A 54,287-nucleotide genomic window follows, 5' to 3' on the forward strand; every position below is an offset into this window, starting at 1 on the left:
GCCCGGCCGGCGCCGCGACGCCGGACTTGGCCAGGGCGACCGGAGCGAGGGCGAACAGGCCGCCGAACAGGCAAAAAAGAGGCAAAACCGGAACGCGGGCCATGTCGGCGCCCTCCTGCGCTGGGAATCATGCCGCTGGGGGCACGCTAGCCCGCCGGCGCCCGGAAGGCGAATCGCGCGGTGGCCGTAACGCCGCAGGCAACCCGCTCCGTTAATGAGTCGTTAGTCTTACACCGTTTGATGCAAGACCAAGTGCCTGCTTGAAGGTTTTGGGCGCTGGCTTCATTCGTTTCCCATCAAACTTGTCATTTTCTAGGCCTTTCGTGAGTCGGCAATGCCCGGCTCCAACGGAAAGACCGCTGCAAGGCGGCGTTGAGGCGCGGCGGGTGGTCTGCTGCGCCGGGGGAACGAACGAGGGAGTGGGTCATGAGCATGGCACAGGCATCCGGGGCCGCCGGGCGGCGCCCGATGACCAGGGAAGAGAAGCGGGTCATCCTCGCCTCCTCCCTGGGCACGGTTTTCGAATGGTACGACTTCTATCTCTACGGCTCGCTCGCCGTGATGATCGGCGCGCATTTCTTCTCGGCCTTCGATCCCAACACGCGCGCCATCTTCGCGCTGCTCGCCTTCGCGGCCGGCTTCCTGGTCCGCCCCTTCGGCGCGCTGTTCTTCGGCCGGCTGGGTGATCTCATCGGCCGCAAATACACCTTCCTCGTCACCATCGTGATCATGGGCGCCTCGACCTTCCTGGTCGGCCTGCTGCCGGGCTACAACTCGATCGGCTGGGCGGCGCCGGTGATCCTGATCGCGCTGCGCATGCTGCAGGGCCTGGCGCTGGGCGGCGAATATGGCGGCGCGGCCGTCTATGTCGCCGAGCACGCGCCTCCGGGCCGGCGCGGCTTCTACACCTCCTGGATCCAGACCACGGCGACGCTCGGCCTGCTGCTTTCGCTGATCGTCATCCTCGGCATCCGCACCAATATGGGCGAGGAGGACTTCCGCGCCTGGGGCTGGCGCATTCCGTTCCTGGCCTCGATCTTCCTGCTCGCCATCTCGGTCTGGATTCGTCTCCAGATGCAGGAATCGCCGGCCTTCAAGAAGATGAAGGAAGAGGGCACCGGCTCGAAGGCGCCGCTTTCCGAGGCCTTCGGCCAGTGGAAGAACGCCAAGATCGCGCTGCTTGCCCTGTTCGGCCTCACCGCCGGCCAGGCCGTGGTCTGGTATACCGGGCAGTTCTACGCCCTGTTCTTCATCCAGAGCATCCTCAAGGTCGATCTCTACACCTCCAACGTGCTGATCGCCTGGTCGCTCATCCTCGGCACCGGCGGCTTCATCCTCTTCGGCGCGCTCTCCGACAAGGTCGGCCGCAAGCCGATCATCCTGGCCGGCTGCCTGATCGCGGCGCTGACCTATTTCCCGCTCTTCGGAGCCCTGACCAAGGCGGCCAATCCGGGCCTCGCCGCGGCGCATGAGAACGTCAAGGTCCAGGTCATCGCCGACCCCGCCACCTGCGGCTCGGTCTTCGATCCGGTCGGCGTGCGCACCTTCACCGCGCCCTGCGACATCGCCCGGCGCACGCTCGCGCAGCAGGCGATCGTCTACACCCAGGCCGCGGCTCCGGCCGGAACGCCGGCCAAGGTCACGGTCAATGGCAAGGAGCTCGCGATCGACGCCGGCTTCGCCGCCAACCTCGCCCGGGAAGCGGTCGCGGCCGGCTATCCGGCGGCGGGCGACGCCCGCATCGTCAAGACCGGCTTCGTCGGCGCGCTGTTCAACGGCCAGTCGCTGGCGATCATCGGGATTCTGACCATCCTCGTCATCTATGTGACGATGGTCTATGGCCCGATTGCCGCGGCCCTGGTCGAGCTCTTCCCGACCCGCATCCGCTACACCGGCATGTCGCTGCCCTACCATATCGGCAATGGCTGGTTCGGCGGCCTGCTGCCGGCGACCTCGTTCGCCATGGTGGCCGGCACCGGCGACATCTATTACGGCCTCTGGTACCCGATCGTGATCGCGATGATGACCTTCGTCATCGGCATGCTCTTCGTGCCCGAGACCAAGGATCGCGACATCCTCACCTACGACAACTGATCGTCCCCCGATCCGCCGGCCTCTTGCCGGCTGCCGAGCCCCGCCCTCGCGGCGGGGCTCTTTTTTTGCGTGCGGCGCAGCCGAGCTTGCCCTCGCCCCGCCGGGCTGGTACCGCAGCCCCGGAGCCGGCGTAGCACAGCGGTAGTGCAGCGGTTTTGTAAACCGAAGGTCGGGAGTTCGATCCTCTCCGCCGGCACCAGTCTGGCCCGCCCATGCTCGCTGGCGGCCGCGAAACCCCGATGATCTCAGCGCGATGGCGCGCCGTTCCATACGCGCCTTTGCCGGCTCCCGTTGACGGTCGGTGGAGCGCCGGCCACCACCGGCCGCAGCCGGAAAAACGAAGATGCCGGCTGCAATCTCGACCAGCCGAAGCGCAAGGCTTGCAGCATCGAGCCTCGGTGCTCCTGATGTCGGATTCGCCCGCAGCCATCTTTTCGCCTTACGCCAAACTTAGACGCCCCGCTGAAATGATTCGGCCAGACCAGATGCTGGTGGCCTGAATCTCCTCTCCCCATATCGAGTAGTTCATGCGTCGCGTTATTCTGGCTGCACTGGTTGCGGTGTCCTTCCCCATTTGTGCCCGAGCCGAGACCTCCATCGAAAAGCTCTCCTTCCAGCCGCAGGTCAAAGGATTAGCCTGCCTCAGGCCCGAAGCTCTGGCGATGATCAGGGACCTGGTCGCCAAGATCGGCCCGATCCAGATCACCTCGACCTGCGGTGGCCGTCACGCCCGGCGCTCCCAGCATTATCGCGGCAAGGCGATCGACTTCCGCCCGCTGGCAACCTCCACCCGCGCCGCCGTTGCCGCGGCCAAGGCACTGGAGAGCACGGGCGGCATCGGCTCCTATCCGAACGGGATCGTCCACGCCGATGTCGGCGAACGCGAATTTGCCTGGTTCGGCCACAAGCGCCGGAGCCGCCAGGTCGCCTACGCGCCCCGCCGCAGCCGATAGGGACCGCCTGGCTGCGTTGCCGGACGTGACGGGGAACATGCGCCGGCCAGGCGCTCTGTCGTATAGCTCCTCCGGTCGAATCGCGCCGGAGACCGGTCCATGCCGAAGCTTTGCAAGTTCACCTCGCCCACGGACGGCAAGCCCGTCTACGTCAATCCTGCCCAGGTCAGCGTCGTCTATACCCACAAGGGCGAGCCGCCCGACACGATCATCGGCTTCCGCAAGGACTTCATGCTCGGCGTGAAGGAGGGCCTTGAGGAAACCGTTGCCATGCTCGACAGGGCGATGGGCAGCGAGGCCCCGGGCCATTAGAGCCGGATCCGATCAGGTTGAACCAACCTGATCGGTGAATCCGTCTCTCACTTTGAGATGGCGCTCCGGCCCGCCTCGCGGCCGCCGCCGGATCACGCAAACGACCGGTGGACGAAGCTCCGGCTTGGCGCGCCGTCCCGACGGCCATAGGTTCCAGCAGAATCGGCCCGGACCTTGCGGCGCGGGAAGAACGGAGCGAACCGAAGCAATGACCTCTGCCGAGCAGCGCGCGAAGCTTCTGGCTCTCGCCGAGCAATGCGAGACCACCGGTCGCCCCGACCGCAACCTCGACGCCGAGATCTACGAGGCGCTGGGTTACACGGTGCGCCGCAAGCCGGTTTATCTGAAGGGGCCGCGCACGCCGCCCGGCGGCATCTACCAGCAGGGCGCGCTGTGGAAGGCGATCGGCAAGATCAGCGCCGAGATCGACGTCGCCGTCAACGTGCTGCGGCAGAAGGCTCCCGACTGGAACTGGAGCCTGCAATCCGTCGTGGCCGAGGAGCAGACCTTCGAAGCGCTGGTGGCCGGCTGCAGCGGCCAGGGCGCGCTCGCCTCGCTCGCCCTCTGCGCCGCCCTGCTCAAGGCCTTCGCCGCCCGCGGCCAGGCCGGCAAAATCACGGAAAGTTGACCTTACGCAAGCTGGCGGCAGTTGAAGCCGTCGCCTTGCCCGCTAGTTTGCTGGTCAGGCTGAGCCCAGCCCAGGACACGATGCCGGCTGGCGGGCAGCGCCACCGGGGGAGGTCGTGCCCTCACTCACCGGGTGGAGCCCGATCATGACCCGTTTGGACCCTTCGCGCCGCACCCTGATGGCGGGTGCCGGCGCGCTCGCAGTCGCAGCCACCCTCGACCTGCCCGCCGGCATCGCGCCGGCCCGGGCGCAAGGAGCTCCCGTGAACCAGAATCCCGGCTTCTACCGCTACAAGGTCGGCGACATCACCGTCACCGCCATCAATGACGGCTTCGCCCGGCGCCCGCTCGACGGCTTCGTCCGCAATGCCGAGCTCACCGACGTCAAGAAGGCGATGGAGCAGGCCTATCTGCCCTCCGACGCGCTCTCGATCAGCTTCACCACGCTCGCCATCCAGTCCGGCGGCAAGCTCGCGCTGATCGACACCGGCAATGGCGATTCCGGCGCCCCGACTTCCGGCGCCTGGATGAGGAACTTCCGCGCCGCCGGCCTCGACCCCAAGGACGTGTCGTCGGTCGTCTTCAGCCATTTCCACGGCGACCACATCAACGGCTTCCGGCTCAAGGACGGCACGGCCGTGTTCCCCAATGCCGAGGTCATGGTCCCGGCGGCCGAATGGGCCTTCTGGATGGACGACGCCAGGATGAGCGCGGCGCCGGACGCGATGAAGGGCGCCTTCGCCGGCGTGCGCCGCGTCTTCGGCCCCGTCGCCAAGGAGGTGAAGCAGTTCGAGGCCGGCAAGGAGGTGCTGCCGGGCATCACCGCGGTCGCCGCGCCCGGCCATACGCCCGGCCACACCGTCTTCGCCGTCACCTCCGGCGCCGGCAAGCTGATGATCATGTCCGACACCACCAACCACCCGGCCCTGTTCGTCCGCAATCCCGACTGGTCGGCCGTGTTCGACATGGACGGGCCGCAGGCGGCCGCCACCCGCCGCAAGCTGCTCGACATGGCCTCGGCCGACAGGATGCAGGTCGCCTTCTACCACGCCCCCTTCCCCGCCACCGGCCATATCGCCAAGGACGGCAACGGCTTCGAGCTGGTGCCGCTGCAGTGGAGCAGCGCCATCTGAATCACGCGCCCCGGCGTGGCAGGCGAGGCCGGGGTTTCACCCCGGCCTTTCTTTTTGGCGCCGCGCCGGCTCGCGATCCGGCTCGCGCCCGTGCTAAGCCGGGGTGACTGCCTGTTTGCCTGACTGCCTGCCCCACGGACCCCCTGCGATGACCGAGCGCTTCGAGGCCATCTCCTTCGTCGCCAGCGAGACGCCCGAGGCACAGGCCGCCCGGGAGCGGCTGGTCGAACGCTATGGCGACACCGATCCGGCAGAGGCCGGGATCATCGTCGCCCTCGGCGGCGACGGGCTGATGCTGCAGACGCTGCACCGCTTCATGGGCACGGCCAAGCCGATCTACGGCATGAATCGCGGCTCGGTCGGCTTCCTGATGAACGAATTCCGCGAGCGCGGCCTGCGCAAGCGGCTCGAAGCGGCGCAGCGCAGCGTCGTGCACCCGCTCGCCATGACCGCGCTCGACCGCGACGGCCACAAGGTCGAGGCACGCGCCATCAACGAGGTCTCGCTGCTGCGCCGCTCCTACCAGGCGGCGAAGCTGCGCCTCTCGGTCGACGGCCAGGTGCGACTCGAGGAGCTCGTCGCCGACGGCGTGCTGCTGGCGACGCCAGCCGGCTCGACCGCCTACAATCTCTCCGCCAATGGCCCGATCCTGCCGCTCGACGCGCCGCTGCTGGCGCTGACACCGCTCTCGCCCTTCCGGCCGCGGCGCTGGCGCGGCGCGCTGCTGCCCGACCATGCGCAGGTGACGATCGAGGTGCTGGAGGCGGAGAAGCGCCCGGTCAGCGCCGTCGCCGATCATATCCAGATCGAGAACGTCGTCTCGGTGGCGATCGCGATCGACCGCTCGCGCGACCTCGTCATGCTGCACGACCCCGGCCACAGCCTGGACGAGCGCATCCTGAGGGAACAGTTCGGGTATTGAGAGGCGGAGAACGTCATTCTCGGGCGGAGCGAAGCGCAGACCCGGGAATCTCCGGAGAGAGATGCTCGGGTCAGGCCCGAGCATGACGCGGAGAAGCAACTAGGCCGCGTCGCGCAGTTCGCCGAGTTCCAGCTCGATCAGGAATTGCGGGTCGGCCTCGACCAGCAGCGCCAGCGCCGCATCGTCGGCGAGCGAATCGGCGAGCCCCCTCGCCTCCTCGCGGGCAGCTTCGGCATCGAGCCGGCGCAGCAGGGCCATCAGGGCATGCGACTCGGCGCCCTCCAGGCCATCGCAGGCGATCAGCACCTCGGAGAGCAGCGCCCGGTCGATGCCGCTCGCGCCCGCTCCGGCCCTGTAGCCGCCGCGCTTCAGCGCCGCCACGGCCGCGGCAAAGGCCGGCAGCAGCGCGCCCGGCATCGCCGCCTTGCGGTAGAGCGCCTTCAGCCCCGAGCCGCCACGGTCCCAGAGCAGCGCCCGCACCCGCCTCGATGGCAGCTCGGAAAGGGTGGCGAAGGCGGCCTCCGCCAAAGCCGGCTCGCCGCTGAGCAGCGAGCGCAGGATCACGCCGGGCGTCAGCCGCCCGTTCTCGCGCAGGCACTCGACGATCGCCGGCGCGTCGCTGTCGTCGCCGCCGGCGGCGAGCGCCACGGCGACGCGCTCGGTCGATTCGCGGGCCAGCCTGGCGCTGCGCTCCTCGGTGAGCCAGCCGCAGCCGGTGACGAAGGCGGCAAGCGCATCCGAGACCTTGCCGGCGATCGACTGCCGCAACCCGGCCGGGAGGTCGAGGCGCGCCAGCAGCGCCTCGCGGACGGCGCCCGATTCGCCTTCGCGCTCGAAGATGCGCGCCAGCGAGAACTCCGGAATATCCGCCGTCGGGTTGCCGAGCAGCGCGAGCAGCGCCTCCTCGACGCCGACCTCGGCCAGGGCCGCCGCAACGCTCGCCGGCAGATGCGGCCGCTGCGCGATCGCCCGCTGCGCGAGGCCGTCGCCGATCGCCGCCGCATCGACCAGATCGGCCTCGCCGAGCACCGGCGACTGCGCCAGCAGCAGGGCCGCGGCATCGCTCGGCTCGGCGATCAGCCCGAGCACCAGGGTGCGCGGCGCTCCGCTCGCCCCGGCGAACTCTTCGGCAAGCGCCCGCCGCACCAGCGGCGAAGGATCGTCGACCAGAAAGATCAGCGCCGTCTCGGCCTCGCGCCGATCCTCCGGCGACATCTCCGAGCGCAGATAGGCGCCGGCCAGCGCCGCAGCGCCGGCGGCGCGCGCCTCGGCCGGGGCAGTGCGGGCCCAGAGCAGGAAGCGGCGTACGATCATCCGCGCCTGCCATGCGTCATGAAGGCGCTCAGATCGAGCGGGCCGCGGCGCTGCGAGGAGCGCACGGCCTTGCCCGCAGCGGCCGCGACCTCCTGCTGGCTTTCGGCCGCAAGCTCGCGTGGCCGCACGGGCGGCAATGGCGCGCGCATCGCGACCGGCGCCGGAGCAGCGGCCTGGGCTTCGCTGCCGGCGGCCGGCTTGGAGGCGCTCTCGCCCTCCGCCGCGGCGCCCCGGCGCGGAAAATAGCGGGTGGCGGGGTCGGCATCGGCCGCGCGCGTGGCGCCGCCGCTGCGCGGCGTCGTCCAGAGATTGGCCACCGCCTTCGAGACCGGGGTGCGCGGACCTTCGGTCGAGAACAACCCGATCAGCCCCTTGGCGCGTCCTGGTGCGAGCGCCGCGGCGATCGGCACTACCGCCGGCTCGGCCGCATAGGCCGTTGCGGTCGTAGCGTTGGGGCGGGCCTGCGCCAGCATCGCCCCGGTCGAGGCCGCGACCTGGGTGTTGGCATGGCTCGCGGCGAGCAGGCCGTAGACCTCCTGGACGCTGCGCGCCCGGCCGCTCTTGTCGAAGAAGATCGCCTTGTTGGCCGCAGCCGCTTCCGGAAAATCGCGGGCGGCGGCGCGGCCGGGGTCGCTGCCGGCGGTGCGGATCAGGTCGCTGGCGCCGCGCGCGCCGAGCACATGGGCGATGTAGAGCTCGCCGGCATGCGGCTGGCGGCCGAGCGCCGCGCCGAGCTGCTCGCCGTTCTTCTGGGTCAGGGCTCCGGCCATCACGGCGGCGACCTGCGGATCGTTGCGCAGCTGCAGGATCTTTTCGCGCATGGCCGGATCGGCGACGGTCAGGCGGCCATTCTCGCCTTCGCTGATCGCGCCGGCATAACTGGCCATGCCCTGCTTCGGGCCTTCCTGACGCATGATCGAGAGCCAGGTCTGCTCGATGAACTGGAACAGCCCGGTCGCGCTCGAGGTCCGCGCCTTGGCATCGGGTTCGAGCGAGGATTCGCGCTGCGCCGTCTTCAGCAGATAATCGAAGCCGACGCCGGTCCGGTCGGCGCCCTCCTTGATGGCGCTGACGACCGGATTGGCGGGCGTTGTCTCGCGGGCGCTCGGCGTGCTGAAAAGGAACATGGAAAGTCACTCGGGCTGCTGCCGTTCCGGTCGGACGGAAGCACCTGTGGAGACTGGACCGGTTATGGTAAGCGAACCGTTAAGGCGCCTGCCATGAGCCGGCTCGGATACGCAGAAAACGCCGTGGGAGCAGGATGATGACGGAACCGAAACGACACCGGCGCGGCGGCCTCTATTTCGAGGACTTCACGGTCGGCGCCTCGATCGAGCATGGCCTGACCCGGACGGTCACGCAGATGGACAACATGCTGTTCTCCAACATGACCTTGAACCCGCAACCGCTTCATATCGATGCGCATTTCTGCGCGACCGAGACCGAATGGGGCAAGCCGCTGATGAACTCGCTGTTCACGCTCGGCCTGATGATCGGCATCTCGGTCAACGACACCACCGTCGGCACCACGATCGGCAATCTCGGCATGACCGACGTCGCCTTCCCCGCCCCGCTCTTCGAGGGCGACACCATCAACTGCACCACCGAGATCGTCGCCAAGCGCGAGTCGAAATCGCGCCCCGACGCCGGCATCGTCGACTTCCACCACCGCGCCTACAAGCAGGACGGCACGCTGGTGGCCCAGTGCCGCCGCCAGGCCTTCATGAAGAAGCGCCCTCTCGAAGCGGGGCAAGCCTGATGCGTTCCCTCCTGTTCCTGCCGGGCGACAGCCAGAAGAAGCTGCAGAAGGGGCTCGAGAGCGGGGCCGACGCCCTGATCCTCGACCTCGAGGATTCGGTCGCGCTCGATGCCAAGCCGCAGGCGCGCGAACTCGCCCGCGATTTCCTGAAGGAGATCGGCGCGCGGCAGCGCCGTCCGCGCCTGATCGTGCGCGTCAACGCGCTCTCGACCGGGCTGACCGAGGCCGATCTCGACGCGGTCATCCCCGGCGCGCCCGATGCGATCATGCTGCCCAAGGCCGAGGGCGGCCCCGATCTGACCCATCTCGCCGCCCAGATCGCGGTGCGCGAGGCCGAAGGCGACCTCGCCGACGGCGCGACCCGGATCATCGCCATCGCCACGGAGACCGGCAAGGGCATCTTCGCCCTCGGCAGCTATGCCGGCGCCAGCCACCGGCTCGAAGCCCTGACCTGGGGCGCCGAGGACCTTTCCGCCGATCTCGGCGCCGAGACCAACCGGCTCGAGGACGGCAGCTATGCCGACCCCTACCGGATGGCGCGCGCCCTTGTCCTCTTCGCCGCCGCCTCCGCCCAGGTCGACGCGGTCGACACCGTCTTCACCGCCTTCCGCGACGATGCCGGCCTGCGCGCCGAATGCCTGGCCGGGCGGCGCGACGGCTTCACCGGCAAGATGGCGATCCACCCGGCCCAGGTCGCGATCATCAACGAGGTCTTCTCGCCCTCGCCCGAGGCGCTGGCCCGGGCCGAGGCAATCATCGCGCTGTTCGACGCCAATCCGGGCCTCGGCGTCATCGGCCTCGATGGCGAAATGCTCGATCGCCCCCATCTGATGCGGGCGCGTCGGCTCAAGGCGCGCGCCGACAAGCTGGCCTGACGCAGGCGGTCTCAGGCGTCCGGTTTCGCGGAGCCGGCGCAGGCTGCAACCGTGCCGGACTCCGCCCGCAGCGTGGCACCGCCGAAGATCAGGAAGCTGATCGCGGCCAGAACCCCGGCGCTGATGCCGCCATACAGCATCACCCAGCCGAAACCATGCACCAGCGCCATATGCACCCCGGCGCCGGACGGATCGTGCAGCGCCAGGGCCGGATAGGCCTCGCGCAGCGAGCCGAGATTGCCGGCGGCGATCGAGGAGGCCAGCGCCTGCAATTGCGACCGGTCGAGGACGACCGAAAGGGCATCCGGCAGCGAGCGTCGGATGCCCTCCACCAGGATCAGCCCCATCGCCGCAATGTTGATCGCGAGCGCGATCAGGCGGGCGCTGATGTCGATGCCGGACGCCATGCCGGCGCGATTGCTCGGGACCGCCCCGGTCGTCGTATTGGTCACCGCAGTGCTGGTCAGGCCCAGTCCGACCCCGGCCAGCAGCACGCCGGGCAGCAGGGTCACCCAGCTCGCCTGAGCAAGGCCGCTGCCGAGCCACATCGCGATGAAGCCGGCGCCCATCACGGCCATTCCCAGGGGAATGACGGCTTGCGGGCCGTAGCGCCGCAGCAAGTGGTCGGCGACAGGCGGCATCACCATGAAAGGGATCGTGTAGGCCAGAAGCAGGAGCCCGGCGGCCTCGCTGCCGAGACCAAGTCCGCTCTGGAAATAGATCGGCAGGTAGATGATGAACGGCCAGTAGCTGAAATTCATGCCGATGCAGCCGATGATCGCGCCGCTGAACCGGCGAATCCGGAACACCGAGAAATCGAACATCGGCTGCGGCGCGCGCTTCTCCACCATCAGGAAGGCGAGGAAGCTGGCGAATGCCAGGCCGGCAAGGCCGATCGTCGCCGCAGCGCCGAGCTCGGCAGCCTGCGTGATGACATAGGCAAAGCCGAAGACCGCCAGGGTCAACGTGACGATGCCGGGCACGTCGAGCTTTTTCGCGTGCGGATCGCGCGATTCGCGGATGCCGATCGCGGCCGGCACGAGTGCCAGGACGGCCAGCGGCGCGTGGATCAGAAAGACCCATTGCCAGCTCGCCAGGGCCGCGATCATGCCGCCGATCACCGGGCCGAAGCCCAGCCCGATGCCGCTGACCACGCCCCAGATGGTGAAGGCCCTGCCGCGCTCGCGCCCGTCCGGAAACTGGTGCGAGATGATGGCGACGGCGCAGGTGAACATGGCGCCGCCGGCCATGCCCTGCAGGAACCGGCCGGCGATCAGGATCGAGGCGCTCTGCGCCAGTCCGCAGATCAGCGACGTCGCACCGAAGGCGGCGGTGGTCACGATGAAGACGCGCTTGCGGCCATAGCGATCGGCGAGCGTGCCGGTCGCCATCAGCACCGTGGTGCAGGCGATGGTGTAGGCGTTCATGATCCACTGCAGCGCCCTGAAATCGGCCGGCAGCGCCGATTCCAGAGTCGGCAGGATGACCGGTACGCTGGAAATCTCGAGGCCGAACATGAGGGACGCCAGACAGACGCCCGCCAACGCCGCCGTATTGCGCGCGGAAGAAGAGATGGTCATGACAAGCGCCTTTCGAGATCGACCCGCATCGGCCGGGATCGATGGAGGCACCCGTCTAGGGGCTGCTCTTGCATGACGTAAATGATTTAATTTCCTGATTTTCAGTTCTGGTGATAATATATCGGCATCATGGATTTTGCCCCGGAACTGTTGCGCGCCCTCGTTGCGGTCAAGGAGGCCGGCGGGTTCACCCGTGCGGCGGAACGGCTGCACCTGACGCAATCGGCGGTCAGCCACCAGATCCGGCGGCTGGAGGAGCAGGTCGGCAGTCCTCTCCTCGTCCGGACCACGCGCAAACTGGCGCTGACCACGGATGGCGAAGACTTTCTTCGCCACGCGAAGCAGATCTTGCAGGCCCATGCGGCTTTGAGCCGGCGCTTTCAGTCGTCGTCCCTCGCGGGCTCGATCCGCTTCGGGGTGCCGGAAAACTTCCTGGGCGACCAGCTGCCGCAGCTGCTCAGCCGCTTCGCCCGCGCCTTCCCCGCCGTGCGTCTGGAAGCATCGGTCAGTGTTTGCCAGGATTTCAGCGCCAGGATCGAGAGCGGCGAACTCGATCTCGCGGTGGCGATGCGCCGGGCTGGCGAAACCGGGGGAACGGTGCTGCGGCGATCACGGTTCGTCTGGGCCGCAGCCGAGGATTTCGCCTTCCCGCCGGGCTCGTCGCTGCCGCTCGCACTGTCGCACCCGCCCTGCCTGTGCCGTACGGTCGCGGTCGAGGCCTTGGCTGACTCGGGCGTCGAATGGCACACCGGTTTCACCTCCGCCAATCTGCACGGGCTGCGGGCGGCCATGCTGGCGGGGCTCGGCGCCTCGATCATCGCCCATGACGAGATCGAGCCGGGAATGAAGGTGCTCGAGCCCGGCTATGGCCTGCCGCCACTGCCTGAGCTGGAGTTCGCGCTGATCTGGTCTCCTGGCGGCAAGACGCCCTGTGCGCGCGAGCTTGGGCGGCTGATCACCGACACCGCGAGAAACCCCGACGGCGAGATACGGCATCCGACCCGGGCGCCGCGGCCAAAAGCACGGGCCGACAAGCCGGTTTAACGGATTGCCGGAGCCGATTCGGATGATTCAGGTTTTCGAGATCACGGCACTGTGTTGCCGAGGCTGCGCCGGGAAAGCCGTCACGGCACGCTGATCCGCGGCAGAGCCGACTGCATCTGCTGGAGTCTGTTTTTTTCACTCGGAACCACCGCCGTCATCCTGGACAAGCCGCGAAGCGGCGCAGCTCCGGGATCCATTTTAGAGCTCCGGAGCCTTACGATAGATCCCGGGCCGAGCTTCGCTCGCCCCGGATGACGGCGGTGGTTCCGAGTAAAAGTAGCCGACTCTAGCCCCCGGGCGGGCGCGTGATCGAGAACAGCTCGGCGACCTCGGCATAGTCGCTGTAGCCGCAGCGCGCGATCGGGTTGGCGGCGGCGGTGTCGAAGCGGCCGTCGCGGATATAGGCCTCGTCGATGAAGACGCCGACGACCTGCCCGAGCACCATCCAGCGTGGCACCGGCTGGCCCTCGAGATCGCTGAGCTGCTGCACCGAGAGCAGCTTGCATTCGAGCGCCGCCGGGCTGGCTGCGACCCGCGGCGGCTTGACGAAGCGCGAGGGCGCCATCGCCAGCCCGGCATGGGCATACTCACTCTCGCCGCGCGGTAGCGGCGCCGAGGTCTGGTTCATCTGCTGGTCGAGCGCCCGGGTGACCAGGCTGCAGGTGAACTCGCCCGTCTCCTCGATGAAGGCGACCGCGTCCTTGCGGTTCTCCGAGGAGAACATCACGATGTTGGGGCGCGACGAGACGGCGTTGAAGAAGCTGTAGGGCGAGAGATTGACCTCGCCCTTGGCGTTGAGCGCGGTGATCCAGCCGATCGGCCGGGGCGCGACGATCGCCTTGAACGGGTCGTGCTTCAGCTCGTGAGGCTGGCCGGTGCTCGAATAGATCATGGCCGCTTCACTTCCCGTAATGGCTGACGATGGTCGCAAGGTCCGGCCGCTCGCGGTCGGCCGGCCTGCCATCGGCAGTGCCGAGATGGACGAAGCCGGCGATGCGCTCGCCTTCCTCGATGCCGAAGGCCGCCAGGATGTCGCTGTCGAAGGCGAACCAGTTCGTCAGCCAGGAGCCGGAAAAGCCCATCGCCTCGGCGGCGATCAGCAGGTTGAAGCAGACCGCGCCGGCCGAGAGCTCCTGCTCCCATTGCGGGATCTTCTCGTGCTGGCGGGCGCGCGACACAACCGCGACGACGAGCGGCGCATGGGCGAGGCGCTTGCTCTCGAACGCGACCTTGTCTTCGGGCGCCTGCGGGTTGCGCTTGCGGAAGACCTCGCCGACCAGCGCGGCGGCCCGCGCTTTGGCCTGCCCCGAGAAGACGATGAAGCGCCAGGGCACGAGCTTGCCATGGTCGGGCACGCGCGCCGCAATGGTCAGGAGCTCGGAAAGCTGGCGCTCGTCCGGGCCGGGCTCGGCCAGAAATTGCGGTGGAACCGAGCGGCGGAGCTTGAGCAGGGCGAGCGTGTCGGTCATGAACGATCCAGTCAGGAGACGAAGGCAGGGCGAGCGCCGCTGGCGGCCGCCCCTGAGTTAAGGTTTTGCCATGATGAGGACAAGCGAGCCTGCTCCTTCTCCGGCGCAAGGACAATGACGGCGCAGCGCATGTTTCAAATCGAAGAATTACAGGCAGGCAGCAGGCTGGCCGGGCGCCGTTGCGTGGCCGCCCTTCTGGCCGCCCTCCTTGCCTTGCCCGTGTTCGCCCTCCCCGCCCTCGCCCAGGTGCCGGACGCCGCCCCTTCGCCCGCCAAGCCGAGTTCGGTCACCACGCCGGCGCCTGCCGCCAGCAGCGCCATCGGCTCGCGGGCCGGCCAGGCGATGCTGACCCTGGGCGCGCAGTTCTCCTCCGACCGCAAGCCGATCCGCTCCGGCCTGGTCTGGCGCGTCCTGATCGAGACCGCCGACGGCTCGCCGCCGCGCATCGTCGCGCGCTCGAGCGATGCCGAGCCGGTCTTCGCGCTCGAGCCCGGCGTCTATCTTCTCCACGCCGCCTATGGCTTCGCCAGCGGCACCAAGCGCGTCGCGCTCGGCCCGCAGGGGCTGAGCGACAAGATCAGCATCAGCGCCGGCGGACTGTCGCTGGCAGGCTCGATCGGCGAGACGCCGATTCCGGCGGCGCAGCTCACCTTCTCGGTGTTCGTGCCGCTCCAGGGCAATTCGGAAGGCCGGCTCGTCGTCGCCAACGCCAAGGCCGGAGACCTGATCCGGCTGCCGGAAGGCACCTATCACATCGTCTCGACCTATGGTGATTCCAACGCCATCCAGCGCGCCGATGTCCGGGTCGAATCCGGCCAGGTGACACAGGCGACGCTGCATCACCGCGCTGCGCTGGTGACGCTGAAGCTGGTCGCCGGCCCCGGCGGCGAGGCTTTTGCCGGCACCGCCTTCAGCGTCCTCACCCCCGGCGGCGACGTCATTCGCGAGGCGATCGGCGCCTTTCCGCAGGTCATCCTGGCAGAGGGCGACTATGTGCTGATCGCCCGGCAGGAGGGGCAGGTCTTCTCGCGCGACTTCAAGGTCGAGGCCGGGCGCGACCGCGACATCGAGGTGATCGCGCGCTGATCCCGGTTCGCCGGAGCTTTCAGTTGCCCGGCTTGGCGGCGACGCCGTCCTGGCGTGTCCCTGTCAGCGCCGCGGCGATCCCGTCGGCGAGGCGCACGGCGAGGCAGCGATAGCCGGCATCGACGACATGCAGGTCGCCGTCCATGCCGACAAGTTCCTCCGGCGTGAACTGCCTGGTGCGCGACCAGGTCCGCATCATGCCGTAACGCGGGAACACCGAGACATTGTTCTCGGCCGCCGTCCTCGCCAGCACGGCGCGGTAGTCGTCGTATTTCGGATAGCGCCCCTCGCGCGGCAGCCATTGCAGGTCCATCAGCACCGGGTCGATCCCGGCGCCCCGCAGCTGGCGGATGCCCTTCTTCAGGATCTTCGCCAGCTTCTCCTCGCCGATGTCGCGGATGGCGTCGTTCGCCGCCGTCTGCCAGATCACCAGGGAAGGCTTCTCGGCGATGACGTCGCTCTCGATGCGCAGCAGCATCTCATAGGCGGTCTGCCCGCCGACGCCCTTGTTGATCACCGTGACCTCGCGGCCCGGCAGGCGCCGGCGCAGTTCGGTCTCCAGCACGGCCGGATAGCTGCTGTTGGCCTCGCTCGCGCCCGAACCGGCGGTGGTCGACGAGCCGAGCGCGACGATGGTGAGGCGGTTGGTCTCGGTCAGCGCCCGCTTCGAGGCCGGCAGCAGCGGCATGAACGGGTGCTGGCTGGCCCCGGCCCGGCAGCGGGCGTCATTGGCGGGGGGGAGCGGCTTCGGCGCCGCGAGCGCCGGCGACAGCGCGCAAGCCAGGGCGGCGGCGATCAGGCCGCGGCAGGCTGCTCGCGAGTGGCGCCGGCGGCGCGTGCCGTAAGCGTCTTGTACCACGACAGAAACATTCCTAGCCCGGCGAGGATCGTAATCCCTGTCAGGTTTACAAGCAATTGTACCCACAGGACGAAGGAGGTCTCGGCCAGGATGATCTGCCCGGCGATGGCGAGCACGATGCCGGCGCAGAAGACTTCGAGGGAATGGCGCCCGATCACCGCCAGCCCGCGGCCGATCCGGCTCCGCAGCAGCGCCGCCTCCGGGCTGAGATAGCGCAGCACCAGCCAGACCAGCGCCAGCAGGTGCATCACCCGCGCCGCGGCGAGATTGGTCTTGTCGATGCCGATCTGCAGCCCGTCGATCCATTCCCCCAGCAGCGGCACGCCGGCGAGGAGATTGCTGGAGGAGAGCTTCACGGCGGCGGCGAAGACCACCACGGCGATCGCCAGCAGGTCGAGCGCCGGCAGCTTCGGCAACCGGGCGCCGACCAGCGCCAGGCGGCCGAGGACGACACCGAGGACGAAGATCACCTGCCAGGCGAAGGGGTTGAAGAACCAGCCCGCCTCGCCCGGATGGTTGGGCAGGTTCAGCCCGAGATGCGCCGCGCCCTGCCAGACCACCAGCGACAGCAGCAGCGTCGGCAGCGGGCTGGTGCGGGCGGCGACATAGATCAGCGGGAACAGCGCCAGCAGCACGATATAGAGCGGCAGGATGTCGAGATAATAGGGCTGGTAGGTCAGGCCGAGGGCGTTGACGATGGCGGTCGGCGTGTCGCTGAAGAAGGGCTGGACGTTGATCGCTTCCATGTAGAGCGAGTTCTGGGTGCGCACGATCGCGGTGGCGATGATGCCGCAGACCAGCACGAACAGCGCCAGATGCGCGATGTAGAGCGTCCAGATCCGGGCGCCGACCTTGAGCGAGCCGACCAGCAGGCCGCGCTGGTCGATCAGGCGGCCATAGGCGAAGGCCGCCGAGATGCCGGCGAGCAGCACGAAGATGTCGGCCGCATCCGAGAAGCCGAAATTATGCGGCATCGCCGAAGAGACGATGTTGCCCGGCATGTGGTTGACGAAAATGATCAGCAGGATGAGGCCACGGATGACGTCGATGCGCAGGTCGCGGCTGGGCGAGGCCGCGTCGCGCGGTCCCTTGCCGAACAGCATCAGGCGCCAGAAACCGCTCACTTCGTCACTGCTCCGTCAGGCGCTGAATCGGGAGGTCGCCAGCGACTTGTTCATCTGACGTTCATGTTAACATTATGTCACCGCCAAGGCTCCGCAGGCCTCGATCACAACCATGTGCTTGCAGAGGTGACATCCGCGCCGCCGGTCCGTTCCGGCGCGCCGTCAGTAGGGCGGCTCGGCGTGGACCAGTTTGCCGTCGATCAGCAGGCGCTTGATCGCGGCCTGCCCGGAAGGAGCGATCGCCGCGACGATCTCGATCCGCTTGCGTTCGGTCCGCTCGATGGCGCCGCCGCTGCCTTGCGGCACGAAATAGCTCTCCAGCCCATAGGCGACCCGGATCGCGCGCATGCCGAGATCGCAGTCGGGCTCGCCGTCGGGTCCGGCAAGGCAGCTCCCGGTCGAGGTGACCCGGCCCTCGATCACGCTCTCGCCCGCGCCGACAGCCGGCCTGGCGAGATAGATGCCCTTCGCCTCGGCAAAGCCGTCGGCCCCCGGCGCCAGGCGGACATAGACCGTCTGGTTGCGGCGCAGGGCCTTCTCGCCGTCGAGGGTCGCCGGATCGAGGGTGCTGATCTTGTAGCCCAGGATGACATAGTCGCCGCGGAACAGGTCGCGCGGATCGACCGGGGCCGTCGCCAGCCGAACCTCCGCGCCGGCGCGCAGGATGCGGGCGCGCGATTCGACCAGCATCAGGATCAGCCCGCCGAGGATCAGGATTGCGGCCAGCGCCCGCCAGAGCACCGGCACGCGGCGGGTCCAGGTGTCTGCGGACGGAAGGCGGATCACGACGCAACCTCCGTCGGCCGGGCGAACTTCGCCAGCAGCCGCCTCGCGCCGCTGGCGAGCCCGATCAGGATCGCGCCGGCGGCGAGGAAGAACAGCGACTGGTCGAGCAGCGTGCCGATCGTCTGCCAGAGCAGGATCAGGACGGCGACGGCGAACAGGGCCGAACCGGCGATCGTCAGCCGGCGCACGCCGCCGCCAGCCCCGGCGACGACGAGGCCGATCGCGATCGCCAGGATCAGCGTCGCGACCGCGACCTTGCCCGGCAGCGAAACCGCGCCGCCGCTCCAGAAAAACACCGGAACCAGCAGGGAAAGCAGCAGCGCCAGCGAAAGCGGCCAGACGAAGTGCCGCTCGCGGCCGAGCAGTCCGAGGCCGGTCAGTGCCGGTATCGCCAGCGCATAGGCGAAATAATTGAGCCAGATCGCGGTGCCGGGCCGCGCCTGATGGGCATCGAGGATGCGGATCAGCTCGACATTGAGCGAAAGGATCAGCCCGATCAGCCCCCAGGGCAGGCAGGCGGTCAGCAGGCCCGGCCCACCCCGGTCGAGCGCCCAGGCCCCGAGCGTGACGAACAGCACGGAGAGCGCCAGCCCGTAGGCGAGCAGGCCGTAATCGAAGCGCATGAAGCTGGCATTGCCGGGGAGCGAAGCGAACCAGAGCAGGGCGGCGAGCACGGCGACATGGTGGACGAGGCGGTTCTGCCGTGTCGCGGCGAGCCACAGCGCCGGCAGGAAGGCGAGCCAGAAGCCGAGATGGACCTCGCCGTCGCTCTCGTCCCAGCGGCCGCCGGTCCAGGCGCAGATCGCGACGATCGCGATGACCAGAGCCCCGTTCGAGCGTAGCAGGAAGGCGGCGATCAGCGCCCCGACGGCGATCAGCAGGGCGCCACCCGGCCAGTCGGTCGGCAGATGGTACATCTGCCCGACGAGGGCGACGCCGGCGGCGAAGATCAGCACGCCGCAGGTCGCGGCGGCATCCGCCCCGCCGGTGGAGCCGCGGCTCTCCAGCCTGGCGGCGACGCCGAGCGAGATTGCGAGGGCGACGAGGATGAGGCCGAGCTTGACCAGCCGCGGCATCTCCTCCCAGTTCGCCGCGACGAAGGCGGAAACGCTGGAGGCGATCAGGAGCCCGCCGAACAGGCCGAGCAGCGCCGGCAGCCGGAAACCGCCCTCCTGCCCCAGCGAACGGCGGATTGCAGTTGCGCTCTCGGCGCTGACCAGGCCTTCGCCCACCCAGCGGATCAGATCGGCGTCAAGCCGCTTGCGATAGGAACCGGTCAGCATCACCAGCCATTTGGCACGGGCAGAGGCGTTTTGGCGAGGGCGGAGCAGCTACTCTCGCGCGCTACCCACCTGCGCCGTCCCGGGGGCCCCGAAAAGGGCTCCCGGGACCCGTGCCTGAACCCCTATCAGCTTGGTTCCGGTATCGCTCGCGAATCTGCGCTTCGCTGCACCGCCGACGACTGGTCGTTTCTGCCGAGGTCACGAACGACCCACTTCTCCCGCGCCTTCTTGAGCCGTGCGAGGTCCGGCGGCGTCGCCTCTTCGGTCAGCGCCGCGATCACGGCGTCGAGCGACATCACGGTCTGGGCCTGGCTACCGAGCCGGCGCACGGTCACCGTCTTCTCCTCGGCCTCGCGCTTGCCGACGGCGAGGATGACCGGGACCTTGGCCAGCGAGTGCTCGCGGACCTTGTAGCTGATCTTCTCGTTGCGCAGGTCGGCGCGGGCCCGCAGGCCGGCCGAGAGGCAGGCCATGGTGACCTGCTCGGCGTAAGCATCGGCCTCCGAGGTGATCGGGCAGACCAGGATCTGCTCGGGCGCCAGCCAGAGCGGGAAATGCCCGGCATGGTGCTCGATCAGGATGCCGGTGAAACGCTCCAGCGATCCGCAGATCGCGCGGTGGACCATCACCGGCTGCTTCTTCTCGCCATCCGAGCCGATATAGAAGGCGCCGAAGCGCTCCGGCAGGTTGAAGTCGACCTGCGTCGTGCCGCATTGCCAGTCGCGGCCGATGGCGTCGCGCAGCACATATTCGAACTTCGGCCCGTAGAAGGCGCCTTCGCCCGGGTTGATCTCGGTCTTGATCCGGTTGCCCGACTGCTTCGCGATCGTCTCCAGCACCCTGGTCATCACCTCCTCGGCATGGTCCCAGACCGCGTCGGAACCGACGCGCTTCTCCGGCCGGGTCGAGAGCTTGATGACGAGTTCCTCGGTGAACCCGAAATCCTCGTAGACCGAGAGGATCAGCTCGTTGATCATCAGGCACTCGGCCGCGAGCTGCTCCTCGGTGCAGAAGATATGGGCATCGTCCTGGGTGAAGCCGCGCACCCGCATCAGCCCGTGCAGCGCGCCCGACGGCTCGTAGCGGTGGACATTGCCGAATTCGGCGAGCCGGATCGGCAGGTCGCGATAGCTCTTCAGCCCGTGCTTGAAGATCTGGACATGGCCCGGGCAGTTCATCGGCTTCAGCGCAAAGACCCGCTGGTCGCGCTCGGGGTCGTTCGGGTTCTCGAAGGCCGAGGCCGACTTCACCGCGAACATGCTGTCCTGGTACCAGCCCCAGTGGCCGGATGTCTCCCAGAGCGACTTGTCGAGGATCTGCGGCGCATTCACCTCCTCATAATCGGCGGCGAGCCGCCGGCGCATATAGGCGATGATTTCCTGGAACAGCCGCCAGCCCTTGGAGTGCCAGAAGACGACGCCCGGCCCCTCCTCCTGGAAGTGGAACAGGTCCATCTCGCGGCCGATACGGCGGTGGTCGCGCTTCTCCGCCTCCTCGATCTGCTTGAGATGTGCGTCGAGTTCCTCCTGCCTGGCGAAGGCCGTGCCGTAGAGGCGCGTCAGCATCGGGTTCTTCGAATCGCCGCGCCAATAGGCGCCGGCCACCTTCATCAGCTTGAAGGCGTTGCCGACCTTGCCGACCGAGGTCATGTGCGGGCCGCGGCAGAGGTCGATCCACTCGCCCTGCGCATACATCTTCAGCGTCTGGTCTTCGGGGATCGCGTCGACCAGCTCGACCTTGAAGGCCTCGCCCTTGTCGCGGAAGAACTGTTTCGCCTTGTCGCGGCTCCACTCTTCCTTGGTGAAGGGTTTGTCGCGGGCGATGATCTCGCGCATCTTCTTCTCGATCGGCGCGAAATCCTCCGGCGTGAACGGCTCGTTGCGGAAGAAATCGTAATAGAAGCCGTTCTCGATCACCGGGCCGATCGTCACCTGCGTACCGGGATGGAGCTCCTGCACCGCCTCGGCGAGGACATGGGCGCAGTCGTGCCGGATCAGCTCCAGCGCGCGCGGATCCTCGCGGTTCAGGAACTCGATCTTCGCATCGCGGGTGATCGGGTCGGCGAGGTCGACGACGGCGCCGTCGAGCGCCATGGCGACGGTGCGCTTCAGCAGCGAGGGCGAGATGCCGCCGGCCAGCTCCTTGCCGGTGATGCCGGAAGGAAATTCGCGCCTGGCGCCGTCGGGAAATGTCAGGGAGATCGTCATCGATCGCGCTCCTGCTCACTCGGGGATACGAGCCCCGTAAGTCAAGGCCGGCTGCCTTTGAAGTGCGCGGCCGGCAGCCGGATCGGCGCGCGCCGGCCCGGCCTATACGAGGCCGGCGACACAGGCAATCGCTGCGCCGTGCGAACAACCGCGGATTCTGACATCAAGCCGAGCCATCCCGGCCGGCGTGCCACGGAGGGGCGGGACGACCCGCCCCCTTTACGAGGGCACATCGGGCCGCTGTATCGGCTCGCCAGTCTCGGCCGGCGGGCCGTTGACGCCGCGCCAGCGGCCATAGGACCACGGCCGATACCAGGCGCTGCCCGGCGGCAATTCCTCGCAGACCAGGTCGATGCCGGAGGTGCCCAGCGGCGTGCAGCGGCAGATGCGCGCAAAGCCGACCCAGCCGCCGCGCCAGAGCCCGTGGCGCTGGATCGCCTCGTCGGCATAGTTCGAGCAGCTCGGCCAGTGCCGGCACTGCCGCCCGATCAGCATGGAAAGGCTGAGCTGATAGCCGCGGATCAGCAGATGGGCGCCGCGCCGCGGGGCGAGCGCGATCATGCGCCGCCATGAAAGGCTTTTTTCAGCATGTTCAGGCAGGTATGACATGGCAACTATGACAGGGCTGGCCCATCGCGGCCTCCCCGTCATCCGATTCCGCTTCCGTTGTAATGGTCATGATGCGCGCTCGCTCCTTCGCAAACACCCTCGCCCTCTCCGGGCTGATGCTTGCCATGGCTGCGGCCGCCCCAGTGCAGGCCCAGCAGCGACCTTACCTGATCTGGCTCGACGCCGCCAAAATCGACGTCGCCAAGGTGATCGGCCTGCCGCCGCCGCAGAGCTCGCCCGAGCACCGGGCCGAGTTCGAGCAGGTCCTGGCGATCTCCCAGGCCCGCACGCCCGAGCGCGAGAAGGCCGCCATCGCCGACCAGTACCAGACGCTTTCCGCCTTCCTCGAAGGCATCGACCACGCCTATGTCGAGGGCACCCATCGCGAGGTGCGCCTGCTCATGCGCGAGGCGCAGATCGAGCTCGGCATCCTGCTGAAGAGCGTCAACCGGCTGACCAACCGCGTCCGGCCCTTCGCGATGTGGAACAAGGTCCGCGTCAAGCCCTGCCCGGGCGCGCGCCCGACCGGGACCTCCTTCCCCTCCGCCCATGCCGCGACTGCGGCGCTCTATTCCGTCCTGCTGTCGGAGGCCGTGCCGGCGCTGGCCGGGAAGTTCGAGGACCGGGTGAAGTCCTATGACGAAAGCCGCCTGATCTGCGGCTTCCACTATCCGAGCGACCTCGAGGCCGGCGACAAGATCGGCCGCGTCGTCGCCAAGGCCCTGCTGGCCGACCCGACCTTCCGCGTCCGCTATGACGAGACCCTGCCCGAGATCCGGCTGGCCTTCGGGGTGAAATAGGCTGCTCAGCCCGCCACCGCCCCGCCCCGCCTCGCCTCGATCTGGCCGATCGCGTCGACCACGGCGTCGAAGGTCAGCATGGTCGAGGCATGGCGGGCCTTGTAGTCGCGCACCGGCACCAGCACGGAAAGATCGCCCCATTTGCCGTCCGGCGGCTCGGCGTTCTCCTTGAGGATCGCCCGGGCCCGCTCGCGGATCTCGCGCAATTCCGCCGCGGTCGAGCCGACGACATGGCGCGCCATGATCGAGGACGAGGCCTGGCCGAGCGCGCAGGCCCGGACATCGTGCCCGAAGCCGGTGACGACGTCGCCCGCCATGGTGACGTCGACCGTCACCGTCGAGCCGCACAGGCGCGAATGCGCCGTCGCGGTCGCGTCCGGCTCCGGCAGGCGCTCGAGCAGCGGAATGTTTCCTGCCAATTCCAGGATGCGCTTGTTATAGACTTCGTTCAGCATCGGTCGCCTCGGCCGGGTCTGGAGTTGCCGGCCTTCGCACCCAATATAGAGTGCCGGCGCTCACTCCGGGAGGGTGTATTCGGTTCTTGGACGAGAGGGCGACTTGTCTGCCATGTCGGCCTGCAGATCGCAGGCCGATCCAACCGTAACGGGAGGCTCCACATGGACAATGTGGTTAAGTCCTTGTCCGTAGAGCGGGCGAGAGGCCCCTCCGCAGACAAGTTCATCATCGCGCAGCCGACGCAGGCCCAGGCCGAGGAGGCGGTTCGCACCCTGATTCTCTGGGCCGGCGACGATCCGTCGCGGGAGGGGCTGCTCGAAACCCCGACCCGCGTCGCCAAGGCCTATCGCGAGCTCTACCGGGGCTATCGGGAGGACGCGCACGATATCCTCGACCGGGTCTTCGAGGAGGTCGACGGCTATCAGGACATGGTCCTGGTCCGCGACATCCCGTTCCATTCGCATTGCGAGCACCACATGGTGCCCTTCGTCGGCAAGGTCCATATCGGCTATTATCCGAGGGGCGGCGTCGTCGGCCTGTCGAAGCTCGCCCGTGTCGTCGACGTCTACGCCCGGCGGCTGCAGACGCAGGAGACGATGACGGCCCAGATCGCCCACGTGATCGAGGACACGCTGAAGCCGCGCGGCGTCGCCGTGCTGGTCGAGGCCGAGCATATGTGCATGTCGATGCGCGGCGTGCAGAAGCAGGGCTCGTCGACGATGACGACGCAGTATACCGGCCTCTTCCGCGACCCCGCCGAGCAGGTCCGCTTCTTCACCATGGTGAAGTCGCCGGGGCTGTAAGGCTTCCGAGCCGTCATGCTCGGGCCTGCCCCGAGCATCTCCTGAACGAGATTCTCGGGTCTGCGCTTCGCTCCGCCCGAGAATGACGGTGCGCTCCGATCACGCAGGACCGTTCTGCATGACGTACCAGCCTCCAGGAACCATCGCATGACCGCCTTCCCCACCCTTTCGAGCAAGCAGGAGATCGAGGAAGGCGCGGTGCTGGCCCCGAAATTCGATCGTGACGGCCTCGTCACCTGCGTCGCGACCGACGCCCGGACCGGCGAGCTGCTGATGGTCGCGCATATGAACGCCGAGTCGCTCAAGCGCAGCATCGAGACCGGCGAGGCCTGGTACTGGTCGCGCTCGCGCGGCGAGCTCTGGCGCAAGGGCGAAACCTCGGGCCAGGTCCAGAGCATCGTCGAGATGCGGGTCGACTGCGACCAGGACGCGCTCTGGATCAAGGTCCGGGTCGGCGGCGACGGCGGCTGCTGCCACACGCATCGGCGCAGCTGCTTCTACCGCACCGTGCCGCTTCGCCATGAGGCCGCCGCGCGGCTGGTCTTCGCCTGACGCAGGCTTGGCATCAGGCAGGGTCTTGGCATTCCTTTCACCAAGCTTTCATATTTACGTCAAAGGCGACCGATAGCCGTCCCTCGTTTACGGCGCCGTTCACCTTGCGCTCATCGGCTGGCGCGATCCTCGACCTTCGCGGAGGACCGTGCCGATGATACTGGAGAATATCGCCAGACGCGCTTTCGGATTGGGCGGCGGTGGAGCTGTGATGAACGATCTCACCATCCAACCCGGGCTGCGCTATGGCCGGCCGAGGATCGGGCTGGCGCTCGGCGGCGGCGCGGCCCGCGGCTGGGCCCATATCGGCGTCCTCCAGGCCCTGGCCGAGGCCGGCTACACGCCGGACGTCATCGCCGGCACCTCGATCGGCGCCGTCGTCGGCGGCTGCTTTTCCGCCGGCAAGCTCGACCAGCTCACCGAATTCGCCCTCGGCCTGACCAAGCGGCGCGTCGTCAGCCTGATGGACTTCCATATCGGCGGTGCCGGCCTGATCACCGGAGGGCGGCTGAAGCGCCTGCTGGAGCGCGATCTCGACGGCGTGCAGATCGCCGACCTGTCGCAGAAATTCGTCGCCATCGCCACCGAGCTCGGCACCGGCCACGAGATCTGGCTGACCCGCGGCCCGCTGGTCGAGGCGCTGCGCGCCTCCTATGCCCTTCCCGGCGTGTTCGATCCGGTCAAGCTCGGCGGCCGCTGGCTGATGGACGGCGCGCTGGTCAACCCGGTGCCGGTCTCGGCCGCCCGCGCGCTCGGCGCCGATGTCGTGCTCTGCGTCAACCTCAACACCGATATGGGCGGCCGCGGCACCGTCATCCAGTCGCATGGCGCCGAGCCCGACCCGGAGCCCTTCGATCCCGAACCGCCGCCGGCGGTCGCCGGCTGGTTCGGCGGCATGCGCGAGCGCGTCCGTGGCTTCGTCGGCCGCAACAACGACCAGCCCGGCCTCGCCGGAGTGATGATCGAGGCCTTCAACATCACGCAGGACCGGATCTCGCGCTCGCGTCTTGCCGGCGACCCGCCCGATGTGATGATCGGCCCCAAGCTCGGCCGCGTCGGCCTGTTCGATTTCCACCGCGCCGACGAGGCGATCGCGCTCGGGCGCCAGGCGACCGAGCGCGCCTTGGACGAGATCGCCGCCGTCGTCGCCGCGAACCCGGTGCCGCATGCCTGAGCGGCCGGACGGCCGCCAGGGTCACGCCATCGCGATATAGTCGCGCATCGCCTTGCTCTCCGCCTCGATCTCGGCGACGCGGTGCTTGACGATGTCGCCGATCGAGACGATCCCGGCGACGCGCCCACCCTCCATCACCGGCACATGCCGGAAGCGGCCGGAGGTCATGATCTCCATCAGCTCGTCGATGCTGGTCTCGAGCCGGCAGGTCACCACCTTGGCGGTCATCGCGCGCGAGACCGGCTGCGCCAGCGCCTCGCCGCCGCCGGTGCCGAGCGCCTTGATGATGTCGCGCTCCGAGAGGATGCCGAGCAGGCCGCCATCGGCCCCGGTCACCACCACCGCACCGATGCGCCTCTCGGCCAGGGTCCGCGTCGCTTCGCCCAGCGTGCGGTGCGGCTGGACCGAAACGACTTCGTGACCCTTGCTTCCGAGGATATGAGCGACGTTCATCGAGTATTCCTCCGACGATAGGCGCCGTCGACCGGCGCGCACAGGCCACTGGGACTACTGCAACGCCATCGACCGACAGGCCGTTCCCGTCTGCGGTCCGGCGCTACGCTGGACTGAATCGAATGTGGGCGAACTCTGCGGCGACGGCAAGGCGGCTGTTGCGCAGCGGCAAGGGCCTCGCACCCGCAGCGGTTGCGGGCGTCAGCGCTTCCGGACGGGCCCGCGGTCGAGCAGCGGGAAGAGCAGCAGCCCGGCGACGAAGCCGCCGATATGGGCCTCCCAGGCGATGCTCGCCTCCTCGCCGAAGATCGGCACCAGCCCTGCCCCGAACAGGATGTTGGTGACGAACCAGATCACGATGAACAGCAGCGCCCGCGAATTGCGCCAGAGGCTGCCGAACGGTTCGGCCGGAATCGCGCGCACCGCCGCATCGTCGCCGAGCCCGCCGAAACGCACGCCCGGCGAAAAGACGAAGCGGATCGCGGCTGCCGTCGCCCCCGAGACGCCGGCCGAGACGCCGACCAGCGGCAGCACGTCGAGCTCGCGCGACCACCAGTGCAGCAGGGCGCCGGCGATCGTCGAAAGCGCCATCAGGTTGAGGAAGCGCCCGGTGCCGAGCCGGCGCGCCACCGGACTGCCGAAGGCGGCGAGCCAGACCACGTTCGAGACCAGATGCAGCCAGGAGCCGTGGAGCAGCCCGTAGCTCAGCAGGGTCCACAGATGCGCCCCGCCATCGGCGAGCAGCAGCCGCACCAGTTGCAGGCGCTGGCCGAATTCGGCGGTGCCGGCATTGCCGAGAGACTGCGCCAGATCGTCGAGCCGTTCGGGCGAGAGCCACAGCGTCAGCCGGGCCGGAACGAAGGCGAGCCAGGACATCACCACGAAATCGTCAAGGGCGCTCAGAAGCTCGCGCGCGCCCTGGACCAGCACGAGCGCCGCGATCAGCCAGACCACGGCGGCGGGCAGGTTCAGGATCGGCTCGCTCGGCGGGGGGCGCTGGCGGTCTTGCTGGCGGTCTTGCGGGTTCGCGGGCATCGGGCCTTTCACTGGCTCATGCGTGGGCTTCAGGCAATCGAAAAGGCAGGAATCGAAAAGGGGAGAGCGCGAGCCCTCCCCTTGCCGCCCCCCGGCCGGTCGCGTCCCCACGCCACCCGCTAGCGATGCTGCCGACGCGCCTGGCGCGACGGCGAATTCCACGATGCGATTACATTGCATTTTAACTGGTTATCCACAATCGTAACGTCTTGTTAACCTTAACGTTACCCTGCCGGCTCACCTCGCCACGCCCCCATGGCAAGACGGCACGCGCTCTGCGTCCTTCTCTCAGACAAGGACTCGAACGTCCCCGATTCGCACGGATGCGCCCCAGTTTGGGACGCGGCCGGACAGGTATCGGACGGCGCAAGACCGGACTGGACATGAACATGAAGAACCCGAGCACCCGCCTGGTTTTTAACTATTGGGACGCCTTGCGTGGCGAGCGCAGCGCGCCGGAACGCGGCGAGATCGAGCCCGGCGCGCTGCGCCATGCGCTGGCCGACACCTTCGTTCTGGAGAACGAGCCGATCGGCCCGGTCTTCCGGCTCGCCGGCACGCGGCTCTGCGCCCTGTTCGGGCGCGAGCAGCGGGCCCGTCCCTTCGCCGCGCTCTGGCCCGACGTCCAGGCCCAGGGCGACATGCGCCGCCTCGTCCAGACCGTGATGGACGAGACCGCCGGCGCGGTCGCCGGCCTCGCCGCCGAGACCGTCGGCGGCGCCACCGTGCATCTGGAGCTGCTGCTGCTGCCGCTGCGCTATCGCGGCCGCACCCATGCCCGCGTGCTCGGCGCCCTCTCCCCTGCCGTGACGCCGGAATGGCTCGGCCTCGACACGCTCGATTCGATGCGGATGATCTCGCTCCGGATGATCTGGCCGGGCGCCCAGGCCGTGCGGCCGGCCGACGCCGCGGCGGCCGAGAAGCGGCCGAAATTGATGCTCCTGCCCGGCGGGCGGGTCTGAAAAGGCTAACCAACTCTTAACCAGCGGCCATTTAGGATCATTTCGGTTAAGGACCGGAATCCGTGATGCTGACCGCGCTGAACAATCAGAGGAAGGCGCCGGCGCCCGTCGAGCGCAGGCGCCATCAGCGCATGAAGGTCGTGCTGCTCGGCCGCTACATGCTGCCCAACCGCATGGAATATCCGTGCCAGACCACGGACATCTCCCCCGGCGGCCTGCACGTCATCGCCCCGGCCAAGCCCGCCACCGGCGACCGCGTCATCATCTACCTCGAACATCTCGGTCGCATCGAGGGTTTTGCCGTCCGCACCACCCCGGACGGATTCGCCATGACGATCACAGCGACCAGCCGCAAGCGCGAGAAATTCACGGCGCAGCTGACCTGGCTCGCCAACCGCGATGAGCTCGGCCTGCCGGAGGATCGCCGCCATGAGCGCGTCGTGCCGCGCAATCCGCGCTGCGTCGTGACTCTGGAGGATGGCACCGAGCACGCCGTGCGCCTGATCGACTTCTCGCTTTCGGGCGCCGCCTTCGCCACCGACCACCAGTTCACCATGGGCGCGCCCGTGCGCCTCGGCAGCACCGCCGCCAAGATCGTGCGGCGCTTCGACGGCGGCTACGCCGCCGAGTTCCGGATGCCGCTCTCGGCCGACCTGCTCGACGAGAACCTCGAGCTCTGAGCCGGCCGCGGCCGCAAGGCCTCATTCTCTCCAAAGCAACGTCATCGACCCGCGTGACGTCGCCGCGTCGCGGCCCGACGGCTGATTGCTGACCGCTGATATCAGCGGCCTTTGGTGCAGACCTGCGTCATTGCGAGCGCAGCGAAGCAATCCAGAGCGGCAGCGCTCGATGCCCTCCTGGATTGCTTCGCTGCGCTCGCAATGACGCAATAGCGGCGTAACGGTCGATCTCGAAGGCCGTTGGTATGGGTGCCGCCTCCCCTCCTAATCCTCCGAGTTCGCCGCGTCGGCCCGGCCTCGCTGCCCCGGCGCGGCCGGTTAACAATTTCTTGCACGAGCGCAAAAAATTATTACAATCGGCTTTATACTTGATTTATACTGAGATCGAGCCTCAGAAGAAAAGCCGATTTAGATAAAATTGCTCGCATTCACTTCAAGTGATCTCTACAGCACCAAGTCATGGTCATCCCCGGGACAGGAAAGGGGACGACATGTTTTCAAGAGTTCGGGGATATCGCAGCTGCCTGATCGCCGCTGCCATCGGATTGGCTGCCACGGCCGCGCAGGGCCAGTCGCATTCCGCCGGAGTGCCGGTCGCCAGTGCGCCGATCACCGCCGGCGGCGACGCCCGTGCGCCGTATGCCTGGACGGATTTCTGCAAGCGCACTCCGGCGGAATGCGCCGTCAACACGCAGGAAGCCGATTCCGTCGAGCTGACGACCAAGCTCTGGAAGGCGATCGTCGCGACCAACCTCAAGGCCAATCGCGAGATCGAGGCGATCACCGACCAGGACCATTGGGGCATGGTCGATCGCTGGGACATCCCGCAGGACGGCAAGGGCGATTGCGAGGATTATGTCCTGCTCAAGCGCAAGCGCCTCGCCGAGGCGGGCGTGCCGCGCCGGGCCATGCGCGTCACCGTCGTGATCGACGAGGAGAATGCCGGCCATGCCGTGCTGATGATCCGCACCGATCGCGGCGACTTCATCCTCGACAACAAGCGCAACGCGATCCTGCCCTGGAGCCAGACCGGCTACACCTATGTCAAGCGCGAGTCCCAGGTCCGCATCGGCTGGACCTCGCTCGGCGGCCTGTCGACGCCGACGGTGGCCTCGCTGCGCTGACCTGACTTTCAAATATCCACGCCAGACGGGGGACCATGCTCCGGCGTGACTGAGAAGGACGGCAGTGGCTGCCCGGCGCCTTGCGCTCGAGCCCCTGCCGGATCGATGGCGAGGCCCGGTCATGTCCCCACCCACCCGTCCCCCGGCCGGGCGACGTCTAGGGCCGGCCCCTTCCCCGGGGGCCGGCCCGCTACCTTTTGGAGAACGCGCGCTTAGAGCCGCTTCATGCCGGCTGCGAAGCGCTTCCAGTTCGCGACATAGCTGGAAGCCGCGCCGCGCAGATGCGCCGTACTGGCTTCGTCCAGCGAGCGCAGCGCACGCGCCGGCGTGCCGACGATCAGCGAATTATCGGGAAACTCCTTGCCCTCGGTCACCAGCGCATTGGCGCCGACGATGCTGTTGCGGCCGATCCTCGCACCGTTGAGGATGGTCGCGCCCATGCCGATCAGGCTGTTCTCGCCGATGGTGCAGCCATGCAGGATGGCGCGGTGGCCGATGGTGCAGCCGGCGCCGATGCTGAGCGGGAAGCCCATATCGGTGTGCAGCACGCAGCCTTCCTGGATGTTCGAGCGCTCGCCGACCTCGATCCACTCATTGTCGCCGCGCAGCACGCAGCCGAACCAGATCCCGACATCGCGGCCGAGCCGGACACGGCCGATGAGATGGGCATCGGGCGCCAGCCACCATTCTCCATCGGGCGGCGTTTCGGGCGCGGTTCCGTCGAGCGAATAGAGCGGCATGGGCGTGGTCCTCGTTGACAGGCGACGAGGATTGCAGGCCCGGCGGCCCCGCCGTCAAGCCGCGCCGATGAGCAGCAGCAGGTCGAGCACGACGCGGCCGCTGATCAGGCTCCAGAGCGAGGCGATCATGCTCGCCGCCATCACGAAGAAGAAGGGCCGGCCCTCGATGCGCCGGCCGCGCACCGTGTTGCGGATGATCAGGAAGGGGGCGCTGAAGACCACGACCGGGACGCTCGCCACCGCCCTCACCCCGCCGGTCTCGAGCAGCTCGAAGCCGGCGCGGCGCTGCGTGAACAGTTCGAAGGCGCTGGCCAGCAGCCCGGCGAAGGCGAAGCCGACGAACAGCGATTTCAGCGCCTCGGCGGCGGCAGGTTCGAGCGACATGGGAAGCGGCCTTCCGCGACGGGCGATACCGGACCATGCCGCAAGCGCCCCCGGGCGGAAAGGAAGTTCGTAACCTTTGGTTAACCATGGCGGCGAGCCCGGGCCGGCCAACATGGTTTACGCGGCGTTAAGCGCGCTCTGATTCAGTCATGCGCAAGGCCGCGCCCCGGCCGCCCGGATGCATCGACCATGAGCCTGCACGCCACCCCGGACCGCCACCCCCCGAGCACTGGCGCCGCCGATTTCGCGGCCCTCGTCCGCAGCCGCCTGCAGCGCCGGCCGGCGCCGCCCCTGCCGAGCGGCGACCGGGCCCTGCTGCGCCTCGCCGCGGCCATCCTGTTCCTCGGCGCCGCCGGGACGGGCCTCGCCTTGCTCGCCAGCCGGGCGCCGCCCGATACCGGGGATGAACTCCAGGCCACCCGCATCGGCGAGGTCGTGCTCGCGATCCCGGAGAAGCTGACCAGGGCGGATCCGGAGGAAGGCCACCTCGTCGGCATGGCGCGGCTGCGCCTCGACTGGCCGAGCCTCGGCCCGGTCACGCCGCAGACGCGCTTGAAGCTCCTGGTGACCTTAAGCCCGCAGGACAAGGTCAACGAACCGGCGACGCAGCTTTCGGTCTATGCCCGCTTCCTGACCACGACGGTCTGGTCGAATCCGGGCGGGCTGGTGGTGCGCGGCTTCCGCAAGGGCTCGCCCTATGAGGGCGACGAGCTCTTCGTCTCGGTGCCGGATGGACGCGGCTTTGCGGCGCGCTGCCCGGTCGAGACGGCGGGGGCCGGGTTCGACGAGCTCTGCCGGGTGACTTTCCGGCATCGCGGCATGGACGTGAACATCCGCTTCCCGCGCGCCGTCATCGCCGACTGGGAGCTGATGCTCGGCGGCGTCCGCCGCGCCGTCGACCGGCTGGTGCGGTAGCGTCGGCAGCGGCCGTCATTCCGGCCGCAGCGAAGCGGAGCGCCGGAATCCATCGTAGGGCTCCGGTGCCCTACGATGGACTCCGGAGCGGCGCGGCTTCGCCGCTTGTCCGGAATGACGGATTTCCATTCAGTCCGAATGCCCAGTGCGCCGCCGTGCGTCTCAATCCTCGAGATCGACGTCGAGGATCGCCATGGTGAAATTGAACGAGCGGTCGCCGTCCTCGTCATCGACATGGATGATGCCGATGAACTCGTCGGCGAGGTAGACCTCGGCGGAATCGGTCTTCTTCAGCCGCGCCCGCACGCTGATCTGGTGGTTCGAGAAGGTGCGGCGAAGATAGGCTTCGAGCTTGGCGAGTTCGGTCTTGTCCACTTGGGCGATCCTTTTGCGTTGCGCGGACGGATGCCATGCGAGGCCGGCGAGAGCAAGCCGGAACGGGCCGTCCGCGCGCCGAGCGCATCCTGCATGCCCCCATCCCCCCGAGCGCCTGACGCAACGGAGCGGCACGTGACATGCTCGCGCAGACGAGGCTCGAAGGATAGGTCCTGCGATGAAACCCTGGCTACCCGCCGCTCTCGACTATGTCGAAAGCTGGCTCGAATTCCAGCGCCGCCATCACCGCCAGCCGGGCTGCGCCGTCGCGATCGCCAGCGGGAACGACATCGCGCTCGAGGCCGCCTTCGGCAAGGCCGACCTCGCCACCGGCGAGGATCTGACGCCGCGCCACGGCTTCCGCATCGCCTCGCATTCGAAGAGCTTCACCGCCGCCGGCATCCTGCGGCTCGCCGAGGCCGGCCGTTTGCGGCTCGACGACGAGGTCGGCGCCCATGTCCAGGGGCTGCATCCCGAAATCGCCGCCGCGACCCTGACCCAGCTTCTCTCGAACAGCGCCGGGCTCGTCCGCGACGGCACCGACGCCGGCCAGTTCTTCGATCGGCGCCCCTATCGTCGCCGCGACGAGCTGCTCGCCGACCTCGCCGTTCCTCCGGTCTATCCGGCGGCACAGCGCCTCAAATACTCCAATCACGGCTTTGCCCTGCTCGGGCTGCTGATCGAGGCGCTGACCGGCGAGGCCTATCCCGACTGGATCGCGCGCGAGGTCGTCGCCCCGGCCGGCCTCCGGGAAACGCAGCCCGATATCGGCCTCTGGACCGGCCCGATGGCCAGGGGCCACAGCGGGACCCAGCCGCTCGGCCGGCGCGTGGTGATCCCGGCCGATAATCCCGGCAACGCCATGACCTCGGCCGCCGGCTTCGTCGCGACCGCCGCCGACGTCGCCCGCTATTTCGCGCAGCTCTCGCCCAGGGCCGGAAACAGCATCCTGTCGCCGCTCAGCCGGCGCGAGATGACGCGCCGGCTCTGGCCGGACAGCGAGAGCAGCCTCGGCCGGCATTACGGCCTCGGCACCATCTCCGGCGGCGAAGGCGACTGGCAGTGGGTCGGCCATTCCGGCGGCTTCCAGGGCTTCATCACCCGCACCGTCATTTTGCCCGAACAGGACCTGACCGTCTCCGTCCTGACCAACGCCATCGACGGTCTTGCCCATCCCTGGCTCGACGGGGTGGTCCATATCCTCAGGACCTTCTCCGAGCACGGCCCGGCCTCGCCGGCGACGCAAGGTTGGGCCGGCCGCTGGTGGACGATCTGGGGCGCCGGCGATCTCGTCCCGGTCGAGGACAAGGTGCTCTGCGCCAATCCCGCCTTGCCGATGCCGTTTCTCGATGCCCCGGAAATCGAGATCGAGGCTCCGGATCGCGGCCGCATCACCAGGGCCTCCGCCTTCAACAGCCCGGGCGAGCCGGCGCGCCTCGTCCGCAACGGCACGGGCAGGATCACCTCGATCTGGCTAGGTGGCGGGCAGGCCGTCACCGAGGAGGCTCTGCAAGCCGAGATGCTGGAGCGCTATGGTGGGTCCGGCAGCTAGCAACGCTCCCTATCCGAGCTTGCCCTGCTCCAGCGTGTGTTCGACGCAGGCGTTGACATGCACGTCGAGGACGGCCGTGGCCCGCGCCATGTCGCGCGCCAGCGCGCATTCCAGCAGGATCTGGTGCTCCTCGGCGGCGATCTGGCCGCGAAAGATCACTGCGACCATCTGGTAGCGCAGATATTTGTCGTAGATCGCCGCATGCGTATCGAGCAGCACCTGCGAGCCGCAGGCCGAGATCAGCGCATGATGGAACTCCCAGTCATAGCGCTTCCATAGCTCGGCATCGGCGCGATCCTGATCGAGCATGCGCCGCTCCATCTGGGCGAGCTTGTGGTGGGCGGCGACGACGCGCCCCTCCCACTCCATGTCGCCGGCCGCGAAGGACTGCGCCAGCGCATGGCCTTCGAGGAGCAGCCGCATCGCCGCGATCTCGCGCAGATTGGTGGCCGAGACCGGGGCGACCATGAAGCCCTTCTGGCCCTCCGCCGCGATCAGCCCTTCCGAAGCCAGCCGGTTGAGCAGCTCGCGCAAGGTGCTGACGCTGGCCTCGTAGGCCTCGCGCAGCACTTCGAGCTTGAGCTTCTGGCCGGGCGGCAGCCTGCCGAAGACGATGTCGGCGCGAATCCGCCGATAGGCCATCTCGCCGACCGACGCGTCCGGCGGGGTCACGGTGAGCATCTTTGCGAGCCTCGACGCTGGCGAACAGGGCAAGCGTCGCTGAGGCCGTCGCTGAGGCCCGGCCGGCGCGCTTGCGGCGATGCTAACGCAAGCCCGGCTCGATGGCCAATCATATGTGGAAACTGAAAATATCCTACGAAACTGAAAATCAATGTTGCGCTGGCTGGCGAGCTATGGCGATTATGCGCCGATCAGGCGGAGCGATAAGCCGCCACGAGGGAGGTTCGGCATGATTTTCAAGATCGACAGGCGCGCTCTGCTCGCCGGCGGCGCGGCCGCCGCAACCCTGGGCCTCGGTGGACGCGCCATGGCGCAGGCCAAGCCCAATCTGCGCTTCTCGGCGGTGTTCTCCGAGCAGGACATCCGCGCCGAGATGATGAAGCGCTTCGGCGAAGCGATCAAAGAGGACTTCACCCTCCAGCCCTATTACGGCGGCAACCTGTTCAAGCAGGGCACCGAGCTGGTGGCGATGCAGCGCAACAACCTCGAAATGGGGAACATCGCGCCGCAGGACATCTCGAACCAGCTCCCGGCCTGGTCGATCGTCACCTCGGCCTATCTCTTCCGCGACGCCGACCACCTCAAGAAGGTCTTCGCCAGCGATGTCGGCCGCGACCTGAAGAAGATGGCGGACGAGAAGCTGGGCATCCACATCCTCGGGCCGACCTATTTCGGCGCCCGCCAGGTCGGCCTCAAGCCGAAGACGAAGATCAACACGCCCGCCGACATGGCTGGCATCAAGCTGCGCATGCCGGGCGGCGACGCCTGGCAGTTCCTCGGCCAGTCGCTCGGCGCCAATCCGACGCCGATGGCCTATGCCGAGGTCTATACCGGCCTGCAGACCGGCGCGATCGACGGCCAGGACAACCCGCTGCCCAACGTCCAGAACATGAAGTTCTACGAGGTCTCCTCGCAGATCGTGCTGACCTCGCACCTCGTCGGCTTCGACCTGCTCTGCGTCACCAACAAGGTCTGGAACGCGATGAGCCCGCAAAAGCAGGCGGCCTTCCAGGCAGCAGCCGACGCCGCCATCGACTGGAGCACCAAGGAGCACCTGAAGAAGGAGGACGAGCTCGTCGACTTCTTCAAGAAGCAGGGCCTCGAGGTCTACACGCCAGACCTCAAGGCCTTCCGCGACTTCGCCCAGAAGAAATACCTCGCCTCCGACCTGGCCAAGAGCTGGACGCCGGGCATGCTCGAGAAGATCAACGCGCTCTGAGCGACCACGGGGCGGCGGAGGATACAAGGTGAAGGATCGTCTGCGAGCGGCGGGAGGCTGGCTTGCCCGCCGCGCCGAGAACGTACTGGTGCTGATGCTCGGGGCGATGTTCGCCGTCTTCCTCGTGCAGATCGTCTTCCGCTACCTGTTCAACTTCCCGACCGGCTGGACGCATGAGATCAGCGTCATCCTCTGGCTCTGGCTGGTGCTGTTCGGCGCGGCCTTCGTGACGCGCGAGAGCGACGAGATCCGCTTCGACATCATCTATGGCGCCGTCGGGCCGCGGGTCCGGCGCGTCATGGCCATCCTCACCGCACTGCCCCTCATCGTAATCTACACGATCTCGCTGCCGGCGATGGCGGACTATGTCACCTTCATGAAGGTCGAGCGCACCGCCTATCTGAAGCTGCCCTTCAGCTGGGTCTATTCGATCTATCTCGCCTTCGCGGTCGCCGCGATCCTGCGTTATCTTTGGCTCTGCTGGCAGGCGCTGCGCGGCAAGGCACCGGAGGCCTTCGACCCGACCAAGGCGGGGTCGGGCGTATGAGCCCCTTTTCGCTCTGCATCGCGACGATGGTCGCGCTGTCGCTGCTCGGCCTGCCGATCGGCCACGCCATGATCGCCGGCTCGATCTTCTATCTGCTCCTCGTCGGCCAGGACCTCTCGATCGCCGCCGAGCAGCTGCTCAACGGCATGTACACCAACTACGTCATCCTCGCGGTTCCGCTCTTCATCCTCGCCGCCGAGCTGATGAACATCGGCAGCATGACGGAACGGCTGCTGCGCTTCTGCGACGCGCTGGTCGGCCGCTTTCGCGGCGGCCTCGCCCAGGTCAACGTCGTCCAGAGCGTCATCTTCGCCGGCATGTCGGGCTCGGCCATCGCCGATGCCGCCGGCACCGGCCGGATGATGCAGGCGATGATGACCAAGGACGGCAAGTACCCGGCGAGCTTCGCCGCGGCGCTGACCGCCGTCTCCTCGGTGATCGGGCCGATCATCCCGCCCTCGATCCCGATGGTGATCTACGCCTTGGTCTCGGACGCCTCGATCGGCTTCCTCTTCCTCGGCGGCGTGATCCCCGGCCTGCTGATGGCCGGGGCGCAGATGGGGCTGATCGGCTTCACGGCGCGGCGCCGCAACTTCCCGGTCGAGCCGCCGATTCCGCTGCGCGAGCTGCCCGGCATCACCTGGCGGGCCTTGCCGGCCCTGATGATGCCGGTCGTCCTGCTCGGCGGCATCTATGGCGGTGCGACGACGCCGACCGAGGCTGCAGCGGTCGCCGCCGCCTATGCGCTGGCGATCTCGGTGCTGCTCTATCGCAGCGTCTCCTTGCGCGCCTTCTACACCTCGCTGGCCTACAGCGCCCGCACCACCGCCTCGATCGGCATGCTGATCGCCGGCGCGCTGGTGTTCAACTACGTCGTCACCATCGAGAACATCCCGGACAGCCTGCGGGTCTTCCTGGCGGGCTGGAACCTCTCGCCGGTCGGCTTCCTGATCCTGGTCAACCTGATCCTGCTGGTGCTCGGCTGCCTGCTCGAAGGTACCGCGATCCTGCTGATCGTCGTGCCGGTCTTCATCCCGACCGCCAAGGCGCTCGGCATCGACATGGTGCATTTCGGCGTCGTCGTCGTGGTCAACATCATGCTCGGGCTGATCACGCCGCCCTATGGCCTGCTGCTCTTCATCATGACCAACATCACCGGCGTGCCGCTGCGCGACATCGTCCGCGAATGCATGCCCTTCCTGGCGGCGATGCTGGTGGCGTTGGCGCTGATCACCTTCATCCCCGAGCTCGTGCTCTGGCTGCCGCGCCTGATGGGCTACCAGGGCTGAGCCGGGATGGCCGGAAGACAAGAAACAGGTGCTGCCGTGAACAAGCCGATCTATGTCCTGAACGGGCCGAACCTCAACCGCCTGGGCAAGCGCGAGCCGCACATCTACGGCCACACCACTCTGGCCGAGGTCGAGGCGATGTGCGGCGAAGCGGCGGGGACCTGGCCGGTCGAGTTCCGCCAGACCAACCGCGAATACGAGTTGGTCGACTGGATCCATGAGGCGATCGACGAGGGCAGCGCCATCATCATCAACCCGGCCGCCTATTCCTTCACCTCGATCGCGATCCTCGATGCGCTGAAGATGTTCCCCGGCCCGATCATCGAGCTGCACATCTCCAACATCCATCGCCGCGAGGCGCACTACCACAAATCCTATGTCTCGCTGGCGGCGACCGCGATCATCGCCGGCCTCGGCCCCCGCGGCTACGCCACCGCGATCCGCTCGGCGATCGAGCTGATCGAGGGCTGAGAAGCGGCTGCCATCCCCCCACAGCCCTCATCCTGAGGAGCCATTCCGCAAGGAATGGCGTCTCGAAGGATACTCCAGCAAGCTCGACTCAGACCAACGACCTTCGGGGTTGACCGCTGCCGTACGCTCTCCGTCATTGCGAGCGCAGCGCAGCAATCCAGAAGGGCTCGCTCGACGTCCCCCTGGATTGCTTCGCTGCGCTCGCAATGACGGCCAGACCCGCGCAAGGGGCAAATCCAAAGGCCGTTGGTATCAGCGCATGTAGTGCAGGCTCGTGAACCGCCGGCGGAAGGCCGTGACTTCCGCCGCAACCACCTCGGCCGGGCGGGCGCCGGAGAGCCCGTCGGCGATGTAGCCGGCGAGTTCCGGCATGTGCTCGGGCTTCATGCCGAAGCGGACGATCTCCGGCGTGCCGAGCCGCAGCCCGCTGACATCGCCCGGCACCTCCGCGACCGGCAGCCCGATGCCGCAGCTCAGGATGTTGGCGGCGCGCAGGCGCTTCGCCGCGGCCTGGCCGCCACCATAGGAAGCCGCCTCGATGGCGAACTGGTGCGACTGCGTCATGCCACGCTCGCGGGCGAAGACCGGCACCTGCCGCTCGGCTAGCGCCAGCGCCAGCGCCCTGGCGGTCGCCGCCATCATCTGCGCGTAGTCGCGGCCGAACTCCTGCCAGTCCATCAGCGTGATCGCCAGCGAGGCCGACTTCGCCGCGTCGAAATTGGCGGTCAGGCCGGGATAGGCGATGGCGTCGAGCCGCCTGGCGATCTCCGCGTCGCTGGTGACGATCAGCCCCGAGGGCGGCCCGCCCAGACTCTTATAGGTGCTCATCGTCATGACATGGGCGCCCTCTTCGAGCGGCTGCTGCCAGGCGTGGCCGGCGATCATCCCCGAGAGATGGGCGGCGTCGAACAGCACGATCGCGCCGACCTCGTCGGCGATGGCGCGGATCTCGCGGATCGGATGCGGGAACAGGTTGAGGCTGCCGCCGATGCTGATCAGCTTCGGCCTGAGCCGCAGCGCATCGGCCCGCAGCCGCTCGACGTCGACGGTGTAGTTCTTCGCGTCGACCGGCGCGGGATGGGTGACGATGCCGTAGAGCCCGGCCGCGCCGGCGCCGTGATGGGTGACGTGGCCGCCGATCGCCGGCGGCGGCGCGATGATGCAGTCGCCCGCCTTCGCCGCCGCCATGAAGACATAGAGATTGGCGATGGCGCCGGACGGCACCCGGATCTCGGCATGGCTCGCGCCGAAGACCTCAGCCGCGAGCTCGGCCGTGACGATCTCGATCTGCTCGATCGCCTCCAGCCCCATCTCGTATTTGTCGCCGGGATAGCCGAGCGAGGGCCGGGCGCCGAGCCCCTGCCCGAGCACGGCCTCGGCGCGCGGGTTCATCACATTGGTCGCCGGGTTGAGGTTGACGCAGTCGCGCTCGTGGATGGCGCGGTTCTCGGCGACGAGCCCCGCGAGCCGCGCCTCGGTCGCCGCCCGGTCCTGGCCCGCAATCTCCCCTGCGACGCGCGAGATGTAATCCTCGCTCGCCGCCGGCACCCAGTCCCGCCTCGCCAGTTTCGCGCTCATCCGCCTGCCCTGCCCCATCGCGTTTCGTGCCGGCATTGGAACGGCTTGGCGCCATTCGTGCAAACCAGTTATCGTCGCGGCAAGGCCTAGAAAATCTCGGCCTCCGAGGCCGAAGATCGAGCATGTCCGTCAAGCCGCCGCGCCCGCTCCTGCCCCCGCTCAACGCGCTGCGCGCCTTCGAGGCGGCGGCCCGTCTCGGCAGCTTCGCCAGGGCCGCGGACGAAATCGGCGTCACGCCCGGTGCGATCGCCCAGCAGATTCGCCATCTCGAGGGCTTCCTCGGCTTCCCGCTGTTCCGGCGGCTCGCGCAGGGCGTCGAACTGACCGAGGCCGGCGGCGAGGCGCAGCCCCGGCTCAGCGCCGCGTTCGAGGCGCTGGCGCTGGCGGTTCAGGACCTGCGCGCCAGCCATGTCGGCCGGGCGCTGACCATCGCCGCCTTGCCCTGCATCGCCCAGCTCTGGCTCTCGCCGAGGCTGCCGGCGCTGCAGCGCGCCTTTCCGGAGCTGCAGATCTCGATCTCGGCGATGGAGGAGCCGCCATCGGGCCGCGACGCATCCTTCGACCTGGCGCTGTTCTATCTGGCGGGCCAGCCTGAGAACGGGCTCGCTTTGGCGCAGGACTGCCTCGCCCCGGTCTGCGCCCCGTCTTTGGCGGAGCAACTGCGGACACCCGCCGACCTCGCCGGCCGCACGCTGCTGCACGACGCGGTCTGGCGCGGCGACTGGGCGCGCTGGCTGAAGCATGCAGGGGTCACCGGCATCGACCCCGCCCGCGGCCCGTCCTATTCGCTCTACGCGCTGGTCCTCGACGCCGCGCTTGGCGGCGCCGGCATCCTGATCGGCCGCCACAGCCTGGTCGCGCCGCTGCTGGCCCAGGGCAGGCTGGTCACGCCCTTCGACAATGCGATGCCGAGCGGCGACCGGCTGACGCTGCTGCCATCGCCCGGCCGCAAGCCGCACCCACAAAGGGCGGCGGTGATGGAATGGCTGGGGAACAGCGGCTAGAAACGGAGCCGCGCCGTCATTGCCGGCAAGCGCACCCCGTCATTGCGAGCGCAGCGAAGCAATCCAGGGGCGGCAGAGCGCTACGTCCCCCTGGATTGCTTCGTCGCTGACGCTCCTCGCAATGACGGGGTGCGCTTCAATCAGGCCGAATCCGCGTCAGATCCCGCCGCCGCAATCGCCGGAGAGAATCTGGTCCATCGAGCGCGAGGGCTCGGCGCAGCCGGCCTCGCCGACCACCTTGGCCGGCACGCCGGCGACCGTGGTGTTGCGCGGCACCGCCGCCAGCACGACCGAGCCGGCCGCGACGCGGGCGCATTGCCCGACTTCGATATTCCCGAGGATCTTGGCGCCGGCGCCGATCAGCACACCCTTGCGGATCTTCGGGTGGCGATCGCCACCCTGCTTGCCGGTGCCGCCGAGCGTGACGTCCTGCAGCATCGAGACATTGTCCTCGATCACCGTGGTCTCGCCGACGACGAGGCCTGTGGCATGGTCGAGGAAGATGCCCTTGCCGATGCGCGCCGCCGGATTGATGTCGGTCTGGAAGACTTCCGAGGAGCGGCTCTGCAGATAGAGCGCGAAGTCGCGCCGGTCCTGCCTCCAGAGCCAATGCGCCAGGCGGTGGGTCTGCAGCGCGTGGAAGCCCTTGAAATAGAGCACCGGCTCGAGCAGCCGGTAGCAGGCCGGATCGCGGTCGAGCACGGCGGCGACATCGGCGCGGATGCCCTGGCCGATCTCGGGGTCGGCACTCATCGCCTCCTCGAAGGCCTGGTCGATCAACTCGGCCGGCAGCGCGCCATGGGCGAGCCGCGCGGCGACGCGATGCGACACCGCCGCCTCGAAGCTCGGCTGGTTCAGCACGGTCGACAGGATGAAACTGGTCATCGTCGGCTCGGCGGCGATCGCCTGCTCGGCCTCGCGGCGCAGCCGCGACCAGACCGGATCGACCCGGTCGAGGCCGGTAGCGGGATCGCGGGCTTCGATATTCGGGCGGCCCGATGGCATGGCGTTCTCCGCTACGGTTCGCTCGGCGAGCGTTTTTCCAGCACGCGCGGCGTCGCGCAGAAGCAAATGGGCCTGACTTCTAGCTGAATCAAGCCGTGAAGGACAAGACTCGAAATGCGAGACATGAGCCGCAAGCCATTGATGGAGAATAATATTCTACCAGCGGAGATTATTATTCTCGGCAGCGCCGGTCAGGCCCGGCGCGACAGAAACGCGAGGACCGCCTGCTTGTGGCTCTTGTCGCCGACCGCGAGATTATGGTCGCGGCCCTCGATGTCGAAGCTCTCGGCGCCCGGGATCAGCGCCGCGAGCTCCGGCCCGGAGCCTGAGACATCGTCCTTGGTCCCGACGCAGACCAGGGTCGGCACGGCGATGGCGCCGACCTCGCCGACGGAGAGCGTCTGGCGCGAGCCTCGGATGCAGGCGGCGAGCGCGCGCAGATCGCTGCCGGTATTCTCGGCGAAGGCGCGGAACATGCGCTGCATCGGGTCGGTCAGGTCGGCGAGCGAAGGCGCTTCCATCGCGTCCGCGATGCCGAGCGGCAGGCCGACGCCCTCGACCAGGTGGATGCCGAGCCCGCCGAGCAGCAGCGAGCGCAGCCGGTCCGGATGCGCCAGCGCCAGATGCGCCGAGATGCGCGCGCCCATCGAATAGCCCATCACATCGGCGCGCTCGATGGCGAGATGGTCCATCAGCCGGCGGACATCCTCGGCCATGATCTGCGAGGAATAGGCGTCTGGATCGTAGAGCTTCTGGCTCTGGCCATGGCCGCGATTGTCGAGCAGCACCACCCGGTAGCCGGCATGGGTCAGCGTCTTGCTCCACTGGGTGTTGATCCAGTTGACCGCATGGCTGGAGGCGAAGCCGTGCACCAGCACGACCGGCTCGGCGCTGGTTCCCTCGACGGTCGGGGCGAGGTCGAGATAGGCGAGGCTGACGCCGTCGGAATCGAATCGCTGCATGTCGTCGTCGTCGCTTATCCGTGGCTTGAAGGACTACCCACCTGATCTGCCACGACCTCGCGGCTTTGGGTAGCCACACTGGCGCGCGCGTGATGCCGAGCGCCTGCCGCATAGGCAAAACGCCGTCATTCCGGCCGCAGCGAAGCGGAGCGCCGGAATCCATCGTAGAGTTCAGCGCTCTACGATGGATTCCGGGTCTGCGCTGCGCTTGCCCGGAATGACGGAGGATGGTTGGAAAAATCCGGCCGCGTCGGAGCTCCGGCCTTCCCCAGATGCACGCGAATACCTATGACGACGCCATGAGCGCGCAAGCCACGGCCTCGGCCCAGACCACCCTACCGGCCAGAGGCCGCATCGAACTGCTCGACCTGGCGCGCGGCGCAGCCCTGCTCGCCATGTTCGTCTACCACTTCGCCTACGATCTCTCCTTCTTCCGGCTGATCGGCGTCGACGTCGTCTCCGATCCGGGCTGGCGCCTCTTCGCCCGGCTGATCGCCGGCTCCTTCCTGGCGATCGTCGGCTTCAGCCTCGTCCTGGCGACCCGCAACGGACTGAACCGGCAGGCCTGGCTGCGCCGCTTCGCCATGGTCGCGGGCGCGGCCCTGCTGGTCAGCCTCGGCACCTGGTTCGCCATACCCGAGAACTTCATCTTCTTCGGCATCCTGCATCACATCGCGCTGGCGAGCCTTCTCGCCTTGCCCTTCCTGCGCCTGCCTGCCCTGGCGCTGGCGCTGATCGGCGCGGTCTGGTTCGCTTTGCCCTTCATCCTCGGCCCCGAGCTCTTCGAATCGGACTGGCTCTCCTGGCTCGGCTTCGGCCCCTGGCCGCGCACCGCCGATTTCGTGCCGCTCTTCCCCTGGTTCGCCTGCGTGCTCGCCGGCATGGCGCTGGGCAAGCTGCTGCTGGCGCGGGCGCCCGATTCCGGCTGGACGCAATGGCGGGCGAAGTCCGGCCCGGCACGGCTCATCGCGCTCGGCGGCCGCAACAGCCTGTTCGTCTACCTCGTCCACCAGCCGCTCTTCATCGGTACGCTGCTGCTGTTCATGCAGCTCTCCGGGCCGAAGCTGCCGGATGCCGAAGCGGTGCCCTTCCTCAGCGCCTGCCAGCGCAGTTGCGTCGCGACCACGACGCCGAAGGAGATCTGCGAGCGCGTCTGCACCTGCTCGATGGACGGGCTGAAGCGCGAGGAACTCTGGACCCGCGCGCTGGCCGACGCCCTGACCCCGGAGCAGACCGCGCGCGCCCGCGAGATCGGCCTGGCCTGCGCCCGGCTGCGCTGAGCGGGACATCACGCCGCAAGCGGCCCCTCCGATTCCACCCCGGCGCACTGGCGCGCCTGCGGGCGAACGACTATCCTGCGCCGCAAATCGAGACGAAGAGAGCGACCATGGCCGACCACGGCACCCCGCATTTCCACAACGACCCCGGCGTCGCGGTCATCCAGGTCGGAGCGCGCGAGCTGATGTGCATCGGCGCCAAGCCGCCCTTCGACCATCCGCATGTCTTCCTCGACATGGGCGCCGACGACGAGATCGTCTGCCCCTATTGCTCGACCCTGTTCAAATACGAGCCCTCGCTCGGCGCCGGCCATGGCAAGCCGGCGGAATGCGAGTATCACGACGCCGCCAAGGCGGCGTGAGGCGCTTCCCGCCGGGGGCGCGGCGGGACCGGACCTGTTGAGGCCATGTCTCCCATCCTGATCGCCGGCGCCGGCATTGGCGGGCTCACCGCGGCCATCGCCCTGGCGCGGCGCGGCATCCCCGTCGCCATCGCCGAGAAACGCACCCGCTTCGCCGAGGCCGGCGCGGGCATCCAGGTCTCGCCCAATGCCGGGCGCGTGCTCGAGGCGCTCGACCTCGGCATCGCGCTGCGCCGCGCCGCGGTCAGGCCCGAGGCGCTGGCCATCAGCCGCTGGCAGGGCGGCGCGCCATTGCTGCAGATGCCCTTCGCCCCGCCGGCACCGGGCGCCACGCCCTCGCGGGCGCTGAAGCGGGCAGACCTCCACCAGATCCTGCTCGATGCGGCGCGCACCCTGCCCAATATCCGCTGGCTGATCGGCCGCGGGCTGGTCGACTGCGCCGAAACCGAAAACGGCCTGACCGTGACGCTCGCCGGCGAAAGCGGCGGGGCCGAGACGGTCGAGGCCATGGGCCTGATCGGCGCCGACGGGCTCTGGTCGCGCGCCCGCCAGATCGCCGGCGACGCGCGCGAGCCGAGCTTCACCGGCTGGGAAGCCTGGCGCACGCTGATCCCCGCCGCGGGACTGCCGGCCGCCCTGCGCGAGCCTGCCATCGCGCTGCGCCTCGGCAGCGCCCGGCACGCGGTCCATTATCCCGTCTCCGGCGGCAAGGAGATCAACCTCGTCCTGATCCGCGCCGCGCGCGAGGCCCGTCCCGGCTGGTCGCGCGACGGCGACGCAAAGGACCTCGCCGGCATCGCCGACGGGGCGCCGGCCCCGCTGCGCCAGCTGGTCGAGGCGGCCCCCGGCTGGCAGGTCTGGTCGCTCTACGACCGCGAGCCGGCGGCAATGGCGAAAGGCCGCATCGCTCTGCTCGGCGATGCCGCCCATCCGGTCCTGCCCTTTCTCGCCCAGGGTGCGGCGCTGGCGATCGAGGACGCGGCGGTGCTGGCCCATGAACTCGCCGCCGGGCTTCAGGCGGGCGGCACGGCTTCCGTCCCGGCCGCCTTCGCCGCCTATGCCACGGCGCGGCAGAGCCGGGCCGCGCGCGTCCAGCAGGCCAGCCGCGACAACGGCCGCTCCTATCATCTCGGCCGGCCCTGGAGCTTCGCCCGCGACCTCGTGCTGCGCCGCCTCGGCGCCGACGGGCTGCGCCGGCGCTATGCCTGGATCTATGATTGGCCGGCGCCGGGCTGAAACTGCGACCGCCGATCTCGTCAACGCCGCAATCGCTTCCTAGATAAGGGTCGACCATGCGAGCCCAAGAGACCATGCGAGCCCAAGATCTGCGAGCCAAGGAGCCATGATCCGCATCGACCTGAACAGCCGTCTCAACCAGGGCACGGCCCGGCTGCCGCGCTGGGCGAGCTATCTCATCATGGCCGGGGCCTTTGCCCTCGGCGTGCTGCTCTTCCTCGTGGCGGCGAGCCTGGCGCTGGTCCTGATCCCGGTCGTGCTGATCGGCGGCGCCATCGCCGCCTGGCAGATGCGCCGCCGCCTGCGCGCCGCCGGCATCGACCCGCAGAACCCCTTCGGCCGCCAGCAGCCCGGCCCGGCACGCGGCGAGATCGTCGATGCCGAATACCGGGTGATCGAGCCTAACGACCGCCGCTGAGCGGGTCGCGCGCCGCAAGCTCGGCCCGCAGCCGCGCGTTCTCCGCCTCCAGTTCCGCCAGCCGCTCGCGCACCGGCGCCAGGGCGGGGGCCAGTTCGGCCTCGCTGAAGCGCGGCGTGATGTGCTGCGGGCAGTTCCAGTCGAAGGCTTCGACCGCGATCGTCACGCCGCGCTCGGGCACCGCCGCGTAACCCGGTGCGATCAGTTGCCGCGCCAGTTCCGGCTCGGCCGCAAGGTCGTGGAAGCGCGCCCGCCCGAATATCTTCAGCCGGGCCCGGTTGCCATAGTCCATCAGGAACAGGCAGGCGCGGTCATCGGCGGTCAGGTTGCCGAGGCTGAGATATTGCCGGTTTCCCCTGAGGTCGGCGAAGCCCAGCGTCCGCTCGTCGAGCACGCGCAGGAAGCCCTCCGGACCGCCGCGATGCTGCAGATAGGGCCAGCCAGTCTCCGATACGCTCGCCATGTAGAAGGAATCGCGGGCCGCGATGAAAGCCGCCTCGCTCCCGCCGAGCCGGTCGTGATGCGGCTCGCCCTGCTCCTGCCTCGCATAGGCGCGCCGACTGCCCAGCGCCTCCTGCGCTGCCCTGACGGCGGGGGTGGTGGCGATCTCGAGAAAGCGATGGGTCATGGCGAAGGCCTCCGGCCCGTCGAGATGACCATTCGCCTGCCGCGACGCAATTCCCGCCTTCGGCAGTTCAGAATTCCGCCGGATGCAACAATCGCTGGATCGGATTTCGACCTGAGTGAAACGCCTTTCCGTCATTGCGAGGAGCGAAGCGACGAAGCAATCCAGGGGGACGTAGAGCTCTGCCGCCCCTGGATTGCTTCGCTGTGCTCGCAATGACGGGTCAGTCGGATCGAAATCCGGCCTAGCTCGCCAGGCGGAGCAGCACGCCGGCCAGCGCGCAACCGGCGAGCACCGGGATCATGCCGATCCTGAAGCGCAGCATCGCGAGCATCGCCGCCGCGGCCAGCAGCGCCGCCCGCCAGTCGAGCGAAGCCAGCACCGGCAGGTCGGGCGCCAGCGGCCCGAACACGACCGGCCTGACCGAGCCGAACAGCACATGCAGCCCGAACCAGAGCGCGAGGTTCATGATCACGCCGACGACCGCTGCCGTGATCGCGGTCAGCGCCGCCGACAGCGCCCGGTTGCCACGCAACGCCTCGATGTAGGGAGCGCCGAGGAAGATCCAGAGGAAGCAGGGCGCAAAGGTCACCCACAATGTCAGCAGCGCGCCAAGGCTGCCGGCAAGGAGCGGATCGAGCCCTGTCTGCCCCCGCCAGGCGGCGAGGAAGCCGACGAACTGCAGCACCAGGATCAGCGGCCCGGGCGTGGTCTCGGCGAGGCCGAGGCCGTCGACCATCTCGCCGGCGATGAGCCAGCCATGGCTCTCCACCGCCGCCTGCGCGACATAGGCGAGCACCGCATAGGCGCCGCCGAAGGTGACGACCGCCATGGCGCTGAAGAAGGCGCCGATCTTCGTGAAGACATTGTCCGCGCCGGCCAGCAGCCAGAGCAGCACGACGGGCCCGAGCCAGAGCGGCAGCCACAGCGCCAGCGTCCGCAGCGCCCGGGCGGTCGAGGGCCTGGCATGTTCCAGTTCGCCACGCTCGAACATCAGGTCGACGGTGCTCCTGAATTCGGGCGCGCCCTCCTTGCCGGCATGGCCGCCGGCATCGAACTGGGCCGGCGCGTAGCGGCTGCCGAGCCAGCCGACGAGCCCGGCGCAGAGGATCACCAGCGGGAACGGCAGCTTGAACAGGAAGAGCGCGATGAAGGCCGCGACCGCGATCGCGACCATCGCCCGGTTCTTCAGCGCCCGCCGGCTGATCCTGAGGCCAGCCTCGATCACCACGGCGAGCACGGCCGCCTTGACGCCGAAGAAGACCGCATCGACCACCGGCACGCTGCGATAGAGCACATAGAGCAGGCTCAAGCCCAGCATCACCAGCGCGCCGGGCAGGATGAAGAGCAGGCCGGCGATCAGGCCGCCGAGCGTGCGATGCATCAGCCAGCCGACATAGATGGCAAGCTGCTGCGCCTCCGGGCCGGGCAGCAGCATGCAGTAGTTGAGCGCGTGCAGGAAACGGCGCTCGCCGATCCAGCGGCGCTCCTCGACCAGTTCTTTGTGCATCAGCGCGATCTGCCCGGCCGGGCCGCCGAAGGAGAGCAGCCCGATCTTCAGCCAGACGCGGGTCGCCTCGCCCAGCGAGGGCGCTTCGGGCGCGGCGGCCGATGTCGCCTCATGCGTCGCGACGGTCATGACCGCTTCTCCGCGCCTGCCGGCACCGACGGCCAGTTATGGGTTTCCTCGGTGGCGTCGCGACACCAGCGGTAGAAGGCGTCGTAGAGCAGCATGCCGGCGTCGAGCTGGGCGAGATCGTCGCGATACATTCGCGACAGGCCGAGCGAGGCGGCGAGGAAGCCCGCCGCCTGCGGCACGTCCTCCAGCCGCGCCGTATCGGCGGCGCGCACGATCCCCGCGAGCCGGTCCAGCGCCGGTGTGGCGAGGCCGAACTCCTCGATCATCGTGTCGAAGCTGCAGCGCTCGCCGCGATGGCTCCAGAACACCCCGTCGATGTCGAACGGGGTCGCGCCGAAGCGCTCGGCGACGGCGCCGACCTCGGAGGCGGTGACGAACAGGAAGACCGCGTCGGGATCGACGAAGCGGCGGATCAGCCAGGGACAGGCGATGCGGTCGATCTTGGGCCGCGCCCGCGTCACCCAGACGCTGCGCCCGGCGCCGTCGCGGGGCGGCAACTTGCCGCCGTTGACCAGTGGCAAGCCGGCCTCGCGCCAGGCCTCGAAGCCACCGATAAGCGTTTCCGCCTCGACACCCTCATGCCGCAGCCAGGCCGCGGCGCCCTCGCTGAGCTTCAGCCCCCTCTGGCAGCAGACGACGACCTTGCGGCCGGCATAGAGCCCGGCCCAGGTCGCGGCATCGCCATGGCCGCGCCGCTGCGAGGCCGGCAGCAGCCGCGCATCGGCGGCAAAATCCTCTTCGGTACGGACATCGACGAGCACCGGCGCATCGGGCATGCCGACGAGCCGGGACAATTGGGCAGCGCTGATCTGGATGTTGGAAGACATGGCGTCCCTCCTGAAAGATAAGGAGATTGGACGCGATCCTTGGGCTGTCGCCTCACGGGGTCGTCGCGAGTGAACCCCTGCGAGAAGTAGATCATGGAGCCCGAAGGGCGTCAACGGCCGGTCGTGCGGACGCTTGGACAATCGGGCTGTCTCTCAGCCCTCATCCTGAGGAGCGCTTCCGCAGGAAGCACGTCTCGAAGGATGTTTCAGGAGGCTCCGGAACCCTCTGGAGCATCCTTCGAGACAGCCCTGCGGGCTTCCTCAGGATGAGGGCTCGAATTCCCGGTCGGACACTCGGGATGAGGGCTCAAAAGCAGCCCGCCAACGCCCCCCTCAGTCGGCCCGGCTGACCAGGATCTTGTCGATGCGCCGGCCGTCGAGATCGACCACCTCGTAGCGCCAATGGCCCTTTCTGAAGCCCTCGCCGACATTCGGCAGCCGGTTCATCTCGGCGAGGACGAAGCCCGCGACCGTCTGGTAGTCGGCGTCGCGTGGCACATGGATGCCGAGCTCGTGCGAGAACTCGTCGACCTGCATCCAGCCGGCGACGAGGAAGGAACCGTCGGCGCGCGTGACGATGGCCGGCTCGCTGTCCTCCTCCTCCTGGAAGGCGCCGGTGATCGCTTCGAGCACGTCGCTGGAGGTGATGATGCCCTCGAAATGGCCGTACTCGTCAAACACCACCGCCATATGCACAGGCGAGGCGCGGATGGCGCGCAGCACGTCGAGCGCGCCGGTCGTGTCCAGCACCACCGGCGTCTGCTGGACGAGGCTGCGCAGTTCGCGGCCGTCGCCGTCTGAGAGCGCGTCGAACATGTCCTTGACCGTGACCACGCCGATGATCGCGTCGGCCTCGCCATCCTGCACCGGCAGGCGCGAGCGCCTGGTGCCGCGCACCTGGGTCTTGATCTCGTCCTTGCTGTCGGTGAGGTCGATGACCTCGACCTCGCGCCGCGGCGTCATCAGCGCCCGCGCCGAGCGGTCGGCGAGGCGCATCACCCCGGAGATCATGGCGCGCTCGTCGCGCTCCAGCACGCCGGCCGTCTCCGCCTCGGCGATGATGGTGCGCACCTCTTCCTCGGTGACCTTCTCCTCCGACTCGCCCTTCTGGCCGAGCAGCGCCAGCACGGCCTTGCCGGAAATGTCGAGCAGCCAGACCAGCGGCGAGCCGACCTTGGCGAGCAGCGCCATCGTCGGCGCGACGCGGGCTGCGACGCGCTCGGGATCGCGCAGCGCGATCTGCTTCGGCACCAGCTCGCCGATGATCAGCGAAAGATAGGTAATCGCGACGACGACGATGCCGACACCCAGCCCGTCAGCGGCGGCGCCGGACAAGCCCTCCTCCCGCAGCCAGTCCGCGAGCCGCGCGCCGAGCGTCGCGCCGGAGAAGGCACCGGAGAGCACGCCGACCAGGGTGATGCCGATCTGCACGCTCGACAGGAAGCGGCCGGGGTCGTCGGCGAGCCGCAGCGCCGTCGCTGCGCCCCTGCTGCCCTGATCGCTGAGGACCTTGAGCCTTGCTGGTCTGGAGGAGACCACCGCCAGTTCCGACATGGCGAGCACACCGTTGATGACGGTGAGGACGACGACGATCAAAATCTCGGTTAACAACACCGGCTCGAAGGCTGCAGGGCCGCACTCGTTATCGGCCTGCTTCGCCTGCGCTTATAGAGCATTGCGCGAAAAAGTGGGCACCGGTTTTTTCGCACGAGCAATGCTCTAAACTTTGAGAATCGATCACGCTTTCTCGCATTCGTCCGAATGCGACGTGATCTGAGGCATTGCGCGAAAAAGTGGGCACCGGTTTTTTCGCAAGAGCAATGCTCTAAACTTTGAGAATCGATCACGCTTTCTCGCATTCGTCCGAATGCGACGTGATCTGAGGCATCGTCCAGCGAACGCGATGGGAGAACGCAAACTTGCCGCAAGCCGATATCCGCCTGTCCGCCCCGTCCGCCCAGCGCAACCGCGATCCGATCCTCGCCGTGCTGCGCAACGCCCTGCCCGCGGCGGGGCTGGTGCTCGAAATCGCCAGCGGCTCGGGCGAGCATGCCGTGCATTTCGCGACAGCTCTGCCACGGCTTTCCTTCCAGCCCTCGGACCCGGATCCGCAGGCCCGCGCCAGCATCGACGCCTGGGCGCGCGAGGTCGCGCTGCAAAACCTGCTGCCGGCCCTGCCGCTCGATGCAGCGGCGCCCGGCTGGCCGCTCGAGCGGGCCGATGCGGTGATCTGCATCAACATGATCCACATCTCGCCCTGGGCGGCGACGCAGGGGCTGGTCGCGGAGGCGGCAAGGCTGTTGCCGTCCGGTGGCCCGCTCTATCTCTACGGCCCCTATCGCCAGAGCGGCGTCCCGCTCGCAGCCAGCAACGCGGCCTTCGATGCCAGCCTGCGCGAGCGCGATCCGCGCTGGGGCCTGCGCGAGCTCGACGCGGTCGCGGCGCTGGCGGCCGCGGCGGGCTTCTTCGGCGCGCCCGAGATCACGGCGATGCCGGCCAACAACCTCAGCGTGGTGTTTCGGAAGCGCTGATGCGGCGGGCGGGCCGCCGCACTCAGAGCACCGCGGGCAGGACGAAGAAGCCGCCGACGACGACCACGGCCAGCGCCAGCGCCGTCATCGGCAGGTGCTTCTCGATGAAGATGCGGATGTCGTCGCCGTAGAAGCGCAGCGCCAGCGCGATCATCGCGAAGAAGGTGGTGCGCGAGATCACCATGCCGACGGTGAACTTCCAGATGTCGAAATGCAGGAAGCCGGACATGATCGTGACGATCTTGAACGGGATCGGCGTCAGGCCCTTGGTCAGCAGCACCCAGAACCAGTAGTCCTGCGAGGTGTGGATCAGGTGCGCCGCCTTCTCCTGCAGCCCGTAGATGCCGATCAGCCAGGCGCCGACCGACTCATAGAGCAGCGCGCCGATCGCATAGCCGAGATAGCCGCCGAGCACGGCGCCGAGCGAGCAGACCCCGGCATAGAACCAGGCCCGGTCCGGCCGCGCGATGCACATCGGAATCAGCAGCGGGATCGGCGGCAGCGGGCTGACCGAGCTTTCGACGAAGGTGAGCGCGAAGAGCAGCCAGGGAGCGCCCGGGTGCGATGCGTAGGACACGCACCAGTCGTAAGCACGCTTGAGCATTAAGAGGGCAACCGGTCCTGGGTTCTCGCGTCGGACGCAAGGGCGCCCTGCGCTCGGTGCATTAAGCCATCTGGCGGGATCAGGCCAGAAGTCTCTTACGCCAGAGTCAATTGCGCGACGCTTTCATGACGGAAATGCGGAAAGCGCCGTGCCCATCGCCGCCTCGCCCCTGCGGCCGTCTGCGCCCCAGGCACCGTCATTCCGGACAAGCCGCGAAGCGGCGCAGCTCCGGAATCCATCGTAGAGCACCGGAGCCCGACGATGGATTCTAAGCGTTCCGCTTCGCTCCAGCCGGAATGACGGGGAGCTCTACGAAAGCCGCTCCAGCGCCTCGGCGATCTTGAGCTTGCGCGCTTCGGCCGAGGCCTTGCGCTCGCGGTTCTCCTCGACGATCTCCTCGGGTGCGCGCGCCATGAAGTCGGCATTGCCGAGCTTGCGATCGACGGTGGCGATGTCCTGGTCGAGCTTGACCAGTTCCTTCTCCAGCCGCGTCCGCTCGGCGCCAAGATCGATGATCCCGGCCAGCGGCAGGGCCGCGATCTCGCCGCGCACGATGATCTGCGCCGACTGGCCCGGCGCCGCCTCGGCGAACTGGATCACCGAGAGCCGCGCCAGGCGCTCGATCATCGGCGCCCAGGCCTCGACCGTGGCCTTCGTCGCCGCGCTCGGCTTGACCAGCACCAGCGGCACCTGCGCCCCGCCGGGAACGTTCGTCTCGGAACGCACCGAGCGGATGTCGGAGATCAGGTCGACGACGAAGCCGATCTCGGCCTCGGCCGCCTCGTTCACCAAGGCGCCGAGCTGCGGCCAGCGCGTCAGGCAGACCAGCCCGGCCTCGCCTTCCGGCACTTTACGCGGCGCGCCCTCGCCGGCCTTCTGCGCCCAGAGTTCCTCGGTCAGGAACGGCATGAACGGATGCAGCAGCTGGCAGATCAGGTCGATGACATGGGCCACCGTTGCCTGCGTCTCGGCCTTCGCGGCAAGGGCGGCGGCATCGGTGCCCTCCCCCTGCAGCACCGGCTTGGAGAGTTCGAGATACCAGTCGCAGAACTGGCCCCAGACGAAGCGATAGGCTGCGTCCGCAGCCTCGTTGAACTTGAAGGTCTCGATGCCGGCGGCGATCGCGTCAGTGGTGCGCGAGGCCTCGCTCAGGATCCAGCGGTTGAGCGGCAGCGCGACCCTGGCCGGGTCGAAGCCTGCGGCACGGACGCAGCCATTGATCTCGGCGAAGCGGGCGGCGTTCCAGATCTTGGTCGCGAAGTTGCGGTAGCCTTCGACGCGCGCCGTCGAGAGCTTGATGTCGCGCCCCTGCGCCGCCATCGCCGAGAGCGTGAAGCGCAGCGCGTCCGCCCCGTATTTGTCGACGAGCACCAGCGGGTCGATGACGTTGCCCTTGGACTTCGACATCTTCGCGCCCTTCTCGTCGCGAACGATGGCGTGGATGTAGACGTCCTTGAACGGCACCTCGTCCATGAAGTTAAGGCCCATCATCATCATCCGGGCGACCCAGAAGAAGATGATGTCGAAGGCGGTGACCAGCGTCGCCGTCGGATAATAGCGCTCGAGCTCGGCCGTCTCCTCCGGCCAGCCGAGCGTCGAGAACGGCCAGAGCGCCGAGGAGAACCAGGTGTCGAGCACGTCCTCGTCGCGCGTCAGCGCGACCGGCCCGCCATAATGGCCGAGCGCCAGCGCCTGCGCGCCGGCTTCCGACTCGGCGACGAAGCATTCGCCGTCCGGCCCGTACCAGGCCGGGATCTGGTGGCCCCACCAGAGCTGGCGCGAGACGCACCAGGGCTCGATGTTCTCGAGCCAGTCATTATAGGTCCTGGTCCAGCTCTCGGGCGTGATCTTCGTGCGCCCGTCCTTGACCGCCTTGAGCGCGCGGTTGGCCAGCGGCTTGACGTCGACATACCACTGGTCGGTCAGCCAGGGCTCGATCACCACGTCCGAGCGGTCGCCATGCGGCACGGT

56 protein-coding genes, 1 tRNA gene and 1 pseudogene are annotated in these 54,287 nt (G+C 68.3%); 31 read left to right on the forward strand and 27 right to left on the reverse strand.

The window, feature by feature from the left end:
- Window positions 1-426: 426 nt before the first annotated feature.
- From V6M56_RS06610 to V6M56_RS06640, 7 genes are all read left to right on the forward strand, one after another.
- Window positions 427-2,094, forward strand: coding sequence for an MFS transporter (locus tag V6M56_RS06610; protein WP_332682283.1), 1,668 nt, complete (start codon window positions 427-429; stop codon window positions 2,092-2,094).
- 124 nt (window positions 2,095-2,218) lie between these two features.
- Window positions 2,219-2,293, forward strand: a tRNA-Thr gene (locus V6M56_RS06615).
- Between the two features lie 463 nt (window positions 2,294-2,756).
- Window positions 2,757-3,047: a peptidoglycan L,D-endopeptidase MepK gene (locus V6M56_RS06620; protein WP_332682284.1), complete on the forward strand. Its 291-nt coding sequence runs from the start codon at window positions 2,757-2,759 to the stop codon at window positions 3,045-3,047.
- Window positions 3,048-3,146: 99 nt separating this feature from the next.
- Window positions 3,147-3,359: a hypothetical protein gene (locus V6M56_RS06625; RefSeq protein WP_332682285.1), complete on the forward strand. Its 213-nt coding sequence runs from the start codon at window positions 3,147-3,149 to the stop codon at window positions 3,357-3,359.
- 124 nt (window positions 3,360-3,483) lie between these two features.
- Entirely contained in the window at window positions 3,484-3,987 is a 504-nt protein-coding gene (locus V6M56_RS06630; protein ID WP_332682287.1) for a hypothetical protein, read from the forward strand.
- Between the two features lie 145 nt (window positions 3,988-4,132).
- The gene (locus V6M56_RS06635; RefSeq protein ID WP_332682288.1) at window positions 4,133-5,119 is read left to right on the forward strand and encodes an MBL fold metallo-hydrolase; all 987 of its coding nucleotides are present in this window, start codon (window positions 4,133-4,135) and stop codon (window positions 5,117-5,119) included.
- A 148-nt stretch (window positions 5,120-5,267) separates the two neighbouring features.
- Window positions 5,268-6,041 carry an NAD kinase gene (locus V6M56_RS06640; protein WP_332682290.1) on the forward strand — a complete coding sequence of 258 codons (774 nt, stop codon included), beginning with the start codon at window positions 5,268-5,270 and terminating at the stop codon, window positions 6,039-6,041.
- Between the two features lie 99 nt (window positions 6,042-6,140).
- Here the strand turns inward: V6M56_RS06640 and V6M56_RS06645 are convergent, their stop codons facing one another.
- Both V6M56_RS06645 and V6M56_RS06650 read right to left on the reverse strand, forming a co-directional pair.
- Window positions 6,141-7,355, reverse strand: a complete 1,215-nt coding sequence (locus V6M56_RS06645; RefSeq protein WP_332682292.1) for a DUF2336 domain-containing protein — start codon at window positions 7,353-7,355, stop codon at window positions 6,141-6,143.
- Window positions 7,352-8,482, reverse strand: coding sequence for a transglycosylase SLT domain-containing protein (locus tag V6M56_RS06650; RefSeq protein WP_332682294.1), 1,131 nt, complete (start codon window positions 8,480-8,482; stop codon window positions 7,352-7,354). Before V6M56_RS06650 ends, V6M56_RS06645 begins: the two co-directional genes overlap by 4 nt.
- A 137-nt stretch (window positions 8,483-8,619) precedes the next feature.
- Between V6M56_RS06650 and V6M56_RS06655 the strand changes: the two genes are divergently transcribed.
- Window positions 8,620-9,114, forward strand: coding sequence for a MaoC family dehydratase (locus V6M56_RS06655; protein WP_332682295.1), 495 nt, complete (start codon window positions 8,620-8,622; stop codon window positions 9,112-9,114).
- Window positions 9,114-9,989, forward strand: coding sequence for an HpcH/HpaI aldolase/citrate lyase family protein (locus V6M56_RS06660; protein ID WP_332682297.1), 876 nt, complete (start codon window positions 9,114-9,116; stop codon window positions 9,987-9,989). Before V6M56_RS06655 ends, V6M56_RS06660 begins: the two co-directional genes overlap by 1 nt.
- 11 nt (window positions 9,990-10,000) lie before the next feature.
- Here V6M56_RS06660 and V6M56_RS06665 read toward each other — a convergent pair whose 3' ends face one another.
- Window positions 10,001-11,569: an MFS transporter gene (locus V6M56_RS06665; RefSeq protein ID WP_332682298.1), complete on the reverse strand. Its 1,569-nt coding sequence runs from the start codon at window positions 11,567-11,569 to the stop codon at window positions 10,001-10,003.
- Window positions 11,570-11,698: 129 nt separating this feature from the next.
- Here V6M56_RS06665 and V6M56_RS06670 point away from each other — a divergent pair.
- Both V6M56_RS06670 and V6M56_RS06675 read left to right on the forward strand, forming a co-directional pair.
- Window positions 11,699-11,830 (forward strand): annotated as a pseudogene (locus V6M56_RS06670) (helix-turn-helix domain-containing protein); the annotation flags it as partial.
- Between the two features lie 87 nt (window positions 11,831-11,917).
- Window positions 11,918-12,613 (forward strand): LysR substrate-binding domain-containing protein, encoded by a 696-nt coding sequence (locus tag V6M56_RS06675; protein WP_332682366.1) that lies wholly within the window; start codon window positions 11,918-11,920, stop codon window positions 12,611-12,613.
- A 286-nt stretch (window positions 12,614-12,899) separates the two neighbouring features.
- On the opposite strand, the gene V6M56_RS06680 is transcribed toward V6M56_RS06675, so the two are convergent.
- Together V6M56_RS06680 and V6M56_RS06685 are read right to left on the reverse strand one after the other, a co-directional pair.
- On the reverse strand, window positions 12,900-13,505 hold the full coding sequence (locus V6M56_RS06680) for a flavin reductase family protein (protein ID WP_332682300.1): 606 nt from the start codon (window positions 13,503-13,505) through the stop codon (window positions 12,900-12,902).
- Between the two features lie 7 nt (window positions 13,506-13,512).
- Window positions 13,513-14,082 carry a nitroreductase family protein gene (locus V6M56_RS06685; protein WP_332682301.1) on the reverse strand — a complete coding sequence of 190 codons (570 nt, stop codon included), beginning with the start codon at window positions 14,080-14,082 and terminating at the stop codon, window positions 13,513-13,515.
- 129 nt (window positions 14,083-14,211) lie between these two features.
- Between V6M56_RS06685 and V6M56_RS06690 the strand changes: the two genes are divergently transcribed.
- Entirely contained in the window at window positions 14,212-15,168 is a 957-nt protein-coding gene (locus V6M56_RS06690; protein WP_442881096.1) for a hypothetical protein, read from the forward strand.
- Between the two features lie 19 nt (window positions 15,169-15,187).
- Here the strand turns inward: V6M56_RS06690 and V6M56_RS06695 are convergent, their stop codons facing one another.
- The 6 genes from V6M56_RS06695 to yidD form a co-directional block, all read right to left on the reverse strand.
- Window positions 15,188-16,027 carry an SGNH/GDSL hydrolase family protein gene (locus V6M56_RS06695; protein WP_332682304.1) on the reverse strand — a complete coding sequence of 280 codons (840 nt, stop codon included), beginning with the start codon at window positions 16,025-16,027 and terminating at the stop codon, window positions 15,188-15,190.
- Entirely contained in the window at window positions 15,964-17,151 is a 1,188-nt protein-coding gene (locus V6M56_RS06700) for an OpgC family protein (RefSeq protein ID WP_332682305.1), read from the reverse strand. Before V6M56_RS06700 ends, V6M56_RS06695 begins: the two co-directional genes overlap by 64 nt.
- Window positions 17,152-17,313: 162 nt before the next feature.
- Window positions 17,314-17,937, reverse strand: a complete 624-nt coding sequence (locus tag V6M56_RS06705; RefSeq protein ID WP_332682307.1) for a GDYXXLXY domain-containing protein — start codon at window positions 17,935-17,937, stop codon at window positions 17,314-17,316.
- A complete protein-coding gene (locus tag V6M56_RS06710; protein WP_332682308.1) occupies window positions 17,934-19,220 on the reverse strand; it encodes a DUF2157 domain-containing protein in 1,287 nt (428 codons plus the stop codon). The genes V6M56_RS06705 and V6M56_RS06710 overlap by 4 nt, the downstream gene beginning before the upstream one ends.
- 125 nt (window positions 19,221-19,345) lie before the next feature.
- The gene (gene thrS, locus V6M56_RS06715; RefSeq protein ID WP_332682309.1) at window positions 19,346-21,427 is read right to left on the reverse strand and encodes a threonine--tRNA ligase; all 2,082 of its coding nucleotides are present in this window, start codon (window positions 21,425-21,427) and stop codon (window positions 19,346-19,348) included.
- Window positions 21,428-21,646: 219 nt separating this feature from the next.
- Window positions 21,647-21,988 (reverse strand): membrane protein insertion efficiency factor YidD, encoded by a 342-nt coding sequence (gene yidD / locus V6M56_RS06720; RefSeq protein WP_332682311.1) that lies wholly within the window; start codon window positions 21,986-21,988, stop codon window positions 21,647-21,649.
- Window positions 21,989-22,161: 173 nt separating this feature from the next.
- On the opposite strand from yidD, the gene V6M56_RS06725 reads away from it, so the two are divergent.
- Window positions 22,162-22,836 carry a phosphatase PAP2 family protein gene (locus V6M56_RS06725; protein ID WP_332682312.1) on the forward strand — a complete coding sequence of 225 codons (675 nt, stop codon included), beginning with the start codon at window positions 22,162-22,164 and terminating at the stop codon, window positions 22,834-22,836.
- 5 nt (window positions 22,837-22,841) lie between these two features.
- Here V6M56_RS06725 and V6M56_RS06730 read toward each other — a convergent pair whose 3' ends face one another.
- The gene (locus V6M56_RS06730; protein WP_332682313.1) at window positions 22,842-23,291 is read right to left on the reverse strand and encodes an iron-sulfur cluster assembly scaffold protein; all 450 of its coding nucleotides are present in this window, start codon (window positions 23,289-23,291) and stop codon (window positions 22,842-22,844) included.
- A 162-nt stretch (window positions 23,292-23,453) separates the two neighbouring features.
- Here V6M56_RS06730 and folE point away from each other — a divergent pair, with 162 nt between their 5' ends.
- The 3 genes from folE to V6M56_RS06745 all read left to right on the forward strand — a co-directional run bounded on the left by folE (window position 23,454) and on the right by V6M56_RS06745 (window position 25,821).
- Window positions 23,454-24,095 (forward strand): GTP cyclohydrolase I FolE, encoded by a 642-nt coding sequence (gene folE, locus V6M56_RS06735; protein WP_332682315.1) that lies wholly within the window; start codon window positions 23,454-23,456, stop codon window positions 24,093-24,095.
- A gap of 147 nt (window positions 24,096-24,242) precedes the next feature.
- A complete protein-coding gene (gene hisI / locus V6M56_RS06740) occupies window positions 24,243-24,647 on the forward strand; it encodes a phosphoribosyl-AMP cyclohydrolase (RefSeq protein ID WP_332682316.1) in 405 nt (134 codons plus the stop codon).
- Between the two features lie 211 nt (window positions 24,648-24,858).
- Entirely contained in the window at window positions 24,859-25,821 is a 963-nt protein-coding gene (locus V6M56_RS06745) for a patatin-like phospholipase family protein (protein WP_332682318.1), read from the forward strand.
- Window positions 25,822-25,842: 21 nt separating this feature from the next.
- On the opposite strand, the gene V6M56_RS06750 is transcribed toward V6M56_RS06745, so the two are convergent.
- Both V6M56_RS06750 and V6M56_RS06755 read right to left on the reverse strand, forming a co-directional pair.
- Window positions 25,843-26,274: a CBS domain-containing protein gene (locus V6M56_RS06750; RefSeq protein ID WP_332682319.1), complete on the reverse strand. Its 432-nt coding sequence runs from the start codon at window positions 26,272-26,274 to the stop codon at window positions 25,843-25,845.
- A 201-nt stretch (window positions 26,275-26,475) separates the two neighbouring features.
- Window positions 26,476-27,309, reverse strand: coding sequence for a rhomboid family intramembrane serine protease (locus V6M56_RS06755; protein WP_332682321.1), 834 nt, complete (start codon window positions 27,307-27,309; stop codon window positions 26,476-26,478).
- A gap of 383 nt (window positions 27,310-27,692) precedes the next feature.
- On the opposite strand from V6M56_RS06755, the gene V6M56_RS06760 reads away from it, so the two are divergent.
- The 3 genes from V6M56_RS06760 to V6M56_RS06770 all read left to right on the forward strand — a co-directional run bounded on the left by V6M56_RS06760 (window position 27,693) and on the right by V6M56_RS06770 (window position 30,075).
- A complete protein-coding gene (locus V6M56_RS06760) occupies window positions 27,693-28,271 on the forward strand; it encodes a PAS domain-containing protein (protein WP_332682322.1) in 579 nt (192 codons plus the stop codon).
- Between the two features lie 65 nt (window positions 28,272-28,336).
- Complete coding sequence (locus V6M56_RS06765) at window positions 28,337-28,951, forward strand: PilZ domain-containing protein (RefSeq protein ID WP_332682324.1); 615 nt, start codon at window positions 28,337-28,339, stop codon at window positions 28,949-28,951.
- A 491-nt stretch (window positions 28,952-29,442) separates the two neighbouring features.
- Window positions 29,443-30,075 carry a transglutaminase-like cysteine peptidase gene (locus V6M56_RS06770; RefSeq protein WP_332682326.1) on the forward strand — a complete coding sequence of 211 codons (633 nt, stop codon included), beginning with the start codon at window positions 29,443-29,445 and terminating at the stop codon, window positions 30,073-30,075.
- Window positions 30,076-30,287: 212 nt separating this feature from the next.
- Here V6M56_RS06770 and V6M56_RS06775 read toward each other — a convergent pair whose 3' ends face one another.
- Both V6M56_RS06775 and V6M56_RS06780 read right to left on the reverse strand, forming a co-directional pair.
- The gene (locus tag V6M56_RS06775; RefSeq protein ID WP_332682328.1) at window positions 30,288-30,815 is read right to left on the reverse strand and encodes a gamma carbonic anhydrase family protein; all 528 of its coding nucleotides are present in this window, start codon (window positions 30,813-30,815) and stop codon (window positions 30,288-30,290) included.
- A gap of 54 nt (window positions 30,816-30,869) precedes the next feature.
- A complete protein-coding gene (locus V6M56_RS06780) occupies window positions 30,870-31,199 on the reverse strand; it encodes a DUF6949 family protein (protein WP_332682330.1) in 330 nt (109 codons plus the stop codon).
- 189 nt (window positions 31,200-31,388) lie between these two features.
- On the opposite strand from V6M56_RS06780, the gene V6M56_RS06785 reads away from it, so the two are divergent.
- Window positions 31,389-32,114, forward strand: coding sequence for a hypothetical protein (locus V6M56_RS06785; protein ID WP_332682331.1), 726 nt, complete (start codon window positions 31,389-31,391; stop codon window positions 32,112-32,114).
- A 162-nt stretch (window positions 32,115-32,276) separates the two neighbouring features.
- Here V6M56_RS06785 and V6M56_RS06790 read toward each other — a convergent pair whose 3' ends face one another.
- Window positions 32,277-32,489 carry a DUF3126 family protein gene (locus V6M56_RS06790; protein WP_332682333.1) on the reverse strand — a complete coding sequence of 71 codons (213 nt, stop codon included), beginning with the start codon at window positions 32,487-32,489 and terminating at the stop codon, window positions 32,277-32,279.
- 178 nt (window positions 32,490-32,667) lie between these two features.
- Between V6M56_RS06790 and V6M56_RS06795 the strand changes: the two genes are divergently transcribed.
- Window positions 32,668-34,041, forward strand: a complete 1,374-nt coding sequence (locus V6M56_RS06795; RefSeq protein ID WP_332682334.1) for a serine hydrolase domain-containing protein — start codon at window positions 32,668-32,670, stop codon at window positions 34,039-34,041.
- Between the two features lie 9 nt (window positions 34,042-34,050).
- Here V6M56_RS06795 and V6M56_RS06800 read toward each other — a convergent pair whose 3' ends face one another.
- The gene (locus V6M56_RS06800; protein ID WP_332682335.1) at window positions 34,051-34,722 is read right to left on the reverse strand and encodes a GntR family transcriptional regulator; all 672 of its coding nucleotides are present in this window, start codon (window positions 34,720-34,722) and stop codon (window positions 34,051-34,053) included.
- 229 nt (window positions 34,723-34,951) lie between these two features.
- Here V6M56_RS06800 and dctP point away from each other — a divergent pair, with 229 nt between their 5' ends.
- From dctP to V6M56_RS06820, 4 genes are read left to right on the forward strand one after another with little or no spacing between them, the layout of a single operon-like run.
- Window positions 34,952-35,941 (forward strand): TRAP transporter substrate-binding protein DctP, encoded by a 990-nt coding sequence (gene dctP, locus V6M56_RS06805; RefSeq protein WP_332682337.1) that lies wholly within the window; start codon window positions 34,952-34,954, stop codon window positions 35,939-35,941.
- Between the two features lie 28 nt (window positions 35,942-35,969).
- Window positions 35,970-36,488, forward strand: a complete 519-nt coding sequence (locus tag V6M56_RS06810) for a TRAP transporter small permease (protein WP_332682339.1) — start codon at window positions 35,970-35,972, stop codon at window positions 36,486-36,488.
- Window positions 36,485-37,777 (forward strand): TRAP transporter large permease, encoded by a 1,293-nt coding sequence (locus V6M56_RS06815; protein ID WP_332682341.1) that lies wholly within the window; start codon window positions 36,485-36,487, stop codon window positions 37,775-37,777. The genes V6M56_RS06810 and V6M56_RS06815 overlap by 4 nt, the downstream gene beginning before the upstream one ends.
- A 36-nt stretch (window positions 37,778-37,813) precedes the next feature.
- Window positions 37,814-38,248, forward strand: a complete 435-nt coding sequence (locus V6M56_RS06820; protein ID WP_332682342.1) for a type II 3-dehydroquinate dehydratase — start codon at window positions 37,814-37,816, stop codon at window positions 38,246-38,248.
- A gap of 252 nt (window positions 38,249-38,500) precedes the next feature.
- On the opposite strand, the gene V6M56_RS06825 is transcribed toward V6M56_RS06820, so the two are convergent.
- On the reverse strand, window positions 38,501-39,826 hold the full coding sequence (locus V6M56_RS06825) for a serine hydroxymethyltransferase (RefSeq protein WP_332682344.1): 1,326 nt from the start codon (window positions 39,824-39,826) through the stop codon (window positions 38,501-38,503).
- A gap of 122 nt (window positions 39,827-39,948) precedes the next feature.
- On the opposite strand from V6M56_RS06825, the gene V6M56_RS06830 reads away from it, so the two are divergent.
- A complete protein-coding gene (locus V6M56_RS06830) occupies window positions 39,949-40,830 on the forward strand; it encodes a LysR substrate-binding domain-containing protein (RefSeq protein WP_332682345.1) in 882 nt (293 codons plus the stop codon).
- Window positions 40,831-40,986: 156 nt separating this feature from the next.
- Here the strand turns inward: V6M56_RS06830 and cysE are convergent, their stop codons facing one another.
- Together cysE and V6M56_RS06840 are read right to left on the reverse strand one after the other, a co-directional pair.
- On the reverse strand, window positions 40,987-41,835 hold the full coding sequence (cysE, locus tag V6M56_RS06835; protein ID WP_332682347.1) for a serine O-acetyltransferase: 849 nt from the start codon (window positions 41,833-41,835) through the stop codon (window positions 40,987-40,989).
- Window positions 41,836-42,026: 191 nt separating this feature from the next.
- Window positions 42,027-42,797: an alpha/beta fold hydrolase gene (locus V6M56_RS06840; RefSeq protein WP_332682349.1), complete on the reverse strand. Its 771-nt coding sequence runs from the start codon at window positions 42,795-42,797 to the stop codon at window positions 42,027-42,029.
- A 299-nt stretch (window positions 42,798-43,096) separates the two neighbouring features.
- Between V6M56_RS06840 and V6M56_RS06845 the strand changes: the two genes are divergently transcribed.
- The 4 genes from V6M56_RS06845 to V6M56_RS06860 all read left to right on the forward strand — a co-directional run bounded on the left by V6M56_RS06845 (window position 43,097) and on the right by V6M56_RS06860 (window position 46,090).
- Window positions 43,097-44,077, forward strand: a complete 981-nt coding sequence (locus tag V6M56_RS06845; protein WP_332682350.1) for an acetyltransferase domain-containing protein — start codon at window positions 43,097-43,099, stop codon at window positions 44,075-44,077.
- Between the two features lie 107 nt (window positions 44,078-44,184).
- Entirely contained in the window at window positions 44,185-44,436 is a 252-nt protein-coding gene (locus V6M56_RS06850) for a zinc-finger domain-containing protein (RefSeq protein WP_332682351.1), read from the forward strand.
- A gap of 45 nt (window positions 44,437-44,481) precedes the next feature.
- Window positions 44,482-45,672 (forward strand): FAD-dependent monooxygenase, encoded by a 1,191-nt coding sequence (locus tag V6M56_RS06855; RefSeq protein ID WP_332682353.1) that lies wholly within the window; start codon window positions 44,482-44,484, stop codon window positions 45,670-45,672.
- Between the two features lie 106 nt (window positions 45,673-45,778).
- Complete coding sequence (locus V6M56_RS06860) at window positions 45,779-46,090, forward strand: hypothetical protein (RefSeq protein ID WP_332682354.1); 312 nt, start codon at window positions 45,779-45,781, stop codon at window positions 46,088-46,090.
- Here V6M56_RS06860 and V6M56_RS06865 read toward each other — a convergent pair.
- From V6M56_RS06865 to V6M56_RS06880, 4 genes are all read right to left on the reverse strand, one after another.
- Window positions 46,074-46,718 carry a pyridoxamine 5'-phosphate oxidase family protein gene (locus V6M56_RS06865; protein WP_332682356.1) on the reverse strand — a complete coding sequence of 215 codons (645 nt, stop codon included), beginning with the start codon at window positions 46,716-46,718 and terminating at the stop codon, window positions 46,074-46,076. The genes V6M56_RS06860 and V6M56_RS06865 overlap by 17 nt on opposite strands.
- Before the next feature lie 241 nt (window positions 46,719-46,959).
- Window positions 46,960-48,354, reverse strand: coding sequence for a chromate efflux transporter (gene chrA, locus V6M56_RS06870; protein WP_332682358.1), 1,395 nt, complete (start codon window positions 48,352-48,354; stop codon window positions 46,960-46,962).
- A complete protein-coding gene (locus V6M56_RS06875) occupies window positions 48,351-49,181 on the reverse strand; it encodes a sulfurtransferase/chromate resistance protein (protein ID WP_332682359.1) in 831 nt (276 codons plus the stop codon). The genes chrA and V6M56_RS06875 overlap by 4 nt, the downstream gene beginning before the upstream one ends.
- A 333-nt stretch (window positions 49,182-49,514) precedes the next feature.
- A complete protein-coding gene (locus V6M56_RS06880; protein WP_332682368.1) occupies window positions 49,515-50,777 on the reverse strand; it encodes a hemolysin family protein in 1,263 nt (420 codons plus the stop codon).
- 323 nt (window positions 50,778-51,100) lie between these two features.
- Here V6M56_RS06880 and V6M56_RS06885 point away from each other — a divergent pair, with 323 nt between their 5' ends.
- Window positions 51,101-51,712: a DUF938 domain-containing protein gene (locus V6M56_RS06885; protein ID WP_332682361.1), complete on the forward strand. Its 612-nt coding sequence runs from the start codon at window positions 51,101-51,103 to the stop codon at window positions 51,710-51,712.
- 22 nt (window positions 51,713-51,734) lie between these two features.
- Here V6M56_RS06885 and V6M56_RS06890 read toward each other — a convergent pair whose 3' ends face one another.
- Both V6M56_RS06890 and V6M56_RS06895 read right to left on the reverse strand, forming a co-directional pair.
- Window positions 51,735-52,316 (reverse strand): YqaA family protein, encoded by a 582-nt coding sequence (locus V6M56_RS06890; protein WP_332682363.1) that lies wholly within the window; start codon window positions 52,314-52,316, stop codon window positions 51,735-51,737.
- Between the two features lie 309 nt (window positions 52,317-52,625).
- Window positions 52,626-54,287: class I tRNA ligase family protein (locus V6M56_RS06895; protein ID WP_332682365.1), on the reverse strand; the 1,662-nt coding region annotated here is incomplete at its 5' end.

Origin of the sequence: Allobosea sp., assembly GCF_036675845.1 — a bacterium.
Classification (GTDB): domain Bacteria; phylum Pseudomonadota; class Alphaproteobacteria; order Rhizobiales; family Beijerinckiaceae; genus Allobosea.

What these genes read in the sequence shown, in the direction of transcription:
- V6M56_RS06610 (WP_332682283.1), top strand. Translation starts at nt 427, where the DNA reads ATGAGCATGGCACAGGCATCCGGGGCCGCCGGGCGGCGCCCGATGACC.
- V6M56_RS06620 (WP_332682284.1), top strand. Translation starts at nt 2,757, where the DNA reads ATGATCAGGGACCTGGTCGCCAAGATCGGCCCGATCCAGATCACCTCG.
- V6M56_RS06625 (WP_332682285.1), top strand. Translation starts at nt 3,147, where the DNA reads ATGCCGAAGCTTTGCAAGTTCACCTCGCCCACGGACGGCAAGCCCGTC.
- V6M56_RS06635 (WP_332682288.1), top strand. Translation starts at nt 4,133, where the DNA reads ATGACCCGTTTGGACCCTTCGCGCCGCACCCTGATGGCGGGTGCCGGC.
- V6M56_RS06640 (WP_332682290.1), top strand. Translation starts at nt 5,268, where the DNA reads ATGACCGAGCGCTTCGAGGCCATCTCCTTCGTCGCCAGCGAGACGCCC.
- V6M56_RS06645 (WP_332682292.1), bottom strand. Translation starts at nt 7,355, where the DNA reads ATGATCGTACGCCGCTTCCTGCTCTGGGCCCGCACTGCCCCGGCCGAG.
- V6M56_RS06650 (WP_332682294.1), bottom strand. Translation starts at nt 8,482, where the DNA reads ATGTTCCTTTTCAGCACGCCGAGCGCCCGCGAGACAACGCCCGCCAAT.
- V6M56_RS06655 (WP_332682295.1), top strand. Translation starts at nt 8,620, where the DNA reads ATGACGGAACCGAAACGACACCGGCGCGGCGGCCTCTATTTCGAGGAC.
- V6M56_RS06660 (WP_332682297.1), top strand. Translation starts at nt 9,114, where the DNA reads ATGCGTTCCCTCCTGTTCCTGCCGGGCGACAGCCAGAAGAAGCTGCAG.
- V6M56_RS06665 (WP_332682298.1), bottom strand. Translation starts at nt 11,569, where the DNA reads ATGACCATCTCTTCTTCCGCGCGCAATACGGCGGCGTTGGCGGGCGTC.
- V6M56_RS06680 (WP_332682300.1), bottom strand. Translation starts at nt 13,505, where the DNA reads ATGATCTATTCGAGCACCGGCCAGCCTCACGAGCTGAAGCACGACCCG.
- V6M56_RS06685 (WP_332682301.1), bottom strand. Translation starts at nt 14,082, where the DNA reads ATGACCGACACGCTCGCCCTGCTCAAGCTCCGCCGCTCGGTTCCACCG.
- V6M56_RS06690 (WP_442881096.1), top strand. Translation starts at nt 14,212, where the DNA reads ATGTTTCAAATCGAAGAATTACAGGCAGGCAGCAGGCTGGCCGGGCGC.
- V6M56_RS06710 (WP_332682308.1), bottom strand. Translation starts at nt 19,220, where the DNA reads ATGCTGACCGGTTCCTATCGCAAGCGGCTTGACGCCGATCTGATCCGC.
- thrS (WP_332682309.1), bottom strand. Translation starts at nt 21,427, where the DNA reads ATGACGATCTCCCTGACATTTCCCGACGGCGCCAGGCGCGAATTTCCT.
- yidD (WP_332682311.1), bottom strand. Translation starts at nt 21,988, where the DNA reads ATGATCGCGCTCGCCCCGCGGCGCGGCGCCCATCTGCTGATCCGCGGC.
- V6M56_RS06725 (WP_332682312.1), top strand. Translation starts at nt 22,162, where the DNA reads ATGGCTGCGGCCGCCCCAGTGCAGGCCCAGCAGCGACCTTACCTGATC.
- V6M56_RS06730 (WP_332682313.1), bottom strand. Translation starts at nt 23,291, where the DNA reads ATGCTGAACGAAGTCTATAACAAGCGCATCCTGGAATTGGCAGGAAAC.
- folE (WP_332682315.1), top strand. Translation starts at nt 23,454, where the DNA reads ATGGACAATGTGGTTAAGTCCTTGTCCGTAGAGCGGGCGAGAGGCCCC.
- hisI (WP_332682316.1), top strand. Translation starts at nt 24,243, where the DNA reads ATGACCGCCTTCCCCACCCTTTCGAGCAAGCAGGAGATCGAGGAAGGC.
- V6M56_RS06745 (WP_332682318.1), top strand. Translation starts at nt 24,859, where the DNA reads ATGAACGATCTCACCATCCAACCCGGGCTGCGCTATGGCCGGCCGAGG.
- V6M56_RS06750 (WP_332682319.1), bottom strand. Translation starts at nt 26,274, where the DNA reads ATGAACGTCGCTCATATCCTCGGAAGCAAGGGTCACGAAGTCGTTTCG.
- V6M56_RS06755 (WP_332682321.1), bottom strand. Translation starts at nt 27,309, where the DNA reads ATGCCCGCGAACCCGCAAGACCGCCAGCAAGACCGCCAGCGCCCCCCG.
- V6M56_RS06760 (WP_332682322.1), top strand. Translation starts at nt 27,693, where the DNA reads ATGAACATGAAGAACCCGAGCACCCGCCTGGTTTTTAACTATTGGGAC.
- V6M56_RS06765 (WP_332682324.1), top strand. Translation starts at nt 28,337, where the DNA reads ATGCTGACCGCGCTGAACAATCAGAGGAAGGCGCCGGCGCCCGTCGAG.
- V6M56_RS06770 (WP_332682326.1), top strand. Translation starts at nt 29,443, where the DNA reads ATGTTTTCAAGAGTTCGGGGATATCGCAGCTGCCTGATCGCCGCTGCC.
- V6M56_RS06775 (WP_332682328.1), bottom strand. Translation starts at nt 30,815, where the DNA reads ATGCCGCTCTATTCGCTCGACGGAACCGCGCCCGAAACGCCGCCCGAT.
- V6M56_RS06780 (WP_332682330.1), bottom strand. Translation starts at nt 31,199, where the DNA reads ATGTCGCTCGAACCTGCCGCCGCCGAGGCGCTGAAATCGCTGTTCGTC.
- V6M56_RS06785 (WP_332682331.1), top strand. Translation starts at nt 31,389, where the DNA reads ATGAGCCTGCACGCCACCCCGGACCGCCACCCCCCGAGCACTGGCGCC.
- V6M56_RS06795 (WP_332682334.1), top strand. Translation starts at nt 32,668, where the DNA reads ATGAAACCCTGGCTACCCGCCGCTCTCGACTATGTCGAAAGCTGGCTC.
- V6M56_RS06800 (WP_332682335.1), bottom strand. Translation starts at nt 34,722, where the DNA reads ATGCTCACCGTGACCCCGCCGGACGCGTCGGTCGGCGAGATGGCCTAT.
- dctP (WP_332682337.1), top strand. Translation starts at nt 34,952, where the DNA reads ATGATTTTCAAGATCGACAGGCGCGCTCTGCTCGCCGGCGGCGCGGCC.
- V6M56_RS06815 (WP_332682341.1), top strand. Translation starts at nt 36,485, where the DNA reads ATGAGCCCCTTTTCGCTCTGCATCGCGACGATGGTCGCGCTGTCGCTG.
- V6M56_RS06825 (WP_332682344.1), bottom strand. Translation starts at nt 39,826, where the DNA reads ATGAGCGCGAAACTGGCGAGGCGGGACTGGGTGCCGGCGGCGAGCGAG.
- V6M56_RS06830 (WP_332682345.1), top strand. Translation starts at nt 39,949, where the DNA reads ATGTCCGTCAAGCCGCCGCGCCCGCTCCTGCCCCCGCTCAACGCGCTG.
- cysE (WP_332682347.1), bottom strand. Translation starts at nt 41,835, where the DNA reads ATGCCATCGGGCCGCCCGAATATCGAAGCCCGCGATCCCGCTACCGGC.
- V6M56_RS06840 (WP_332682349.1), bottom strand. Translation starts at nt 42,797, where the DNA reads ATGCAGCGATTCGATTCCGACGGCGTCAGCCTCGCCTATCTCGACCTC.
- V6M56_RS06845 (WP_332682350.1), top strand. Translation starts at nt 43,097, where the DNA reads ATGAGCGCGCAAGCCACGGCCTCGGCCCAGACCACCCTACCGGCCAGA.
- V6M56_RS06850 (WP_332682351.1), top strand. Translation starts at nt 44,185, where the DNA reads ATGGCCGACCACGGCACCCCGCATTTCCACAACGACCCCGGCGTCGCG.
- V6M56_RS06855 (WP_332682353.1), top strand. Translation starts at nt 44,482, where the DNA reads ATGTCTCCCATCCTGATCGCCGGCGCCGGCATTGGCGGGCTCACCGCG.
- V6M56_RS06860 (WP_332682354.1), top strand. Translation starts at nt 45,779, where the DNA reads ATGATCCGCATCGACCTGAACAGCCGTCTCAACCAGGGCACGGCCCGG.
- V6M56_RS06865 (WP_332682356.1), bottom strand. Translation starts at nt 46,718, where the DNA reads ATGACCCATCGCTTTCTCGAGATCGCCACCACCCCCGCCGTCAGGGCA.
- chrA (WP_332682358.1), bottom strand. Translation starts at nt 48,354, where the DNA reads ATGACCGTCGCGACGCATGAGGCGACATCGGCCGCCGCGCCCGAAGCG.
- V6M56_RS06875 (WP_332682359.1), bottom strand. Translation starts at nt 49,181, where the DNA reads ATGTCTTCCAACATCCAGATCAGCGCTGCCCAATTGTCCCGGCTCGTC.
- V6M56_RS06890 (WP_332682363.1), bottom strand. Translation starts at nt 52,316, where the DNA reads ATGCTCAAGCGTGCTTACGACTGGTGCGTGTCCTACGCATCGCACCCG.